The following is a 55,324-nucleotide window of genomic DNA, read 5'->3' as shown; positions in this document are numbered from 1 at the left end:
GCTCGATGCTCTTGCGATTTTCCAGTGCCATACCCAGCGGCAGGAACAGATACCAGCTGTAGGCCCATTTACCGTCGGCGTTGAGCTTGCTGGCGCCGGTGTACGCCAAGTCGCCGGCATCGAGCAGCGCCGCCAATGGCTTGTCGTAACCTTTCGGCACGCCGCTGATTTCGGCATAGAGCTGGCCGTTATCGTTTTTCACCAACACTTTCGCATGGGTATAGCCGTCGCGTTGCACGCTCTGGCTCAGGTAATGCGCGACGGTCTGCTCCAGCGACCAGTTGCGAAAGCAGATCACGCTGCAATTGTTGGGGTAAGCGAAGAGGCGGGTGACGCGTTCGGTACTGCCCAGTTTCAGGTCGACATCGGCGTGGGCGGCGGCGCTCAGGGTAAGCGCGGCGAGGGCCAGTGTGGCGGGGATAAGTCCTGTGAGTTTGAACATGCTCAGATCCTTTTCAGCGTGAGTCCCCCACGGTCGGGGGCGCCTCATAGTGGATCAGCCGTGCGGCACAGAGAAGTGGTCGGCCCGAGTTTTTTCGAGCCGACCCACAGGACTTTTCGTCAGACCGGAAAATGTAGCGCGTTGGTCAGATCGCCCATTGGTTTCTGGCCTCGGGCGGTCATCGCGTCATCGCGCATTTTCAGCCCGTCGAGGGTTTCCAGGGCAAACGTGCGCGTGATCAGGCGCAGGATCGAAGCGGTGTCATACACCGTGTGATCCACCGTGCCTTTGCGCGAGAACGGCGAAATCACCAGCGCCGGAATACGCGTCCCCGGGCCCCAGCGATCACCTTTCGGCGGAGCCACGTGGTCCCACCAGCCGCCGTTTTCATCGACGGTGATCACCACCACCATGTTTTTCCATTGCGGACTTTGCTGCAGCACTTTCAGCACGCGGACGATATGCCGGTCGCCCGAAGCGATATCGGCGTAACCGGCGTGCATGTTCAGGTTGCCCTGAGGTTTGTAGAACGCGACTGCTGGCAGCTTGCCGGCCTCGGCATCGGCGAGGAACTTGTTGGTGCTCGACTCATCGCCCAGGCCACCGTCGCGCAGACGCTTGGCGCGCTCGGCCGGGTTTTCCGGGCCTTGGTTCTTGAAGTAGTTGAACGGCTGATGGTGGTACTGAAAGTTAGGGATTTTCGGGATGTTGCCTGAATCCTTGTACTCGTCAATCGTGGCCTGCCATGCGCCGCCGTACCAGGCCCAGTCGACGTTCTTCTTCGACAGTTTGTCGCCGATATGATCATGCGTCTGTGGTACCAGCACGCTCGGCAATGGCTTGGCGTATTCCGGGCGCTCGGGGTCGCGAACCCAGGTCGGCCAGTACGGCGGGGCCATGGTGTTGACTGCGTAACCGTCAGGCGTCAGCAGGCTCGGACCGAATTGCGGCGGGCCGGTCATGGCGCTGGCTGGCGAGGTGTCGAGCGGCTTGAGACGATTGTCGGTCGGGTCGTCGCTTTGCAGGGTGGCGATTTGCGGTTTGGCGATCGAATTGGCGACATCCGGGTAGAACGGCACCTGCGCGCTGATCAGATATTGATGGTTCAGGTACGACCCACCGAAGGCGCCCTGGAAGAAGTTGTCGCAGAGCACAAATTCCTGGCCACATCCCATAGACGCAGGGAATAACGCGTCTGGGCGTAATGGCCCATGGTCAGACCACCGGAGTCGGCCCAAGCGACAAAACGGTCATTCTTGCCGCCGTTGATCTGCATCTGATTCTGATAGAAGACATGCCACAGATCGCGCGTCACCAGGCTTAAAGGCAAGTCTTCGCCCTGCGGGCCTTTGAGAGCGTAAGGCGCGTTGGGCAGGTGTTCCTGAAATTGCGTGCCGGCAGGGTAGATCACGCCATCGAGGGTTTGCGGGCCGACCTGATTCAGACCGCCCCAGACTGGCGGTAGGGTCGACAGCAGATTGCCGTCACGATCCCGTTGCGCGCCGTCTTCCGGCTTCAGCGCCGACAGCGGGTTTTCGACACCCGGGAAATCCGCAAACAGGTTATTGAAGCTGCGGTTTTCACCGTAGATGACCACGACGTTCTTCACGTTTTCGCGCAGGGCTTTATCCAGCTCGGCGGGCGTCAGCGGGCGTTCTACCGGTTGGCCGGAACTGTCGCCGGTATTACCGCAAGCGCTCAGTGTTGCACCGACGCCGAGTACCGCAACACCGCCGAGGAAGCGGCGGCGGCTGGTGTCGGTGGGGTTATCGGATTCAGGTGCGGATGCGTCGATGCCGTCTGTTTCGTCTTTCATCTCGAAGTCCATTTTTTCGCTAAATTGTTTCAGCTTGTTTCGGGCGGACCCTAGCAAGGAAATATGACTGCTGGGTTACAGCTTAAGGAAGTTGTGAAACAACGGTGGGAACCAGCCGGCTGGCGATGGCGGTGTGTCAGAAACAGTGATGTCGACTGACAGATTGCTATCGCCAGCAGGCTGGCTCCCACAGGGTATGACTTCGACTGTTAGATCCGGTTTACGGCATCACCGGCGGCGTATACGCCAGTGTCGTCCCCAGTGCCCACAGCAACAGCAGCACCAGCGGCGTGTGCACCAGCAACTGCACGAACGAGAAACCGATCAAGTCCCGCGCTTTCAGCCCAAGCACACCGAGCAGCGGCAACATGTAGAACGGGTTGATCAGGTTCGGCAGCGCTTCGGCGGCGTTGTAGATCTGCACCGCCCAGCCGAGGTGGTATTGCAGATCGTTGGCGACCTGCATCACATACGGCGCCTCGATGATCCATTTGCCGCCACCCGACGGGATGAAGAAACCGAGAATCGCCGAATACACGCCCATCAGCAGCGCATAAGTGTCGTGGGAAGCGATGCTGACGAAAAACGTCGAGATGTGGTGCGCGAGGGTTTGCGCATCGGCGCCTTTGACGGTGGTCATCAGCGCGGCAATCGAGCCGTACAGCGGGAATTGAATCAGCACGCCAGTGGTGGTCGGCACTGCGCGGGCCACCGCATCAAGAAAGCTGCGCGGACGCCAGTGCAGCAGCGCGCCGAGCATGATGAACAGGAAGTTGTAGGTGTTGAGCCCGGAAATCGCGGTGATCGCCGGTTTGGTCGAAAACTCGTGGAACAGCCAACCCGCTGCCAGCAACACCAGCACGATGATCAGCAGCGGACTGTGTTCCAGCCATTCGCCCGGCCGGGTGCGCGGTTGCAGCGGCGGCAGGTTGAAGGCCGGGTCGATGCCGCAGGCCTTGGCGTCGCGCGCCGAGTTCGGCCCGGGCGCGGTGGCGTAGGCGATGATGATCGAAACCACGATCAGCGCCAGCAGCATGACGCCGGACTGCCAGAGGAAAATCGTTTCGGTGAACGGAATCACCCCGGTGATCGACAGAATCGATGGCGGCAGGCTGGCGGGGTTGGCCTGCAACTGCGCGGCCGACGACGACAGGCCCAGCGCCCAGACTGCGCCGAGGCCCAGATAAGCGGCGGCGCCAGCAGCGCGGTAATCCATTTTCAGATCGGTGCGGCGGGCGAGGGCGCGTACCAGCAAACCGCCGAAGACCAGCGAAAGTCCCCAGTTGAGCAACGAGGCGACCATCGAGATCAGCGCGACCCAGGCCACGGCGGAGCGGCCGTTTTTCGGGATGCGTGCCAGGCGATCAATCAGTTTGACGGCGGGTGGCGAGCTGGCGACCACGTAGCCGCCAATCACCACGAAGGCCATTTGCATGGTGAACGGGATCAGGCTCCAGAAGCCGTCACCGAAGGCCATCGCGGCGTCGGTGGGTTTGGCGCCCATGGCCAGCGTGGCCAGTGCCACGATGATGACGGCCAACGCGGCGAACACCCAGGAATCGGGAAACCAGCGTTCGGCAAAACTTGAACAGCGCAGGGCAAAGCGCGCAGAGCGGCTATCTTCGATATCAACGGCCACAGGAATACCTCGGATTTTTATGGTTATTGTGGTCTTGCGGACGAATCACACATCCCCTGTAGGAGTGAGCCTGCTCGCGATAGCTTTCTTACATTCAACACTTGTATTGACTGATCTGGCGCTATCGCGAGCAGGCTCACTCCTACAAGGATCTCGGCATGACTTGCCGATGGTGGTTCGCCTAGCAGGACAGGCATTAACAGTAATTCAACTGCCGACGCTTTGTGAGCAGGTTTTGCAAAACCATGACTATGGTCTAACGGGTTGTCCACCAGCCCGTTTGCGTAGACCATGGGCGCCTTGGTTTTTGCCTGATCCAGAGTTCTTTGCCATGACTGCCCAACCCACGGCCAAACCTGCGCCGTTCAGCCGCTCCGACTACAAGACCCTCGGTCTTGCGGCCCTTGGCGGGGCGCTGGAGATTTACGATTTCATCATCTTCGTATTCTTCGCCCTGACCCTCAGCCAGCTGTTCTTCCCGCCAGAAATGCCCGAGTGGCTGCGTCTGCTGCAAAGCTTCGGCATCTTCGTCACCGGCTATCTGGCACGGCCACTGGGCGGAATCCTGATGGCGCATTTCGCCGACAAACTCGGGCGCAAGAAAGTCTTCAGCCTGAGCATCCTGATGATGGCGCTGCCGTGCCTGCTGATCGGGATCATGCCGACCTATGCACAGATCGGTTATTTCGCCCCCCTGTTGTTGCTGGCGCTGCGCATTCTGCAAGGGGCTGCCGTAGGCGGTGAAGTGCCGAGCGCGTGGGTGTTCGTCGCCGAACATGCGCCCACCGGGCATCGCGGTTATGCGCTGGGCTTTTTGCAGGCCGGCCTGACGTTTGGTTATCTGATCGGCGCGCTGACTGCGACTTTTCTGGCGCAAGTCTTCACCCCGACGGAAATCCTCGATTACGCCTGGCGCTACCCATTCCTGCTGGGCGGCGTGTTCGGCGTGATCGGTGTCTACCTGCGTCGCTGGTTGAGCGAAACCCCTGTGTTCATGGCCATGGAAGCGCAACGCGAGGCGCGGGTCGAACTGCCGCTGCGCACGGTGCTGCGCGAGCATCGACTGGCGATGTGGCCGGCCATGCTGCTGACCTGCGTGCTGACTTCGGCAGTGGTGGTGTTCGTGGTGATCACCCCGACCATGATGCAGAAAACCTTCGGCATGACCGCCAGCCACACCTTCGCCCTGAGCGCATTGGGCATCGTCTTCCTCAATATCGGCTGCGTGCTCGCCGGGCTGCTGGTCGACCGCATCGGCGCGTGGCGCACGGTCATGCTCTATAGCCTGCTGCTGCCATTGGGCATCGCAGTGCTTTACGGCTGTCTGATCTCGGGCGGTCATTGGCTCGGTCTGGCCTACGCGGTGGCCGGTCTGGCGTGTGGTGTCGTAGGCGCGGTGCCGTCGGTGATGGTCGGGCTGTTCCCGGCACGCATTCGTGTGTCAGGCATCTCCTTTACCTACAACATTGCCTACGCGGCGTGGGCGAGCATCACACCGTTGCTGTTGATCGGTCTGATGCCGTGGAGCCCCTGGATCTGCGTGATGTTCTGCGCGGTGATGGGCGTAGTGGGCATCCTCAGCGCGGCGTATTTCGGCTCGCGGATGCCGCGCACGGGACAGTGTCAGGTGGCCGGAACTGCCTGACGCGAAGAGCCAGAACTATTTTTGACTGATGGGTCTCAAGTGCTCTTCAGAAAAGGTTTTCATGGCCGATGGTTAGCCTGCATCCCGCTTTCTACTCTGCCCATCGGTACCTTCCCATGTTCAACAAACGCTTGAAGCAAGAGCTGGCCGCTCTTCGTGAAGAACTCTCCAGCCTTGTGCAAGTGAAGGAAAGCCTGGAAAGCGAGATGCTGGTGCTGACCCTGGAGCCCGATGGACGGGTGCAGTCGGTCAACCAGAACTTCCTCAACGAGATGCTCTACAAGAACCACGACCTGATCGGTCGGGCTATTGAAGACATCGTGCCGGCCCATGTGAAGTCCGACGAATTCCACCACCGCTTCAAAAGCGCCATGACCCGCGGCGAGCATTTCGCCGGCGCCATACGCCTGCTTCGCGGCAATGGTGAAGAAGCGTGGCTGCGTTCGATCGTCCAACCGGTGCGTTCTTCGGACGGGCGGATCAAACACATTTCGATCTTCGCCAGCGACCTGACCCGCACCATCGAAGCCTCTCGCGAGCACGAAAACCTGATCGGCGCGTTGGTACGTTCCACCGCCGTCATCGAGTTCGACCTCAATGGCAACGTGCTCAACGCCAACGATCGCTTTCTCGGCGGCATGGGTTACAGCCTGGCGCAGATCAAGGGCAAACATCACCGACTGTTTTGCGAGGCGCAGGAATACAACAGCGCCGAGTATCAAAACTTCTGGCGTCGATTGAACAGCGGCGAGTTTGTCGCCGGCCGCTTCAAACGGGTCGACAGCCATGGTCGTACGGTGTGGCTGGAGGCGTCCTACAACCCGGTGGTCGACGCCAACAACAAACTGTACAAAGTGGTGAAGTTCGCCACGGTGATCACGGATCAGGTCAATCGCGAGCAAGCGGTTGCCGACGCCGCCAGCATTGCCTACAGCACGTCGCAGCAAACCGACAGCACTGCTCAGCGCGGCACCACCGTGGTAACCGAAGCGGTGAACGTGATGCGCGATCTTTCACGGCACATGCAGGCTGCCGGTGAAGGCATCGAAGCGCTGAACGAGCAGTCGCTGGTCATCGGTACCATCGTCAAAACCATCAGTGGGATTGCCGAGCAAACCAACCTGCTGGCGCTCAACGCGGCCATCGAAGCCGCCCGTGCCGGCGAACAGGGTCGCGGCTTTGCAGTGGTGGCTGATGAAGTGCGGCAACTGGCGTCGCGCACCAGCCAGGCAACCGAAGAAATCGTTGGCGTGGTCCGCCAGAACCAGGAAATGGCACGCAACGCCGTGGCGCTGATGGCCGATGGCAAGCTCCAGGCCGAACAAGGACTGGCGCTGGCGGCGGAGGCGGGCACGGTGATCGTCGAGATTCAGGACGGCGCGCAGAAGGTCGTGGATGCGGTTGGCCAATTCGCCAACCAACTCTCCAACTGACCCGCACCGATCCCCTGTAGGAGTGAGCCTGCTCGCGATAGCGGTGTATCAGTCAGCACAAATGTTGAATGTCAGACCGTGATCGCGAGCAGGCTCACTCCTACAAATTTACGTTGGCGCTACAATCGGCTCCTTTTTCCCCGGAGCAGATCCCCATGAGCAACGCCCACCGCCGCCCGGTTCCTCTCAACAAAGCCTACCGCCTGCTCAATCACGGCCCAACCGTGCTGGTCAGCGCCGCCCATGATGGCCAGCGCAATATCATGGCGGCCGCCTGGGCGATGCCGCTGGATTTCGAACCGCCGAAAGTCGCCGTCGTGCTCGACAAATCCACCTGGACGCGACAACTGCTCGAAGCCTCCGGCACATTCGTACTCAACGTGCCGTGCGTCGATCAGGCCGACATCGTGCAAACCGTCGGCAATACGTCTGGCCTGGAAATCACCCAAAGCCAGGGGCAGGACAAGTTTCAGGCGTACGGCCTGCAAACTTTCAGCGGTGAGCAAGTCGAAGCGCCATTGCTCGACGGTTGCGTCGCCTGGCTCGAATGCCGTTTGCTGCCGGAGCCGCGCAACCACGAACAGTACGACCTGTTCCTCGCCGAAGTCATCGCCGCCCAAGCCGATGAACGCGTGTTCAGCGACGGGCGCTGGCATTTCGAAGGGCATGACGGTTTGCGCACCTTGCACCATGTGGCGGGTGGGCATTTCCTGAAGATTGGCGATGCGGTGGATGGCAAGACGCTAGCGGTTTGATGGTTGTTGATGGCAAAACGTTGCTGGATGTTGCAAGGTAGAGGGCATCGTCGAACCGATCAGGCGCATGCCCCATGGATCTTTCCCTTTCGAGTTATCTGGCGCCGTTGCTGTCGCTGGCCCTGTTGTGGACGGTCGCCGTGGTCACGCCCGGGCCTAACTTCTTCAACATCGCTCAATTGGCAGTCAGCCGTTCGCGCCGCCATGGCGTCGTCGCGGCGCTCGGCGTCGCCAGCGGAACCGTGCTGTGGGGACTGGCGGGCGGCCTGGGCATTCAGTCGCTGTTCAGTGCCGCGCCGACGCTGTACCTGAGCTTCAAGATTGCCGGCGGCTGTTACCTGATCTACCTCGGACTCAAGCAGTTCAAGCGCAAGCCGCCGATCGTCCCTGGCACGCTCGATACCTCGGAGCAGACGTTGCTCGGCGCTTACGGGCGGGGCTTTCTGGGCAACATGACCAATCCCAAATCCGCACTGTTTGTCGCCACCATCTTCGCCACCGCCATGCCGGCTCACATCCCGCCACTGTTGCTGGCACTGGCGGTGATGACGATGGCGACGCTGTCGTTCAGCTGGTATTGCTGCGTGGCGCTGTTCTTCGCCAGTCGGCGGATCGCAGGTGTGTATGAGCGTTCGCGGCAATGGCTGGATCGCTTGGCCGGTGGTTGTTATTTGCTGTTTGGGGCGCATCTGGTGGCTAATCGCTGAGCCGCGGTCAAAGGCTGGGGTGCTGCAATTTGTATCAGATTTGCTTAATTGGTTTGATCAGGCTTTCGGCAGGAATTCCAAACAGCTCATGAAGTTTCCATATCATTGGCAAAGTGAGTGCCCGCTTGCCGTTCAACACTTCATAGACCCTGTTTGTTCGACCGATAGCCGGAGCGAGATCCGCGGCTGACAGGCCTGACTGTTCCATCCGAAATTTGATGGCATCGATTGGATTAGGCAAATCCACTGGAAACTGTTTGGCTTCGTAGGCCTCAATGAGTGTGATCATGATGTCGAAGTAATCACCTTCAGGGGTACCCGGTTCTGGCTCGTTGTCGAAGAGTGCAGACACGTTTTTGAGCGCCGCACGGTAGTCTTCTTCGTTATGAATCGGACGTATGTTCATGGGTTACTCCATTTCGACGGTATCAGCGTCGATTGCATCGTACTGCTTGTGGGTGCCGACGAATTTTATGTACATGGCTCCGAAGCGATAAGCCACGGCTACGATCAGTCGAAAGTCATTGCCCTTGATGTTGAACACCACTCTGCGGCTTTTCAGAATGCTCGCAGAAGCAAAATGAGCCTTGATGTCCGAGGGCGTTGACCAGCTTGCTTTCCTCGCTTCATCTATCCATGCCAACAGTGGTTGCTCTGAGTCCGGATAACGTTCCCAAAAATTTTTGAGCTGACTGACAGCGATAATTCTCATGACGCGATCCTAGTCCCGCTATGGGACTGATGCAAGGCTGTTGGCGGTCGGTGGACGTACGGTTCAAATATTTGTGTGTTCATGTATGCCAGCAGATCCCGAAAGTGTTGTTTGCTGAACAGCCACTTACTCTATCCGTGGCAGCAAATTTTCGGGGTAGGAAAAGGCGACGGAATGCGAGTGAACACAATCTGTTAGCTACAAAAAGGCCTACCTCGCGGTAAGCCTTTTTTGTTTGTGTCCTGGCTTCAATCCCCCAACGCTTCCCCTTCACGCCGTGGGTCCGCGCCACCCGCCAACGACGCTTTCCCCTGCGCATCCTTGACCCGCACGATGGCCTGGGTGCCGCTGGTCATATCGATCTCGTTCACCGCATGCCCCTTGTTTTTCAACGCCTGAATCAACGCCGGGCTGAACTGGCCTTGCTCCAGTTCAGTCGGGCCGTTGCGGCTGCCGAAGTTGGGTAGGCTGATGGCGCTTTGTGGATCGAGGTTCCAGTCGAGCAGGCCGATGGTGGTTTTCGCCACGTATTCGATGATTTGCGAGCCGCCCGGTGAGCCGACGCTGGCGAGGAATTCGCCGCTGTTGCGGTCGAAGATCAGCGTCGGCGCCATCGATGACCGTGGGCGTTTGCCGGGTTCGACGCGGTTGGCGACTTTCTGGCCGTTCTCTTCGGGAATGAACGAGAAGTCAGTCATCTGGTTATTCAGCAGAAAGCCCTGAACCATCAAGTGCGAGCCGAATGCCGCTTCGATGGTGGTGGTCATCGACACGGCGCCGCCTAGGTCATCCACCGCAACCACTTGCGAGGTCGAGATGCGCAGCGGCGAGCGGTCCGGCGCGTAGGCTACCTGCACGCCCGGCGGTGTGCCCGGTTTGGCGCTGCCCATGCTGCGTTCGCCGATCAGGCTGGCGCGGCTGGCGAGATAACCCGGGTCGACCAGGCCTTTGACCGGCACTGGCACGAAGTCGGTATCGGCGACGTATTGCGCGCGGTCGGCGTAAGCCAGGCGTTCCGCTTCGGCGATCAAATGCACGGCTTGCGGATCAGGTTCTATGCCGGCCGGTTTGTCGGTTTTCACCGGTTTCAGCGGTGTCAGGGAAAGGCGTGGATCGCGGGTTTCCAGCGCCTGCAAGGTGCCGAGAATCTGCGCCACAGCGATCCCGCCCGACGACGGCGGTGGCATGCCGCAGACCTGCCAGCGCTTGTAATCGGTACACAGCGGCGCGCGCTCCTTGGCCTGATAGCGCTGTAGATCGTTCAGCGACAGGCTGCCGGGATTGGCGTGGCCCTGAACCTTGGCGACGATCTCCTCGGCAATCGGGCCTTTGTACAAGGCATCCGCGCCTTCGTTGGCGATGCGCTTGAGCACCGCGGCCAATGCCGGGTTCTGCAGGCGCGTGCCGACGGCTTTGACGCTGCCATCGGCGTTAAGGAAGTACTTGGCCATGTCTGGCGATTTACTGATCACCGGATCGGAGGCAAGCAGCGAATGCAGGCGAGGGGAAATCGCGAAGCCTTGTTCGGCGAGCTTGATCGCCGGTTCGAACAGCTTGGCCCAAGGCAGGCGACCATGTTGCTGATGGGCCATCTCCAGCGCACGTAACACGCCCGGTGTGCCGACCGAGCGCCCGCCAATCTGCGCCTGCGGGAACGGCATCGGTTTACCGTCGGCCTGTAGAAACAGCTTTTCGGTAGCGCCCGCCGGTGCGGTTTCGCGGCCGTCGTAAGTGCGTACCTGTTTGCCGTCCCACAACACAATCATCGCGCCGCCACCGATCCCCGAGGATTGCGGTTCCACCAGCGTCAGTACCGCTTGCATCGCAATCGCCGCATCAATCGCCGAGCCACCCTGACGGAGCATCTCGCGACCCGCTTCGGCGGCCAGCGGGTTGGCGGCCGCGGCCATGTGTTGACGGGCGTGGCGGGTTTGCAGATCGGTGCGGTAGCCGGAAGCGGCTTCCGGCGCCAGCGGCAGGGTCGAGGAGGGTGGGGCGTTGCACGCGGTGAGGGTCAGGGCGCTGATGATCAGCGTCAGTGCTGGCAGGCGAAAGCGGCTCAAGGGCAAGGCTGAAAACACGCGGGCTCTCCGTCCGTGGGGTGAAAGGTCTGACGGACTTTATCGACCGCTCGGTCGCGACGCAAACCGATGGGCATTTTTGTCTTTCTTTTCGGGGCGGATGTTCGCTAGGGTCAACGTCAAATTCATCTGACTGAAACAAGCCCCTGTGGGAGCGAGCCTGCTCGCGAAGGCGGCGTGTCAGGCAATCAAAATGTTGGATGCATCATCGCCTTCGCGAGCAGGCTCGCTCCCACAGTTAGAAAACCAACAAGAGGCCAAGAATGCACAGCGAGTTCCCCACCGAATCCAGCTACCGCGATCAACGCGAACAGTTCCTGGCTGCCGCCAATGCCGCCGGCGCCACGCTCACCTCCTACGCACATCCACGCCGCGGGCCCTTCGGCGAACCCCTGAGCACTGATGTCGCCATACTTGGCGATGCGCAAGCCAAACGCCGACTGGTGGCGCTCAGCGGCACGCACGGGGTCGAGGGCTATTACGGCTCCGACTGTCAGATCGATTGGCTGAAAACCTTCGTAGCCGGCTCGCTGCCCAAGGATGTCGCGGTGGTGATGGTTCACCTGATCAACCCGTGGGGCACGGCGTGGTTACGGCGGGTCAACGAAGACAACATCGATCTCAACCGCAATCACCTGGATTTCACCGGACCCTTGCCGGATAACCGCGCATACGCTGCATTGCATGAAATCTACGCGTGCACTGATCTGAACGGCCCCGAGCGCCAGCGCACCGATGCCTTGCTCGATGCGCAGATCAACGAACACGGCTGGCCAGCGGTGATGTCGATTGTCGAGGGCGGTCAGCACAGCCATCCCGACGGACTGTTTTACGGCGGCCGCGCGCCGAGCTGGTCGAATCGCACGCTGCATCAAATCATCGACGCGCATGTGGCTGGCGCTGAAACGGTGATGTGTTTTGACCTGCACACTGGCGCTGGCGAATACGGCCACCCGATGTTACTGACCATCACCGAGTCGCCTTACCCGGCACTTGCGCAAGCTCAGGCGATCTACGGCCCATGGCTTTACACACTGCACACGGGCGCCGACACCCTGAGCGAAACCGGAGTGGCGGCGACGGCTACCGGGTACACCTCGCAGGCGTTGCTCAATGCTTTACCGGACGTTCAGTTGATGCCGTTTGTAATCGAGTGCGGGACATATCCGGGGCCGGATGTGCATCGCTATTTGCGCGATGACCATTGGCTGCATCTGCATGGCGATCCGCTGGATGCGACGGGGCGGGGGATCAAACTGAATCTGCTGGAGCAGTTCTACCCAGCTGATCCGGCCTGGCGCGCAATGGTCGGTTTGCGCACTCGGCAAATCTGGGCGAAAGGGTTGTTAGCCCTGTCGACAGAGAAACCTGAGTAGGTCAGACATAGCGTTGTGGTGAGGAGGTTTATCCCCTCGCCACAAGTTCGGTGATTATCCCGAGGTGTGAATTAGTACTTATTGCTTAAACCCAGGCAGTCCATTCGCAGCGCGCCATTCTTTTACGGTCGCCGTGATGCCTTCAGGAGAGCATTGCGCCTCATCCTCTGGCCAGTAGATCAAGTCAGTGCCCGCGGGATGTTCGGCCAGCTCACTGAAGTTATCTAACATATCCGCCAGCACTGTCTCTGACGTATCGTCTGTGTTGGAGGTGAATATTTGCTGCAGCAGATAAATAAATTGCTCCTCCTTGTAGTTAGAAATTTTCTTGGCCAAGTTGTGTACTCCGAAATACTGCTTTTGGTAAAAGGAGGGAGCATATTTTGCGTTCGATACCTATTGCTTGAAGCCTGGAAGTCCATTCGCGGCTCGCCACTTTTTCACGGTTTCGATGATTGCTTCGTTAGAATTATCTGCCTCATCTTCTGGGTAGTAGATCAAGTCCGTCCCATCTGGATGTTCGGTGATGGTGCAAAAGTGGCTTAACAGCGGGTCGAGAACTTCATCGGAAGCGTTTTTGTTGGCGGCTCGAATCTCTTGCAGAAAACTTAGAAACTCTGCTTCGGTATAGTCAGAAAGACGGCTTTTCATTGAATTATTTCCGATGAATATCTGCGTGGTTTTTTGGCGTGTTGATCCGCAAATTGTCTACGTGATAAACCTCGCCACCCTTTGAAACTGGATCGACATGATGAATTTCAAAGGAGCCTTTTGAACCATTGGCGTCCCTGTAACGTGCCTTTGGTGCATTACCATTCTGCATCCGCTCAATGTTGTCCGGGATAAATTGGCTGCGCAAATCTGGATCATTCACAACCTCAGTCCAAAACGCCTTTCTGAAGGCATCGAAGCTTGAAAACTCCCTCCCCCTAAGCCTATCCGCAATCCGTGTCGGAATCGGCGCACCGATCCCCGTTCCCGCCCCAGCAAGCCATATCCCCGACACATCCTCTCCAACCCCCGTCACCGTACCCGGCGTCAGTCTGGCCGGTTTCGAAAACACCACATACAGCGACTTCAACCCGGTCTCTGCCGGGAACACCAGAATACAATCCTCGGCAGTAATGTCCTCGCCGGGCAGGCCTTCTATCTGGGTATCAGTGTTGTCGGGAATCGGATGAACAAGGATCGTGTTCAGTGGCTCGCCATGTTCGGGATAGACCAGTGGCGGCATTGCACCGAGTGGCCCGCGTTGCGGTGTCCACAAAATCGTGATGCCGTTGAGCTTGGCCTCCATCGCAGTCTTGTCGCTGTTCCACTCGACTTTGACAGTACGCACCGAATCATCGCCCGAGGCGCCGGTGTGGATGCCGTAGACCTGCATGACCCCTTCGGCGTCACGCCGGAACTGGAAGCGCACGCGGGTGGTGGCGCGGGTCATGCGGCGTAATTCGTCATCGGTGTGCAGCGTGCCATCGCCCATTCGGGTTGGCAGCATCCCGAGGATGAACACGCTGGCCGGCCCGCCAGCGCCGCGAATGGCCCAGTTGAGGCGTTGTTGCAGAATCCCGCCGCCGGCTAAACGGCCCAAGGCCAGATCGGCATCTATCGCCGTCGCGACAGCGGTGCTGGCTGACGGAAAGAGCATGGCCCCCGCGACCATGATCTTGCCGAAGTTGGCGGCAGATTCGGGCAGCGTGCCGGCGTCCGTTCGGCACCAGTTACCCGGCGTGCAGGACTTGGCGAACACCTGACTTTCGCGGGGCTTGGGCGTTGGCCATTCATCCTTTTCGATGTACACCGGTTCCGGTGCTTTAGGCACATGCCACGAGGCCCATGAAGTGCCACCGTTGTAGCGTCTCCAGAGCCAGTCAACTTCGAAGAGGAATTTGAATCGAGCCACGACAACTCCCTGTATGGCTTTGAATCGAGCCAGGGAAGCTTGTCGGTCAGTGGGGATTTCGGGCAAACCGCAGGGGTGAGTTTTATGCGCCTGGATTTACGAAAAATCCAATTCGTACTTGGATCGAATCCGTTTCCTACAGCGCTCTCTCGGTCTGTTGATTTGGCGATTGATACAGATGAACCAGCGGTGTTTCGCGCTTGTAGTCTTTCGGTGTGGATAACGGGGTAGTCTGCATTTCTCCTACAGACTTTTCAGGTCGACAACTTACGCACCGCTGCCTGAGGATACTTTCTGTTGTTTTTTCCAGGATGGATTTCAGATGAAAAGGATGAGTCCGTTGCCATTCAACTCTATTTTCAGTCGGCCATTGTCATGAGTATTTCCAATGAGGACCGCGATTTTCTGGTGGCGATGGGCAGTCGCATTGCTCACTTACGCACAGTGCACGAGATCACACAGACTCGGTTTGCAAGGGCTTTAGGTCTTTCCCGGCAGACCTTTTAGGGTTACGAGGAGGGCACGCGCAGCATGCCGGTCACGACGCTGGTGAAGATGGCATTTGCGCTTCGCGTGCCAGTTGAAGACCTGCTCGGGGTTCCCTCCTACACGGAGAAGCCCAGACGCAGTTTGACCTCGACGTGGTATCGACGACTGCAGTCCATCAATGAGCTTTCGAAGGTTCAACAGAAGGTTATTGCGCAGATGCTCGACGCCCTGATCGCACAGGCAGCGACCAAAACGAGCGACGAAGAAAAAGAGGTTTGAAGTAACCCAAAGAACGCGGAACCAAGGTGCGACAACACCTTGGAGTAACAGATTGCCGAGACTTTTCTCGAGGCATAAAAAAACGGCCTACCTTTCGGTAAGCCGTTTTTAGTACTTGGTGGCTACACAGGGACTTGAACCCCGGACCCCAGCATTATGAATGCTATGCTCTAACCAACTGAGCTATGTAGCCAAGTGGCGCGCATTATTCCCCTGAAATGGAAAAGCGTCAAGCGTAAATTTAAAAATTTTTTCTACGCTTTCAACCGTTTATCAAAATCACTGGCTCAACAGGGGCGAAGGGCAGCGTTCGAACCAGCGGCTGACCTGCTCATAAGCGTGCGCCAATTGCAGGACAGCGAAGTCGGCCTGGTGCTTGCCGATGATTTGCAGCCCCATCGGTAAACCCTGCGCATTGAATCCCGCCTGGACGCTGGCGACCGGGCAACCCGACAACGTGCCGGGGATGACCACCTCCATCCAGCGGTGATACGTGTCCATGCTCACGCCCTCGATAGACGTCGGCCAAGGCTGGTTTTTGTCGAACGGGAACACCTGGGCGCTGGGCAGCAGCAGGTAATCGTAGTGTTCGAACAACCGAGAAATCGCCCGATACCAATCGCTGCGCACCACGGACGCGGCGAACACTTCGCTGGCCGACAGCTTCAAGCCGTTTTCCACTTCCCAGATCGCCTCCGGTTTCAGCAACGCGCGTTTCTGCGGATCGGCGTAGGTTGCGCCCAACGACCCGGCGACCATCCAGTGCCGCAACGTTCGCCAACTGCTCCACAGCCGCTCAGGCGCGAAACCCGGCTGAACGGACTCAACGTGGCAGCCGAGGCTTTCAAAGTCGGCAAAAGTCTTCTCACACAACGACAGAACGCCGTTCTCCATCGGCAGGTAACCGTTGAAGTCCCTGAGCCAACCCAGCCGCGTACCTTTGAAATCACGCTCCAGCGGCGCCGCAAACGCCTCACCGGTTTCAGCGATGGACAACGGCGCCCGCGCATCGCCCCCGGCCTGCACCGACAGCAGCAACGCCGCATCCTTCACACTGCGCGCCATCGGCCCTTCATAACCGAGCTGATCAAAAAACAGATCAGCACTGTCATCAAACGGCACGCGCCCCTGCGACGGACGAAAACCAAAGATGTTATTGAACGCCGCCGGATTGCGCAGCGAACCCATCATGTCGCTGCCATCCGCCACCGGCACCAGATGCATCGCCAGTGCGGCCGCCGCGCCACCGCTACTGCCACCAGCGGTTTTGCTCGGATCAAAAGCGCAGCCAGTGGCACCAAACAACGGGTTGTAGCTTTGCGAACCGAGACCGAATTCCGGGGTGTTGGTCTTGCCGATAATGATTGCGCCGGCCGCCTTGATTCGCTCGACCATGATGCCGTCGCGCTCAGGCACAAAATCCTTGTACAGCGGCGACCCCAGCGTGGTGCGAATGCCTTGGGTCAGCGACAGATCCTTGATCGCATGAGGCAAGCCATGCATCCAGCCACGGTATTCGCCACGCGCCAGTTCGGCATCGCGTTCATCGGCCTGAGCCAGCAGATTTTCCGGTGACTGCAGGCTGATCAACGCATTGACCAACGGGTTGAAACGTTCGATATGGGCAAGGTAAGTCTGCATCACTTCCCGGCAGGAGACCTGGCGCAGGCGGATGCGTTCGGCGAGTTCATGGGCCTGCAACAGGACCAGTTCGCTGATGTTATTAGAGTTCATTGCAAGCGGCCTTTCAGACGGCTGGAAAAACGCCCCGCCAGTGCGACGGGGCGATAAAGGTCAACGCATCAGGTTGGTCCAGAGACGGTCAGCGAGGCGAATCGCACCCTCGCCGCAAGTCTTGCTGAACACCACGTTGGTGCCTTCGGGAATGTGCAGTTCCGGCGCGTCCTTGAGCGCTGCATCGAGGAACGGTTCGACACCTTTGATCGGGGTCTGGTGCTTGAGGAAGTTCTGCGTCATCGCCGAGTTTTCCGGCTGGCTGAGGAAGGCGATGAACGCCTTGGCATTCGCCGGGTTCTTGCTGCCGGCGGGGATGACCATGTTGTCGACCCAGGCCAGTACGCCTTCTTTCGGATAGAGGTATTTCAGCGTCGGTTTCATCTCGCGGGCGCGCATCGACGAGCCGCCCCAGAACATCGACATGTCGATTTCGCCCGAAGCAAGGTTCTCGCGAATCGAACCGGCCTTGGAGCTGTAGGTTTTGACGAACGGCTTCTGCGCCTTGAGCAGCGTCAGCACTTGCTGCATCTGTTTCGGGTCTTCGCTGCACAGCGGAATGTTCAGATAGAGGCTGGCCATGTCGACCATGTCGCTGACCGAGTCGAACATGTTGATGCGCCCCTGCAATTCAGCTGGCGGCTCATACAAAACCTTGTAGCTGTCGGCCGGGCCTTTGTAGCGCGCGGAGTCGAGCACGACGCTGGTGGTGCCCCAGATGAATGGCACCGAATATGCGCCTTCCGGATCCCAGCTCGGTTTTTTCAGGTTATCCACAACGCTGGCGTAGTAAGGCTCTTTGACCGGGTCGAAGCGCTCCAGCAGGTTTTCCTTGATCAGGATCGGGATGAACTGGTGCGACGGAATCGCCACGTCATAACCGGCGCCGCCCTGTTTCAATTTCGCCAGCAGCGTTTCGTTGGAATCGTAGGAATCGACGGTGACTTCGATGCCGGTCTGCTTCTGGAACTTGGCGAGAATCTCCGGCGAAAAGTAGCCGCTCCAGCTCACCACGTTGAGTTTCTCGGCGGCCTGAACACTCGCGGCCATGCTCAGCGGCAATGTCAGGAACAACGAAGTGCCGACGCTTTTTATCCACTTGCTCATGCTATTTCCCCACAGGTCGTAAAAGGTTCAGGCGCTCTTTTTGCCCAACAGGTAAGAGAGGCTGACGAACAGCACCGAGACGCCGAGGATCAGCGTCGACACAGCATTGACGTCGGGTGTCACACCCATGCGCAGCAGGCCGAAGATGAAGATCGGCAGGGTCGTGGTGCCGGCCTGCGAGACCATCATCGAGATCACGAAGTTATCCAGCGAGACGATGAAGGCCAGCATCAGCCCGGAGAAAATCCCCGGCATCAGCAGCGGCAGAGTGACCTTGCGAAAGGTCCGCCACGGGCCGGCGTAGAGGTCGGCGGAGGCTTGCTCCAGCGACAGGTCCATGTCGTTCAGCCGCGCCCGAATCGGCAGGTAGGCAAAGGGAATGCAGAACACCGTATGGGCGATGATCAGGTTGCCGTAACCCAGCGACAGACCGATGGTTGAGAACAATGCGAGCGTCGCCACACCGACGACAATTTCCGGCAGCACCAGCGGCAGCATGATCGCGCCCATCGACAATTGCAGGCCCTTGAACTTGGCACCTCGCGAAGTACCGAGCGCGGCGAGGGTGGCAATCGCCGTGGCGATCATGCTTGCGCAGACGGCGATCAACAGGCTGTTACCGGCAGCCTGGCGCAAGGCCTGATTGGCGAACGCGGCGCGATACCAATCGAGGCTGAACCCGGTCCACACTGTCGCCGACTGGTTGGCGTTGAACGAGAACACCACCAGCACCACGATCGGCGCGTACAGGTACAGATAGAACAGTAAGCTGAAACCACCGAAACCGGGGAAGTCCTGCACGCCCAACCCTTTGCGTTTGAATAGGCCGATCATCACGCACCTCCTTTGGCGATGCGCTGGCGCTCGGCGCGCAGGGCATAGACCGTCAGCACCAACATCACAGCGGCCATCAGCACCAGCGACAGCGCTGCGCCAAACGGCCAGTTACGCGCATCGCTGAACTGTCGGAAGATCAGGTTGCCGAGCATCATTCGTGTGCCGCCGCCGAGCAGTTCCGGGGCAATCATTGCGCCCAGGCACGGCACGAAAGTGAGGATGGCGCCGGCGAGAATCCCCGGTTTGGCGATTGGCAAAACCACTTTGCGTAATGTGCGTATCCGTCCCGCATACAGATCCTGGGCAGCTTCGAGCAGGCGTATATCCATTTTTTCCAGCGTCGCGTAAATCGGTAAAACCACGAACGGCGCATAGGTGTAAACCAGCCCCAGCAGCACCGCGCCGTCGGTGTAGAGCAACTGCAACGGTTCGTGAATAACGCCCAAACCCATCAGGCTGTTGTTGATCACTCCGGTGTTACGCAGCAGCAGAATCCACGCATACGTGCGGATCAACAGGTTGGCCCAGAACGGCACGGTGATCAGAAAGATCAACAAGCCGCGCCGATGCGCCGGCTGCATGGCCAGCCACACCGCCACCGGAAAACCGATCAGCAGCGTGATGATCGTGGTCAGCCCGGCAATGCCGATCGAGCGCAGGGCGATGATCAAATAAGAGTCGGCAAACGCGAGGCTGTCGTCCAGTTGCCGCTCGAACAGCAGCGAGGTGTAAGCGTCACTGCTGAAGACTTTGTTGACCCCGCCGTAGGGGTTGGCCTCCATCAGCGAATAGCCGATGACGATCAGAATCGGCACCAGCAGAAACAGGCCGATGGCGATCAGCGCCGGGCTGACGCCGAGGAAACTCTGGAAGGCTTTGCGCCGCTCCAGCGTGTTGGCAATCGGTAAGGCATGCATGGCAAATCCTCCGGCTCAATCGTGCAGGACGCTGGCGCTTCCACGGTCGAACAACAGACCGGCCTGAGAACCGACGGCAAAGCGCTGGCTCTGGTCGACGCAATTGGGCGTACGCACGGTGAGACGCGAACCGTCGCTGAGGCTGACCTGATATTGCAGGTCGGTGCCGAGGTAGATCTGCGCTTCGATCCGGCACGGCAGCGCGGCTTCGGTTGTGGCCGGCACCAGATGCAGGCGCTCGGGGCGCACCGACAAAGTCACGCTGGCGCCGACCGGCACATCGCTGCATGGCTGCGCGGGCAGTGGATGCCCGGCGGGTCCGGCGAACCACGCCTGACCGTTCTCCACGCGAGTGACAGTGGCGTCGATGAAATTGGTTTCGCCAATGAAGTCGGCGACGAAGCGATTGCGCGGCCGTTCGTAAATGTCTTCCGGCTGCCCGACCTGCTGCACTTCGCCTTCGGACAACACGGCGATGCGGTCGGACATGGTCAGCGCTTCTTCCTGATCGTGGGTGACGAAGATGAAGGTGATGCCGGTTTTCGCCTGGATGGTTTTCAGCTCTTCGCGCATCGCCTGGCGCAGCTTCAGATCGAGTGCGGAAAGTGGTTCGTCGAGCAACAAAACTTTCGGGTGTGGTGCCAGCGCACGGGCGAGGGCAACACGTTGTTGTTGACCGCCAGACAGTTGCGCCGGTTTGCGACTGGCGAAGCGCTCCATCTGCACCAGCGCCAACATCTCGCGGACGCGCTCGGCGATTTGCTCTTTGTTGAGGACTTTGCCCATCGGGTGCGATTCGAGGCCGAAAGCGAGGTTCTCGGCGATGGTCATGTGCGGGAACAGCGCGTAATGCTGGAACACCGTGTTGACCGGACGCTGGAACGGCGGGCGGTCAGCGATGTTTTCGCCGTAGAGCAGGATCTCGCCTTCAGTGGGAAATTCGAACCCGGCGATCATGCGCAGCAGCGTGGTCTTGCCGCAACCGGAAGGGCCGAGAAGGGTGAAGAATTCGTTGTCGCGGATGTCCAGGTCGATGCTTTTCAGTGCCACCGGACCTGTGTGCGGATCACCGTAAACCTTGCGCACTGAGCGGATCGAGACCGCCAGCGTTTGCAGCGAATGCAGGGCATTCATGCGTTACCTCCGATTCCCCCATCGCCTGCGACTCGCTTGCAAAAGCGTTGCCGTCGGGCCATGGATATTATTTTTTTGGGCAGGATCGAGATTGCGTTCGGATGTGAAACCAGCTGTTTTTTTGTTCTGCTGTGGCTCGATTATCAGCCAGGGGTTGCGCGGCGCGACACTTCAATTTAAACATGGCAGGTGTTAGTTAATTTAACAGCCGAAGGTGCCAGGAATCATGCCCGACCACCGTTTGCCGCCGCTCAACGCGGTGCGCGCCTTTGATGCGGCAGCCCGCTTGGGCAGCTATGTCGAGGCCTCAAAGGCCCTGCACGTGACCCAGCCCGCGATTGGCCGGCATGTGAAATTGCTTGAGGACTGGTTGGGCATTCAATTGTTCGAACGCACCTCGCGCGGGGTTAACCTGACTCCGGCGGGGGAGAAGTACCACCGCAAAATCGCTGCCGCGTTGCAGTTGATCATCGAAGCGGGCAAGGAAGCCCGGCCGAAAGACGCCGAGCGTTGGCTGCGGATCATGGTGGTGCCGGGGTTTGCCAAGCGTTGGTTGATGCCAAGGATCGAAGCGCTGCGGCATCTGCGCCCGGGACTGAAACTGGCCATCGAGCCGAATTCGACCTTCACCGAAGTCGATGGCAAAAGTGCAGATCTGGGTATCGTCTACGGCCTCGACGGGCAATATGCCGACTCACGGGCAGCGCTGATTTGCCCGCGAGTTTTTCCGATCTGTACGCCGGCGTATCTGGCCAGCATCGCCCCCATCAACAGCCCGGCCGATCTGGTCGGACACGAACTGATCCATGTCGATGACGGCGAATGGTGGAACCTGTGGTTCGCCGCCCACGACCTCGATATCCATCTCAATTCCGACATGCTCTACGTCAACAATGACCACGCGCTGTCAGTTGCCGAGAGCGGACAGGGCATCGCGCTGGCCAACGAAGTGCTGGTGCGCCATGAACTCGCCAGCGGCAAACTGGTGCGCGCAGTCGACGCGCAAGTGAAGCTGGAGAGTTACCGAGTACTGACGCCGTCCGCCGAACTCTCGGCGGATGTGTCGTGGTTTATTCAGTGGTTGAAAGCTGAGCTGGAAGCGGATTTCCCCGAAGCAGTCATCAACTGAGACGGAAACGTGCGGTGTTGTCGCTCAGCGCCTTGCTGCCTTGGCTCAGCGTGTCCGCCGCCAGATTCACCGCACGTGCGCCTTCCAGCAAGCGCACAGCGGCCTGATCCACCTGCTGGATATTGCTGCTGACTTCATCAGCAGTGCTCGCTTGCTCTTCAACTGCCGTGGCGATCTGCGCCAGCGTGTCAGTGACGCTTTGCACCGCGCTGGCGATTTCTCCCAAACGTTCACCGAGACCGGTGACCGACTCGGCATCGGTTTGCGCCTGGCCGCAGGCGGCTTCCATCAGACTCACGGCTTCGTTGACTGTGGCGCGCAGGCTGTCGACCGTGCCGGCGATCTGCGCGGTGGACGATTGCGTGCGTTGCGACAGGCTGCGTACCTCATCGGCCACCACGGCAAAGCCGCGACCTTGTTCACCGGCGCGTGCCGCTTCAATCGCTGCGTTGAGCGCCAACAGATTGGTCTGCTCGGCGACGCCGCGAATGGTGTCGACCACCAGTTGAATCTGCTGGCCTTGCTCGCTGACCCGGCCCAGCGCCGCTGCGGTCTCGTTCAAGCGCTGATTGAGTTGCTGAATACTCGCCGTGGTGCGCTGGCTGTCGCGGCTGCTGTCGGCGGCGATACGCCGAGTGTGCTGGGCGCTGCCGGAGGCCTGTTCGCAGCTCTGTGCCACGCCTTGGGAGGTGGCGGCCAATTGCGTGGCGGCAGCGGCAATCTGGCTGATCTGCAACTGCTGCGCCTCGACTTCACCGAGGGCGCCGCTGGAGTGTTCGTTGAGGCTGCGCACCGCGTTGCTCAGTTGCGAGGTCTCGTGATCGACGCCAAGCATGCTTGTGCGCAGTTGCACCACGGCAACGTTGAGCGCGGTGCTGATCGCCGCCAATTCGTCGCGACCCACCACCGGCACTTGCAGGCTCAGATTGCCGTCACGCAATGCTTCGGCGAGCACGGTAATGCCGCTGGCGCTGCGACGAATCGAGGCTTGCAGGCAGATGAACAAGTACAGCGCGGCAAGCAGCAGGCAGCCGAAGATTACCGCGACGATGATGAACTGACGGATCGCCGAGCCGTGATAGGCGTCGAGCCGCTGATCCAGTGACACCAACGACTGCTGACGCAGTGAAGCGAGATCCGTCAGTAACGTGTCGAGGCTGCGTTCGAAGTCTTCCGGCTTGAGCGTAATGCTGCCGCCGAACACGCCGTCATCAAGGACCTTCAGGCCGCTGTCGAGGCGTTTAAGGCTGTCATGGTATTGGTTGGCCCAGCTCTGCTGATCTGTCGGCAGGCGTGCTTCGAGCAGCGTGGCGGTTTTGACCAGTTGCTCGCGGGCGTCGCCGATACGGCTGCGCAAGTCGCGCAACTGCAAACGGCTCTGCAGGGTGAATTGGCCGGAGACGACTGAGGCTTGGCCGACCGCAGCGAGGCGGCCGACGCGTTCGATCAGATCCGGCGCGTGCTGCGTGGAGATCTGTGTGAGCAAATAGGTTTCCAGCCACGGCGCGAGGGTCAGGCGATTGTCCATGACGATCTGCTCGCGCAACGCTTGCAGGGCGCTGAGGGCGTTGGTGAAACGGTCGTAGCCGTCCGGCCACCAACCGACGCCGTTGAGGCTTTTCGAATCCAATCCGTTCAGTGCAGTTTGCAGCGCCTGGTAACGACTGAGCGTTTCGCCTTCGGCACCTTCGTTTTTCAGGGTGTTACCCAAATCGGTGATGGCTTGCACAACCGCCGGTTGTACTGCGTCGAACGCGCCCATGGCGGCGAGGGTGGCCGGTGTCGGCTGGCGATTGGTTTCGGTAGCGCGCCAACGGGCAGCACGGTCGCGTTGGGCGGCGAGCAGGTTGTCCAGCGCGTCCAGTGCGAGTAACTGCCGTACGCCGGCACGTTCGCCGGAGATCAGGTTGAGCTTGTCGCGATAGTCCTGGCCAATCATCAACAGGCTGCCGGTCAACGGCAGAATGAACAGCAAAAACAACAACTGGAATTTACCTGCGAAGCCAAACCGCCCCAGCAATTTGATCCCCGGTGAAAGGAAAGCCTGCATGCCCCATGACTCCTCTGAACACCACGCACCATCGGCGTGCATCGCCGTCGTAAGACGTTGATGTTGTGCCCTGCTAAAAGGCCTCGAAAGTTCACTGTCGCCCGCTCTGTAGGCCGGCTCTGTAGCGAAACTTCCCATTGTCGGTACCCTTTGTAAGGGCGCCGCGTTCAAGGGATGAAGCAAGGCAAGATTCAGACCATGGCGTTGCGCTATCACTTGTCCCCTGTAGGAGTTGCCGCAGGCTGCGATCTTTTGATCTGTTTTTCAGAGGCAAGATCAAAAGATCGCAGCCTTCGGCAGCTCCTACATGATTCGGTTAGTCAGTAATCCGGACATTCAGCCATTCAGCCATTCAGCCATTCAGCGATTCGGTCAGATTGGTCAGTTAGTTAGCTGCCTAAGGGGATGGCGCTCGCGCACCTAAAAATGGCACATTGGCGCACCTGCCTGCGTGCACTCATCTGTTGTCCGGAAACTTCCATGGCTATCAGCAACGCTCAGACCGCCGCTGCCTCGGCGCCCGCTGCTCCGCAAAGCAGTCCATTGGTGATGCGCATCATTGGCGCGGTGGCGCTGGCGCATTTGATCAACGACTTGATTCAATCGGTGCTGCCGTCGATCTATCCCATGCTCAAGGCCAAATACGATCTGAGCTTTACTCAGGTCGGCCTGATCACCTTGACCTTTCAACTGACCGCGTCGCTGTTGCAGCCGTGGGTTGGTTATCACACTGATCGCCATCCGAAACCGTGGCTGTTGCCGGCAGGCTCCATTTGCACGCTGATTGGCATCGTGATGATGTCGGTGGTCGGTAGCTTTCCAATGATTCTGTTGGCGGCGGCGCTGATCGGTATCGGTTCCTCGACCTTTCACCCCGAGGCATCACGTATCGCGCGACTGGCCTCGGGCGGACGTTTTGGTCTGGCGCAATCGACCTTTCAGGTCGGCGGTAACGCCGGTTCCGCATTCGGCCCGTTGCTCGCGGCAGCGATCATTATTCCGTTCGGCCAGGGCAACGTGGCGTGGTTCGGCTTGTTCGCGGTGTTTGCGCTGTTCGTGATGTACCGTATCAGTCGTTGGTACGCCCATCACTTGAACCTGTTCAAACTCAAGGCCGGCCAGGCGGCGACTCACGGGTTGTCGAAGGGCAGGGTGACCAGTGCGCTGGTGGTACTCGGCCTGCTGGTGTTCTCCAAGTATTTCTACATGGCCAGCCTCACCAGTTACTTCACGTTCTACTTGATCGAGAAGTTCGACTTGTCGGTGGCGAGTTCGCAGCTGCACCTGTTCCTGTTCCTTGGTGCGGTGGCGGCGGGTACGTTCTTCGGCGGGCCAATTGGCGACAAGATCGGCCGTAAGGCGGTGATCTGGTTCTCGATCCTCGGCGTGGCGCCGTTTACCTTGCTGATGCCGCACGTCGATCTGTTCTGGACCAGTGTCCTCAGCGTGGTGATCGGCTTCATCCTCGCCTCGGCGTTCTCGGCGATTGTGGTGTATGCGCAGGAACTGGTGCCGGGCAATGTCGGGATGATTGCCGGGGTGTTCTTCGGTTTGATGTTCGGGTTTGGCGGGATTGGCGCGGCGTTGCTGGGGCATCTGGCGGATGTGCACGGGATTGAGTACGTGTATTTCCTGTGCTCGTTCTTGCCACTGTTTGGCGTACTGGCGATCTTCTTGCCACGCACCAAAAAGGCCTGACCCCACACCATTCCTCCCTGTGGGAGCGAGCCTGCTCGCGAAGAGGGTGTGTCAGTCAATGAATATTTAGCTGACACACCGCTTTCGCGAGCAGGCTAGCTCCCACAGGGGGAATGTGGTGTGGCGGGAAATGTTTCAGGCACAAAAAAGCCGCGTATCAAACGCGGCTTTTTCTTGTGTGCTGCTTTTACACGTTGAAGCGGAAGTGCATCACGTCGCCGTCTTTGACGATGTAGTCCTTGCCTTCCAGACGCCATTTACCGGCTTCTTTGGTGCCGGCTTCGCCCTTGTACTGGATGAAGTCGTTGTAGGCGATGACTTCGGCGCGGATGAAGCCTTTTTCGAAGTCGGTGTGGATCACGCCGGCTGCCTGAGGTGCGGTGGCACCGACTTTGACGGTCCAGGCGCGGACTTCTTCGACACCAGCGGTGAAGTAGGTCTGCAGGTGCAGCATTTCGTAGCCAGCGCGGATCACGCGGTTCAGGCCAGGCTCTTCCAGGCCCAGGGCCTCGAGGAACATGTCTTTCTCTTCGCCGTCATCAAGCTCGGCGATTTCCGCTTCGATCTTGTTGCAGACCGGAACGACCATGGCGCCTTCTTCTTCGGCGATGGCGCGAACCACGTCCAGGTGCGGGTTGTTCTCGAAACCGTCTTCAGCGACGTTGGCGATGTACATGACCGGTTTGGTGGTCAGCAGGTGGAAGCCCTTGATCACTGCTTTTTCGTCAGCGCTCATGTTCTTCATCAGGCTGCGTGCAGGCTTGGCTTCGGTGAAGTGCGCGATCAGTTGCTCCAGCAGAGCTTTCTGAACGACGGCGTCCTTGTCACCGCCCTTGGCGTTGCGCGCAACTTTCTGCAGTTGCTTCTCGCAGCTGTCGAGGTCGGCGAAGATCAGTTCCAGATCGATGATTTCGATGTCGCGTTTCGGGTCGACGCTGTTGGAAACGTGGATCACGTTTTCGTCTTCGAAGCAGCGCACGACGTGAGCGATCGCGTCGGTTTCGCGGATGTTGGCGAGGAACTTGTTGCCCAGGCCTTCACCTTTCGAGGCGCCGGCAACGAGGCCTGCGATGTCGACGAATTCCATGGTGGTCGGCAGGATGCGCTTCGGATTGACGATGGCCGCCAGGGCTTCCAGACGCGGATCCGGCATCGGCACGATACCGCTGTTCGGCTCGATCGTGCAGAAGGGGAAGTTCTCGGCCGCGATACCGGATTTGGTCAGGGCGTTGAACAGGGTGGACTTGCCGACGTTAGGCAGGCCGACGATGCCGCAATTGAATCCCATGGTGTATCCCCTCGGATAAGAGTCAGGCCTTCTGGCTGTGCAGGTTTTTCATCGCGCGGTTCCATTCACCGGCGAGGATATCCGGCAGCACGCCGAGGGCAAAGTCGATGCTGGCATCGAGTTTTTCCTGTTCGGCGCGTGGCGCACGACCCAGGACGAAATTTGAAACCATACTGGCGACGCCCGGGTGGCCAATGCCAAGCCGCAGACGGTAGAACGTATTCTGATTACCCAGTTGCGCAATGATGTCGCGCAACCCGTTGTGACCGCCATGGCCGCCACCCTGCTTGAGCTTGGCGACGCCCGGAGGCAGATCGAGTTCGTCGTGTGCCACCAGAATTTCTTCAGGCTTGATGCGGAAGAAACCGGCGAGTGCCGCCACGGCCTGGCCGCTGCGGTTCATGTAGGTGGTGGGAATCAGCAGACGAACATCCTGACCCTGATGCGAATAGCGCCCGGTCAGGCCGAAATATTTGCGATCGGCCACAAGATTCACATTCTGTGCGTGGGCGATGCGCTCAACAAAAAGGGCCCCTGCGTTATGCCGGGTCTGGTCGTATTCGGCGCCTGGATTTCCCAGGCCAACGATCAGTTTGATGGCAGTCACGATAGGGGCCCTTCCTTGGAGTGGTGGATAACATCGCCGCAATCAGGAGAAGCGGCGAAAGTGGACGAAAAATGCTCATTTACCATGGATGTAAACTCCGCGTTCTCGCCCGCTTTCTCGCTACGTTCCAGTCCGCGATGTTACTTGCTCACTCCGGCTTGGCAGAGTGAATTACTCTGCTGCGCCTTCTTCAGCTTCTGGAGCAACGCGTGGAGCGTGTACGTTTGCAACAGCTTTGTCGTCACCGTGAGCCAGTGCAACGAACTCAACGCCTTTAGGGGCTTTGAGGTCGGACAGGTGGACGATTGCGCCGATTTCCAGAGCCGACAGGTCGACTTCGATGAACTCAGGCAGATCTTTCGGCAGGCAAGTTACTTCGATTTCGTTCAGGACGTGCGAGATCTCGCCGCCTTTCTTGATCGGAGCTTCTTCACCAACAAAGTGCACAGGCACGATAGCGGTCAGTTTCTGACCAGCTACAACGCGTACGAAGTCAGCGTGCAGAACGTGACCCTTGGACGGGTGACGTTGCAGAGCTTTGATGATGACGTTCTGCTTTTTGCCGCCAACGTTCAGTTCGATAACGTGGCTGTAGGCAGCATCGTTTTCGAGCAGTTTGGCAACTTCTTTGGCCAGCATGCTGATGGATTCAGGGGCTTTTTCGCCACCGTAAACAACAGCTGGAACCAGAGCGGCGAGACGACGCAGGCGGCGGCTCGCACCTTTCCCCAGGTCGGAACGCACTTCAGCATTCAGAGTAAAATCGTTCATTTTGTATCTCCAAAATAGCCATGACCGAGTGGCGTTTGCGACCAGCGCCGAACACGGTATGGGCAAAAAAGCCCCGCCCCGACAGGAATGCCGGGGCGGGGCGCTTTTCGTCAACGAGACATTTCGAGAAGGGCAGGGCCCTTAACGGAACATCGCACTGATCGATTCTTCATTGCTGATGCGGCGAACCGCTTCGGCAACAACCGGTGCGATATCCAGTTGACGGATACGTGCACAGGCTTGTGCTGCAGCGGACAGCGGAATGGTGTTAGTCACCACCAGCTCGTCCAGCACGGAATTTTCGATATTCTCGATGGCCCGACCCGACAGCACAGGGTGTGTGCAGTAGGCAAAGACCTTGGCTGCGCCATGCTCTTTCAGGGCCTTTGCCGCGTGGCACAGAGTGCCGGCGGTATCGACCATGTCATCGACCAGAATGCAGGTACGCCCTTCGACATCACCGATGATATGCATCACTTCAGAGTGATTGGCTTTCTCACGGCGTTTGTCGATGATCCCGAGATCCACGCCCAGCGACTTGGCAACAGCACGTGCACGCACGACGCCACCAATGTCCGGGGACACAATCATCAGGTTTTCGAAGCGCTGATCTTCAATGTCATCCACCAATACCGGGGAGCCGTAGATGTTATCTACCGGAATATCGAAGAAACCCTGAATCTGGTCAGCATGCAGATCAACCGTGAGAACACGGTCGATGCCGACTACGGTAAGCATGTCAGCGACGACTTTCGCGCTGATAGCCACACGTGCGGAACGCGGACGGCGATCCTGACGGGCATAACCAAAATAAGGAATAACAGCAGTGATACGAGTAGCCGAGGAGCGGCGGAAGGCATCAGCCATCACTACCAGTTCCATCAGGTTATCGTTGGTCGGAGCGCAAGTCGGCTGAATAATGAAAACGTCTTTACCGCGAACGTTTTCATTGATCTCTGCAGTAATTTCGCCGTCGGAAAATTTACCGACAGAGATGTCACCGAGAGGAATATGCAGCTGACGTACAACACGCCGAGCCAGATCGGGGTTAGCGTTCCCCGTAAAGACCATCATCTTGGACACGCGCAGTACCTAGAGGCTGAGGGTAACCTGGATGAGTATAGAAAATGGCAGGGGCGGCTGGATTCGAACCAACGCATGGCAGGATCAAAACCTGCTGCCTTACCGCTTGGCGACGCCCCTGTATCTGTTGCATCAAGTGCCGAGCACTTGGTTCCTTTAGAGCAGACTTTGCAGCTTGCGATGCAACATCGAAACGTTGCTTCCTTTCGCTACAAACCCTGTAAGGGTCTCTGTCAGAAGGGCCGAGACTTTATCAGCTTCAGCTTTGCTTGGGAAGCCCCCAAACACACAACTTCCAGTTCCGGTGAGCTTTGCTTCGGTAAATTTACCTAACAAATCCAATGCGTTACGTACTTCTGGATAACGCCTTGCAACCACCGGCAAGCAGTCATTTCGACTGTTTCCCTCGGGAACGGGGCGCACTTTAATGGGCGGCGTGTTACGTGTCAACAATGGATCTGAAAAAATTTCTGCCGTACTTACAGAGACTTGCGGTACGAGCACCAGATACCACGGTTCTTCGGGATCGACCGGGGTGAGTTTCTCGCCCACGCCTTCGGCAAAAGCCGCATGACCGCGGACGAAAACCGGAACGTCAGCACCCAGCGAAAGACCCAGCGCGGCCAGGCGATCTTCATCCCAGCCCAGTTGCCACAAATGATTCAGGCCGAGCAAAGTAGTCGCCGCGTTCGAGCTGCCGCCACCAATGCCGCCACCCATGGGCAGCACTTTATCAATCCAGATGTCGATACCGAGTGCGCAGCCGGATTGTTCTTGCAGCATTTTCGCTGCGCGCACGATCAGGTTGCTGTCATGCGGCACGCCTTCAAATTCGGTGTGCAGCTGAATCACGCCGTCATCACGCACGGCAAACGTGATTTCGTCGCCGTAATCGACAAACTGAAACAGCGTCTGCAACTCGTGATAACCGTCTTCACGGCGACCGAGAATGTGCAGCATCAGGTTGAGCTTTGCTGGCGATGGCAGGGTCAGGCGTGCAGCGGTCATGCGTTATTGTCCCAACTTGCGCGGTTGCCAGGTCTTGATCACCAGCGTCACATCGAGGTCGGTGCCGTGCAGCTTGATGCGCTCGGGCAACCAGTAGCCGTTTTGTTCGGTGTAGGCGGTGTATTCGACTTTCCAGCCATCCTGTTCAAGGTCGGCCAGGCGGCTGTCGGCGTCCAGATTCAAGCGACTTTTGCTGCCCGGAGCTGGCAGACCACGTACCCACCAGGCCAGATTCGACACCGGCAGTTTCCAGCCAAGCTGCTCTTGCAGCAGGTCTTCTGGAGATTGCGATTCGTAGCGGCCCTGATTGGCGACTTCCAGCGATACTTTGCCCGGACGTCCGGTCAAGCGTGCAGCGCCACGACCCAATGGGCCGGACAGGCGGATGTCGTAATAGTCCTGGCGCTGCAGCCAGAACAACGTGCCGCTGCCGGAATCTTTCGGTGCGCGGATGCCGATCTTGCCGTCGATCTGCCAGCCGTCGAGGCCGGTCAGCTGTTGTTTGTTCGCGGCCCATTGAGCCGGACTGCCGTGGCCTTCGACCGATTCGCGAGCGCCGAAACCCGCGCAACCGGCGAGCAGGGCGATGAAGCTGAAAACAATAACGTGGCGCAAAAACATGAGTTAAAGAGTCTCGGATCCGGTCAGGCGCTTGATGGTGCTGCGCAGAATGGTGCTGTCGGGCTGATCCTTGAGGAATTTGCCCCAGATTTGTTTGGCTTCACGCTGGTTGCCCTTGGCCCACAACACTTCGCCGAGGTGCGCGGCGACTTCGTGATCAGGGAAACGCTCCAGCGCCTGGCGCAGGTATTTCTCGGCGTCATCCAGATTGCCCATGCGGTAATTCACCCAGCCAAGGCTGTCGAGGACCGCCGGGTCTTCCGGATTGATCTGGTGAGCCTGCTCGATCAGCGCTTTGGCCTCAGCGTAGCGTGTCGTCCGGTCAGACAGGGTGTAGCCCAAAGCGTTCAGCGCCATGGCGTTGTCCGGGTCGCGCTTGATGATCAGGCGCAGGTCTTTTTCCATCTGTGCCAGGTCATTACGTTTTTCCGCGAGCATGGCCCGGGTGTACAGCAAGTTCAGGTCGTCCGGGTATTGCAGCAATGCCTGTTGCAAGACTTTCCAGGCTTTGTCGTCCTGTTTATTGGCCGACAGGGTTTCCGATTCGATCAGATACAACTGAATGGCGTAATCCGGTTCTTCGTCACGCTGGGCCGCCAGTTTGCTTTGCGCTTCAGCGGTCTTGCCGTTGTTCATCAGAATATCGGCCTGACGCAATTGTGCCGGCAGATAGTCGTTGCCCGGGCCAACCTGCGCATATTCGATGAGCGCGCCTTGCGGGTCGTTGCGCTCTTCGGCAATGCGACCCAGGTTCAGGTGCGCGGAGTCAACGTGGCTTTCGCGGGCGATCAAGTCTTCCAGATAGCCTTTGGCCTCGTCCCAGGCCTTGGCTTCCAGGCACACCAGCGCCAGCGAGTAACGCAGTTCGTCGTCTTCCGGGTATTGCTGAACGAGGCTGGAGAACTCGGCCTTGGCGTCGTCCATTCGGTCCTGTTCGACCAGCATGCGTGCGTAAGTCAGGCGCAGGCGTTTGTCGTCCGGGTATTTCTTGATGCTTTTTTGCAGCAGCGGCAGCGCTTCGCCGCCGCGGTTCATCAACTGAAGCAGGCGGGCGCGCAGCAGAATCGGCGCTATTTCGCCTTCTTCCGGCGGATGGTCTTCGAGCAGGGTCAGTGCCGCGCGATTGTCACCGTCCTGCTGCAACAGCAGGGCCTTGCCGAAAATCAGCTGGCTGTTGTTCGGATGACGCTGCAACAAACGGTCGAAGCTTTTCATCAGACCGTTGCGGGTTTCCTGATCGGTGTCGGCCGCTGACAGCGCGAGGAAGTCGAAATGGGTGTCGCCCTTGCCTTGCAGGACTTTCTCCATATAGACCATCGAGTCGTCGTAACGCCCGGCGCGTGCCAGTTGCACGGCGGCGGCGCGTTGCGCTTCGAGATCGTCCGGGGCGTTTTTCGCCCAGATCAGCGCGGTATCAAGGGCCGGTTGATCGGCGCCCAGATATTCGGCAATACGGAACGCACGCTCGGAAACACCCGGATCCTGGGTGTTGATGGCCTGGGTCACGTAGTTATCCAGGGCAATGTCGAAGCGATTGCGCTGGCCGGCGAGTTCGGCGCTCAACAGACTGAAAACGGTTTCTTCGCTGAACGAGCTGTAAACCTTGGGTTTTTCAGGCGCGGGCGTGGTGTCTTCGACCGGCGGCGTACCGTCCGGCGACACGGGTGCCAAGGCCTGGCAGCCGCTGAGGAAGACAAAAGCGAGGAGCAACGCGGAGGATCTATTCATATAGGAAGAGGACGACTAACCTGCGGTCGGATCATCATGACACAAGCTTTGGGCCAAACATAACCGAGTCTCAATTGTGCCCATTATAGGGGCTGACGATTGGGACAATAGTCAGCGGTAGTTGTTCTGAATCTGACGAAGTAGGACAATTGCCGGCTTCACGTCACCATCAGCGACCTTGAATGGCCTTCCTTGCACTCGGTATCAACCACAAGACTGCTTCAGTAGACGTCCGCGAGCGCGTGGCCTTTACCCCTGAGCAGCTGGTGGAGGCCTTGCAGCAGCTCTGCCGACTGACCGACAGCCGCGAAGCTGCGATCCTCTCCACCTGCAATCGCAGTGAGCTTTATATAGAGCAGGATCAGCTTTCTGCCGATATCGTGCTGCGCTGGCTGGCCGACTATCACCATTTAAGCCTCGATGAGCTGCGCGCGAGTGCTTATGTGCACGAAGATGATGCGGCAGTTCGTCACATGATGCGTGTCGCCTCCGGGCTCGACTCGCTGGTGCTGGGCGAACCGCAGATTCTCGGTCAGATGAAATCGGCCTACGCCGTGGCCCGCGAGGCCGGCACCATCGGGCCGTTGCTCGGGCGACTGTTTCAAGCGACGTTCAACGCCGCGAAGCAAGTGCGCACCGACACCGCCATCGGTGAAAACCCGGTGTCCGTGGCATTTGCGGCGGTCAGCCTGGCCAAGCAGATTTTCAGTGACCTGCAACGCAGCCAGGCCTTGCTGATCGGCGCCGGCGAGACCATCACCCTGGTCGCCCGCCATCTGCACGAACTGGGGGTCAAACGCATCGTCGTCGCCAACCGGACACTGGAGCGCGCCAGCCTGTTGGCGGAGCAATTCGGTGCCCACGCGGTGTTGTTGTCGGACATCCCGGCAGAACTGGTGCGCAGCGATATCGTCATCAGCTCGACCGCCAGTCAGTTGCCGATCCTCGGTAAGGGCGCGGTGGAAAGCGCATTGAAGCTGCGCAAGCACAAGCCGATCTTTATGGTCGACATCGCCGTGCCGCGGGATATCGAGCCGGAAGTCGGCGAACTGGACGACGTTTACCTCTATAGCGTCGACGATCTCCACGAAGTGGTCGCCGAAAACCTCAAGAGCCGTCAGGGCGCAGCGCAAGCGGCAGAAGAGATGGTCTCGGTTGGCGCCGACGATTTTATGGTGCGTCTGCGCGAACTGGCGGCGGTCGATGTGCTCAAGGCCTATCGTCAACAGAGCGAACGCCTGCGCGACGAAGAGTTGCAAAAGGCCCTGCGCCTGCTGGCCAATGGCGGCAACGCCGAAGATGTGCTCGGGCAACTCGCTCGTGGCCTGACCAATAAACTGTTGCATGCGCCCAGCGTGCAATTGAAAAAGCTTTCTGCCGAAGGCCGCCTCGATGCGCTGGCCATGGCCCAGGAACTCTTTGCCCTCGAGGGCTCACCGGATAGCTTTTCGGATAAAAAACCGCAATGAAAGCGTCACTGCACAATAAGCTGGACACTCTCCAGGATCGTTTCGAGGAACTGACCGCGCTGCTCGGCGACGGCGAAATCATTGCCGATCAGACCAGGTTCCGCGCGTATTCCAAGGAATACGCCGAACTCGAGCCCGTCGTACACGCCTATCAAAAGCTGCTCAGCGTACAAAGCGATCTTGAAGGCGCGCAGGCGCTGCTCAAGGACAGCGACCCGGACATGCGTGAAATGGCCGTGGAAGAAGTCCGCGAAGCCAAAGAACTGCTGGTGACCCTGGAAGCCGATCTGCAACGCATGTTGCTGCCCAAGGATCCCAATGACGGGCGTAACGTCTTCCTCGAAATTCGCGCCGGCACCGGTGGCGACGAGGCGGCGATCTTCTCCGGCGACCTGTTCCGCATGTACTCGCGTTACGCCGAGCGGCGGGGCTGGCGTGTGGAAATTCTCTCGGAGAACGAGGGCGAACACGGTGGCTATAAAGAAGTCATTGCCCGCATTGAAGGCGACAACGTTTACGGCAAGCTGAAATTCGAATCCGGCGCGCACCGCGTACAGCGTGTACCCGCCACCGAATCCCAGGGCCGTATCCACACCTCGGCCTGCACTGTGGCCGTGTTGCCCGAGCCGGATGAGCGCGAAGCCATCGAGATCAACCCGGCGGACTTGCGCGTCGACACGTTCCGCTCCTCCGGGGCCGGTGGTCAGCACGTCAACACCACCGACTCGGCGATCCGCATCACGCACATACCGACCGGCACGGTCGTCGAGTGTCAGGAAGAACGTTCTCAGCACAAGAACCGTGCCCGCGCGATGGCTTGGCTGTCGGCCAAACTCAACGATCAGCAAACCGCTGCGGCAGCCAATGCGATTGCCAGCGAGCGTAAATTGCTGGTCGGTTCCGGCGACCGTTCCGAGCGCATTCGTACCTACAACTTTGCTCAGGGCCGGGTCACCGACCACCGCGTCAACCTGACCCTGTACTCCCTTGATGAAATTCTCGCCGGTGGCGTTGAAGCGGTGATCGAGCCTTTGCTGGCCGAGTACCAGGCCGACCAACTCGCTGCGATAGGTGAATAAATGACCATCATTGCCAGCCTGTTGCGTGCCGCCGAACTTCCGGATTCGCCCACTGCGCGTCTGGACGCCGAATTGCTCCTCGCCGCGGCGCTGGGCAAATCGCGCAGCTTTCTGCACACCTGGCCCGAGCGCATCGTGCCAAGTGACGCAGCGTTGACGTTTGCCGAGTACCTGCAACGTCGCCGTGGCGGTGAGCCGGTGGCGTACATCCTCGGCCAGCAGGGTTTCTGGAAACTGGATCTGGAAGTGGCGCCGCATACGCTGATCCCGCGTCCCGATACCGAACTGCTGGTGGAAGCGGCGCTGGAATTGCTGCCCGCGACGCCGGCCACAGTCCTCGACCTCGGTACTGGCAGCGGCGCGATTGCCCTGGCCTTGGCCAGCGAGCGTCCGGCGTGGAACGTCACTGCCGTGGATCGCGTGCTGGAAGCTGTAGCACTCGCTGAACGTAACCGTCAGCGTCTGCATTTGAACAACGCCACGGTGCTGAGCAGCCATTGGTTCAGCTCGCTGGCGGGCCAGCGTTTTCAGTTGATCATCAGCAACCCGCCGTACATCGCCGCCGCAGATCCGCACCTGGTTGAAGGCGATGTGCGCTTCGAACCGGCCAGCGCATTGGTCGCCGGTGAAGACGGGCTCGACGATCTGCGCTTGATCGTCGCCCAAGCCCCGGATCATCTGGAGGCCGGTGGCTGGCTGATGCTCGAACATGGCTATGATCAAGCCGAAGCCGTACGCGATCTGCTGCTGACTCGTGGCTTCGAAGAAGTCCACAGCCGCACCGATCTGGGCGGTCATCAACGCATCAGTCTGGGACGCCTGCCGTGCTGAATGATCAGGAATTGCTGCGCTACAGCCGGCAGATTCTCCTGCAACACATCGACATCAATGGCCAGTTGAAGCTCAAGGACAGTCGCGTCCTCATCGTCGGTCTTGGCGGCCTGGGCGCGCCAGTAGCTTTGTATCTGGCCGCCGCGGGTGTCGGCGAATTGCATCTGGCGGATTTCGACACGGTCGACCTGACCAACCTGCAACGTCAGATCATTCACGACACCGACAGCGTTGGCATGAGCAAGGTCGATTCGGCGCTCAAGCGCCTGGGCGCGATCAATCCCGAGATTCAACTGATTGCTCATCGTCAGGCGCTGGACGAGGACTCTCTCGCCGCTGCCGTGACCGCGGTGGATCTGGTGCTCGACTGTTCCGACAATTTTTCCACCCGCGAAGCGGTCAACGCGGCGTGTGTGGCCGCGCGCAAACCGCTGGTCAGCGGCGCGGCGATTCGCCTTGAAGGGCAACTGTCGGTGTTCGACCCGCGCCGCGACGAGAGCCCGTGCTACCACTGTTTGTACGGGCACGGCAGCGAAGCCGAGCTGACCTGCAGCGAGGCGGGCGTGGTCGGGCCTCTGGTCGGTCTGGTCGGCAGTCTGCAGGCGCTGGAGGCGTTGAAAGTGCTGGTCGGCTTCGGTGAGCCGCTGGTGGGGCGGCTGCTGTTGATCGATGCCCTTGGTTCGCGCTTCCGGGAGCTGCGCGTCAAGCGTGATCCGGGTTGCAGCGTCTGTGGCTCGCGCCATGCGTGAAGCGCCGATCGGCGTGTTCGATTCCGGTGTCGGCGGCTTGTCGGTACTGGCGGAAATCCAGCGACTGTTGCCCAACGAGTCGTTGTTGTACGTCGCCGATTGCGGGCATATTCCCTACGGCGAAAAGACCCCGCAATTCATCCGCCAGCGCTGTAGCGTGATGGCCGGTTTTTTCCGCGAGCAGGGCGCCAAGGCTTTGGTGCTCGCCTGCAATACCGCCACCGTGGCCGGCGTTGCCGATCTGCGTTGCGACTTTCCCGATTGGCCGATTGTCGGTATGGAGCCAGCGGTTAAACCGGCGGCGGCAGCCACCCGCAGCGGTGTGGTGGGCGTGCTCGCCACCACCGGCACGTTGCAGAGTGCCAAGTTCGCCGCCTTGCTTGATCGCTTTGCCACCGATGTACGCGTGATCACTCAGCCGTGTCCAGGCCTGGTCGAGCTGATCGAGAGCGGCGATCTGCACAGCCCGCAATTGCGTGCGCTGTTGCAGAGCTACGTTGATCCGTTGCTGGCCAACGGCTGCGACACGATCATTCTGGGCTGCACCCACTATCCTTTCCTCAAGCCGATGCTCAAGTCGATGATCCCCGAAGACATCAGCCTGATCGATACCGGCGCCGCCGTCGCGCGACAGCTTCAGCGCTTGTTGGCCGAGCGCAATCTGCTCGCTGTCGGCCCGAACCGGCCGGTCAGATTCTGGACCAGCGCCGACCCTGAGTACTTCAAAAACATCCTGCCGCTGTTGGGGCAGGACGCGGGCGAAGTGCAAAACTTCGGCTTGTAAAAAAACTGTGAAATAACTAAAAAATCGGCTGAACTTCTCAGCAGGCGCTAGCTTCTATAGCGAAGAGTTATCTAGAAAACCAAACGATCGTTCCGGAAAAGGAAGTTTCAAAGTGAAGCGACTATTCTGCTTGGCCGCGATTGCGGCCGCACTAATGGGGCAAAGTATTACTGCACAAGCTGCCGGCGTTGAATTCGCCGTTGGCGCGACAAGCGATTCAACCATGACTTATCGTCTTGGGATGAATTTCGACTGGGACAAGAGCTGGCTGCAGAGTGACGTCGGTCGCCTGACCGGTTACTGGAGCGGTGCCTACACCTACTGGGAAGGTGACAAGACTTCCAGCAACAACAGCCTGTCGTTCTCGCCGGTATTCGTTTATGAATTTGCCGGCCAGTCGGTCAAGCCGTATGTGGAAGCGGGGATTGGCGTGGCGGCGTTCTCCAATACCAAGTACGAATCCAACAACATCGGCGGCTCGTTCCAGTTCGAAGACCGCCTCGGTTTTGGTCTGCGTTTCAACGGCGGGCATGAAGTCGGGATCCGTGCGACGCACTATTCCAACGCCGGCCTGGCCAGCAGTAACGACGGCGTAGAAAGTTACGCGCTGCACTACACCATGCCGTTGTAAGCAAGATCAAAAGATCGCAGCCTGCGGCAGCTCCTACAGGGGAATGCATTTCTTCTGTAGGAGCTGCCGCAGGCTGCGATCTTTTGTTTTTAATCAGCGGTAGGCGGTGGCGATGCCCTGGCGCTCTTCGATGCACTCCGGAGCGCCCATTTCGAATTCGCGGCAAATCAGCGGACGTTTCTCATAGATCGTGCACATCATCGTGTCGCGATCCAGCGCCGCGCACCAGCCGTCGTCCAGACGCAGCATCACTTCACCACCCCACTCATCGGTATCGATAAAACGATCAGGCACGCCGGTGTCGGTGATCAGCATCACTTCGAGCTGACAGCAGCAGGCTGCGCAGGTCGAGCAGGTGACAGCAGGCTCAGTGATTTGCTGGTGGGGAATGGTTTTCATGGCGGCAGTGTAAGGCAGCGACCGATGACTGTGTGAAAGGTCTGACGGACGCTCAGTTGGCCAGCCGCCGAGCCATCGCGTGCAACAACGGAAACAGTAGCGCCCAGAGCAAGCCGATGCCAATCAGCGTCGGTAACTCGCCGTAGGGAAATTGCACCCCGGCCAGTCGTCCACCGCCGTAATAAGACATTGCTCCCCCCACCGCGCCGAGCGCGCTTGCAAGCCACCAGGGCCGGGCGCTCCATTGCAGGCAATGACGCAGCGTGGTCGCGAGCAACGCCCAGAGCAGCATCAGCCACAACGGGATCAGCGGCGACAGATCCTGAAACGCAAACACGCCTACAGCGCGCAGAACGCTGTCGACCGCCGTGCCGACGATCACCACGCTCAGAATCAGGCGCCCCTCGTCCGGCCAACTGCTGATCCAGCACAGATGAATCACCAACACCGCCAACGCCAGCAACAACCACAAACTGTTGCCGCCGAGCACGCAGGTCAGCCAGCCGATCTGGAACAGCAGCGCGTTGGCCAGCCGCTCAAGCATCGAAGCGGCCCAGCAGCGGTGCGGTCATCGCGTCGGGTTTGGCCAGTAACAGTTGCGCGGTACCGATGGTGCGTTCTAAGAAGCCGCCCTCGCAGTAGCACAGGTAAAACTCCCACAGCCTGAGGAAATAATCGTCGTAACCCAATTCACTCAGACGGCCATGGGCGCGGCGAAAATTCTCGTGCCACAGGCGCAGGGTCTTGGCGTAGTGCAGGCCGAAATCTTCCATGTGCAGCAGGTTCATGTCGGTTTCGCGGCTGACCACTTCGAGCATCTTCTGTACGCAGGGCAGGGCGCCGCCCGGGAAGATATAACGCTGAATGAAATCGACGCCACGCTTGGCCTGTTCATAGCGCTGCTCACGGATGGTGATGGCCTGGATCAGCATCAGGCCATTGCTTTTGAGCAGATGCGCGCACTGTTTGAAGTACGTCGGCAGAAAGCGATGGCCGACCGCTTCGATCATCTCGATCGACACCAGTTTGTCGTACTCGCCGGTGAGGTCGCGGTAGTCCTCAAGCAACAACGTCACTTGATTCTGCAAACCGAGTTGTTCGATACGTTGTGCGGTGAACGCGTACTGCTCTTTCGACAGCGTCGTTGTGGTGACGCGGCAACCGTAGTTCTGCGCGGCGTAGAGCGCCATGCTGCCCCAACCGGTGCCGATCTCCAGCAAATGATCGCTGGGCTTGAGCGCGAGCTTCTGGCAGATACGCTCGAGTTTGTTCAGTTGTGCTTGCTCCAGGCTGTCTTCGGGCGAAAGGAACTGCGCCGCCGAATACATCATGGTCGGGTCGAGAAACTGCTCGAACAGATCGTTGCCGAGGTCGTAATGCGCCGCGATGTTCTTCTGTGAACCCTTGCGGGTGTTGCGGTTGAGCCAGTGCAGGCCCTGCACCAACGGCCGGCTGAGGCGGGCCAGGCCGCCCTCCATCGCATCGAGCACGTCGAGGTTGCTGACGAACACGCGCACCACCGCGGTCAAGTCCGGTGAACTCCAGTAACCGTGGATAAATGCCTCGCCCGCGCCGATCGAACCATTGCTGGCAACCATGCCCCAGACTGCCGCATCGGTGACGTGGATTTCCCCCAGCAATGCACTGCCCGGCGTGCCGAACAACAGCTGTTCGCCATCCTCGACCACCAGCAATTGCCCGTGTTTAAGCTGACTCAATTGGCGCAATACGCCGCGGCGCAGCAGCGAACCGGTCAAACCGTTAGTGCTGAGCCGACTGACCGACAGACTAGAGGATTTCATGGCGGTGCTCCTTGGGAGGCACAGTGGCGGTTTGAAAGCTGCCGTCGGCAGCCTGATGAGCAAAGATCGGTGCGCGTTTGAGCAGCAGTCGCAGCGCTTGCCAGTAGATGGCCAATGCGGTTTTTGCGGTCATCCACGGAAAACGTCGCAGGTAGCGATGCAGGCTGTCGCGGTCAAGCGCCTCGCGCTGCAGGTTGAGGGTCGCATCGAACAGTTTTTGTTCGCCCTGCCAGTCGGCCATGTGCACGCCGAGGGTTTGCGCGGCGGGGCTGAAACTCATGCGGTATTCAAGATCGCGCGGCAGGAAGGGCGAAACGTGGAAGGCCTTGGCCACCGCAAAGTGCTGATGAAAGTCCTGCAGGTTGGCGGGTGCGCGCGCCGGCAACACATAGTGATAGCGCTCGCGCCACGGCGTGTTGGTGACTTCGCAGACAATCGCCGCCAGTTGCCCGTCGGCTTCGTGGCAATAAAAGAAACTCACCGGGTTGAACGACAAGCCCCAACTGCGTGCCTGGGTCAGCAGGCAGACCGAGCCTTGTGGCTCATGACCGATGGCGGCGCCGACCTGCTGGCGCACGGCATCGATCAGGCGCACGCCGCGACCGGTGAAGGTTTTCAGGTAGTCGGTCTCGCGAAAGGAGAACGGCGCAAAGCGACTGCGCCCAGCCAGCGGCGACAACGCCAGCACTGCCTCCTGTTCGCTCAGATCGAGGTAGAGCAAGCCGATCTTGTAGCGGAACGCATGCTGGCGCGGCGAGAAACGCCGATGACCGATCCAGCCGCTGTAAAGGGCGCTGTTCATAACGTTTCCCCGAACGACGACGCTACCCGCAGTGCGCTGACTACGCCGTCTTCATGGAAGCCGTTGGCCCAATAGGCACCGCAATAATGGGTGTGCTGCTCGCCGTCCAGTTCCGCCCAGCGGTTTTGTGCCGCCACGGCCGCCAGGCTGTATTGCGGGTGCGCGTAGGTGTACTTGGCGAGCACTTTGAACGGGCTGATGCCGGCGCTCTGGTTGAGGCTGACGCAGAACGTGGTGTCGCTCTGGATGCCCTGCAGAATGTTCATGTCGTAGGTGACGGCGGCCAGGGTATGGCCAGAACCGCCGAGGCGATAATTCCAGCTCGCCCACGCCAGTTTGCGTGTTGGCAGCAAACGCGTATCGGTGTGCAGCACCACCTCGTTGTCGGCGTAGGGCAGGGCGCCGAGGATCGCGCGTTCTGCATCGCTCGGGGTGGCCAGCAGTTGCAGCGCCTGATCGCTGTGGCAGGCGAACACCACTTTGTCGAAGTGCTCGATGCCGGCGGGGCTGTGGATAACCACGCCGTGCTCATCGCGATCGACGCGGTGCACCGGGCAGTTCAGGCGGATCTTGTCTTTGAAGGGCGCGGTCAGCGGTGCGATGTAGGCGCTGGAACCGCCTTCGATGACTTGCCATTGCGGGCGATCACTGACTGACAGCAGTCCATGGTTTTTGAAAAACCGCACAAAGAACTGCAGCGGAAAATTGAGCATTTCGGCCATCGACATCGACCAGATCGCTGCGCCCATCGGCACGATGTAATGCAGGATGAAGCGCTCGCCGTATTGGCCTGCCTTGAGGTAGTCGTCGAGCGTCATGTCGCTGGCGATGCGCAGTTCGGCGAGGTCGCGCTGAGCCTCTTTGTTGAAGCGCAGAATATCGCGCAGCATGCCCCAGAACCCCGGCGACAGCAGGTTGCTGCGCTGGGCGAACAGGCTGTTGAGGTTGTTGCCGTTGTACTCCAGGCCGGTGTCCGGATCGGTCACCGAAAAACTCATCTCGGTCGCTTTGAAAGGCACCCCGAGCTGCCCGAGCAAGCGAATGAAATTCGGGTAGGTCCAGTCGTTGAACACGATGAAACCGGTGTCCACTGCGTATTCGCGACCGTCGACGGTGACGTTCACCGTGTGCGTGTGGCCGCCGACCCAGTCGCTGGCCTCGAACACGTGCACGTCATGGCGGCGATTGAGCAGGTGGGCGCAAGTAAGCCCGGCGATCCCGCTGCCGACGATGGCGATTTTCATGCTGGATCTCGCAGCGGCGGCGACTTGCGCACCATGCGCTTGCCAATCGCCAACTGGAGGCTTGCGGGGAGTTTCGACAGCGGCCACAGCGCCGCCATGAACAATGCCGGGAAAGCGATTTCCAGTGGCCGATCCTGAAGTTTGGCGAAGATGTGCCGCGCGGCTTTATCCACAGGCCAACTGAGCGGCATCGGGAAGTCGTTTTTCGCCGTCAGCGGCGTTTCGACGAAACCGGGGCTGACCACGGTGACTTCAATGCCTTCGTCCGCCAGATCGATGCGCAGCGATTCGAAAAGGTAACGCAGCCCGGCTTTCGATGCGCCATAGGCTTCGGCACGCGGCAATGGCAGATAAGTCACCGAGCTGGCGACACCCACCAAATGCGGCGCGGTGCCCTTGCGCAGCAGGGGCAGGGCGGCTTCGATGCAATAGCTGCTGGCGAGCAGATTGGTGCGCACCACGTGCTCGATGATCGAGGCGTCGAACTGTTTCGCATCGACGTACTCGCAGGTGCCGGCGTTGAGAATCACCGAGTCCAGCGAACCCCAGTCTTCGGCGATCTGTTCGCCGATTTCACGGACGGTCTGGCTGTTGGTCAGGTCTCCCGGCACCACCAGCACTTGGCCCGGATAGCGTTGCGACAAGACTTTGAGCGGTGCGATCTGACGCGCGCTGACCGCCAGGTGCGCGCCGGTTTTGAGGATCTCTTCAGACAGCGCGGCGCCGATGCCACTGCTGGCCCCGGTCAACCAATAACGCCGTTGGGGTGTACGACTCATCCCACTCTCCTTTTTAGCCAGGCGATCACCCGGCCCAATACGGGTAAATGTTCATACAACAGTGCCCCGGCATCGAAGTAATCCCGGTGGCGATAGACCTTGTCGCGCCAGAGCAGATGCGAGCAGCCGCTGACGCGTATGACGCGACCACCCGCCAGACGCGGATGGCGATAACTCATGACCCAGCGCAAATAACCTTCGCAATCGCTGATCTGGTCGAAGCCATGAAAGTCGAAACGCAGTTCGCTGACGTTGGCGTACAACTCGCTAAAGTAGGTGCGCAACTGTGTCAGCCCCTGCACCTCGTGCAACGGGTCGGTGAAGTGAATGTCATCGCTGTACAGCTCGCCCAGCCGGTGCAGGTTGTCTTTGTTCAACTCGCAGAACTGGCGGGCGAAACGGCGCAGGAATTCACTCATCGCCATCTCCGGTAGGTGCACGTGACGGCAGGTTCTTGAACGCGGCCAAGGCACGCTCGCGTGAAGCGCTGAGGTTAACGATCGGCGCGGGATAATCGGCGACGCCGAACAGCCCGCCGAGATGGGCCGGGTTATGAATTTCCTTTTTGTTGAGCCCGGCCAGTTCAGGCAGCCAGTGCTTGATGAACAGGCCTTCGCTGTCGAATTTTTCCGACTGGCTCAACGGGTTGAAAATGCGGAAGTACGGAGCCGAATCAGTGCCCGTCGACGAGCTCCATTGCCAGCCGCCGTTGTTCGCGGCCAGGTCGCCGTCGATCAAGTGACGCATGAAAAAGCGTTCGCCTTCGCGCCAGTCGATCAGCAGGTTTTTGGTCAGGAACATCGCCACGACCATGCGCAGGCGATTGTGCATCCAGCCGGTGTCGAGCAATTGGCGCATCGCCGCGTCGATGATCGGCAGGCCGGTGCGTGCTTCCTGCCACGCGGCGAGGTCGTCGGGCGCATCGCGCCAGGCCAGCGCTTCGGTTTCCGGGCGGAAGGCGCGATGGCGCGAGACCCGTGGATAACCGACCAGAATGTGTTTGTAGAACTCGCGCCACAACAGCTCGTTGATCCAGGTGACGGCGCCGACCTTGCCGCTTTCGAATTCACCCTGATTGCTTTGCAGGGCGGCGTGCAAACATTGGCGCGGTGAGATGACGCCGGCGGCCAGATAAGCCGAGAGCTGGCTGGTGCCGGGCTTGGCCGGGAAGTCGCGTTCGCTTTGGTAGTAGTCGATTTGCGCGTCGGTGAACGTATCGAGGCGGCGTCGGGCTTCGTGTTCGCCCGCCGGCCAAAGGGCGCGCAGGGAGTCGCTCGGTGTGGCGAAGCCTTTGACAGAGGCTGGAACCGGGTCACTGTCGAGCGCAAGTTTTGCCTGCTTGCCGGGGGCTTTGACCAACGACGGCATTGAACGATGCAGGCGTTCGTAGCAGACCTTTCTGAACTGACTGAACACTTTGAAATAAGTGTCGGTCTTGGTCAGGACAGTGCCGGGCTTGAACAGCAACTGGTCGAGGTAGCTGCGAAATTCAATGCCCTCGGCCTGCAGGGTTTCGGCCACTGCTGCATCGCGACGGCTTTCGTGCACGCCGTATTCTTCGTTGGTGTGGACCGCTTCGATCTTCAATTGCCGGCAGAGCTTGAGCAGTTCCGCCGGGGCTTGATCCCAATGGGTTGCCGTGCGGATCAATAAGGGAATGTTCAGTTCGCCGAGGCTTTTGCTCAGCTCATCGAGATTGCGCAGCCAGAAATCGACTTTGCACGCAGCATCGTCGTGTTCCAGCCATTGTTGTGGGCTCAACAGGTACACGGCCACGGTCGGGCCACGGGCTGCGGCGGCCGCGAGGGCGGTGTTGTCGTGTTGGCGCAAGTCGCTGCGCAGCCAGATCAATTGCATGACATTAAACCCATGATTAAATCAGCCCACGCTGAACGAGTGCCTGGTGCGCTGAAAGCGCGTCTTCAGCCAGGTACAAATCAGCGATCTCGGAAGTTCTTACGGACAACTCGGCGTGGTGGATGCATACCGTTGGTCCGACAATTATTTTTGGGCAACCGACTCCATTCAGTAACTTGGGTAACTGCGCAAGGTTCATGGCTTTGCTGGAATACAGCAGTACGCCACGGGCTTGCAGGTGTTCGACGGCCAGTGCCAGCTCTCCCGGCGGCAGCGGCCAGTCAAACACTTGCACCGGGCAATCGGCGCTGCTGATCAGCCACGCGCATAGCCACAGATGAGGTTCCAGTGACAGGTCGGAATGATTGATCAACAACAAGGGCGCGGCGTGCAACTGACGGTTGTTATGGTAGATGCGTGCGCCGAATTTGCTGCGTAACCAGGAAAAAAAGAACACACGCTCCATCTGCGCACCGAATTGACCCTGCCAGCGTTGTTCGAGATCGGCCAGCAGCGGCATCAGCAATTGTTCGCACAATGTGCGCGGCGGATAGAGCGCCATGGCCTGATTGACGCCGTCGTCGAGGTTGCGTTCATCGAGTTGGGTGACGGCGCTGAGCAACGTCTGGCGCAGCAGATGCCAATCGCTCTCCACGGTTTCTGTGAACGCTTGCGGGGTGTCGAGCAGCGGTTTGACCTGGCTGACGGCAACGCCGCGATTAAGCCAGGTGAGGATGGTCAGAATGCGTTGCACATGTTCGGCCGAATACAGGCGATGGCCCTTGGGCGTGCGCTGTGGGATGACCAACCCATATCGGCGCTCCCATGCACGCAAGGTGATCGCGTTGACGCCGGTCTGTCGCGCAACTTCGCGGATCGGCAGCCAGCCTTCGTCGAGGGCTTTCTTGAAGTCGGCGCCGAGGTCTTCCTGGGCGCTGGAATCGGGTTTGTCGTTCATCAGATGGCGTTTCGCAGGCTGAGGTTTTCCGGGTGCGGCTGCAGGTAAACCTGTTGCGCGATGTACGGATCGGGGTGTTGGCGAAAGTGATGCTTGAGCAGCGTCAGCGGCACCACCAGCGGCACGATGCCTTGGCGGTACTGGCCGATGACGTGAACCATTTCCTGTTTGTCTTCGGCGCTGATCGCTTGTTTCAGATAGCCGCTGATGTGCAGCAGCACGTTGCAGTGAGTGCCGCGTGTCGCGCATTTTTTCAGCGCCGCCATCAACTCGCTGAAGTAGCGTGGGCCGATTTCGCCGGGGTCGCTATGCGCCATGTTGCCCAGCAGCTTGCCGAGGGCCTTGTATTGCGGCGGGTTGTGGGCCATCAACAGGTATTTGTAGCGCGAGTGGAATTCGGTGAGGGCGCGACGGCTCAGGCCGTCGGCAAGTACTTGCTGCCAGGCGCTGTAGGCGAAGACGCGCGTGATGAAGTTCTCACGCAATACCGGATCGTTCAGGCGCCCGGCTTCTTCCACCGGCAAGTCCGGGTGGCGCGCGCAAAAGGCGTGAGCGTAGATGCCGCGTCCGCCGCCGTTCACCGGCGCGCCGTTGGCGTGGTAGACCTTGACTCGCTCCAGTCCACAGGATGGCGATTGCTGCATGAAGATGTAGCCGCAGATGCCTTCGAGTTCGCCGGCCATTTGCTCGCCGTACGCGGCCAGAGGCTTGGTGACGTTGATTGCCGGATTGACCGTGCCGATGGCTTGAGGACTTTCCGGGTCACCGACCAGGCGGATCGGTTCGCGCGGAATGCCGAGACCGATGGCGACTTCCGGGCAGACCGGGGTGAAATCGAAATACTCAGTGAGGGTGCGGCTGCACAGCCGCGATTCCTTGTGTCCGCCGTTATAGCGCACCTCGGCACCCATCAGGCAGGCGCTGATGGCGATTTTCGGTTTGGCGCAAGGAAGAGCGGACATAGTCACCTCGAATCTAAACCTGTACAGAGATCAATCTCTGTACAACATTGGCTTAGCATAGATCCAAAGGTGTACAAGTCAAATAGTTTGTATAGGTTTTGAGGTTGAATGCGATCTCTGTAGGAGTGAGCCTGCTCGCGATCGCGGTCTGACATTCAATATTTGTGTTGAATGACAAACTGTCATCGCGAGCAGGCTCACTCCTACGAGGGGAGCTATTGCCAGCCGAGTAGCCAGTGCTCGTTGTTCTTGAGAATCTGCCAATCGAGGCGTTCGGCGCGTTTGGTCAGCACTGCCTGCAGTTCAACTTCCAGCACCGTGCCTTCCTCATCACGGAACAGCTCCGTCACCAGAAAGTGTTTTTCGCGATGCTGCGGGTGGGCTGCTGTCCATTTCGACAGCAGCAATTTGCGCGGATTGATTCGGTTCATTGCAGGTGTTCGTGTAAGCGTCGTGCCGCTTCCTGGCCACTGAGCCATGCCCCTTCAACACGTCCTGAGAGGCACCAGTCGCCACAGGCGTACAAGCCCAGATCGGCATCGGCCAACGTGCCCCATTCATGGCCGATGGCAGGGCGGGCGTAGAGCCAGCGATGCGCAAGGCTGAAGGTCGGCGCGGGCATGGCACTGTGCAGCAATTCGGCAAACGCACCGTGCAGTTGTTCGATCACAGCCTCCTTGGACAGGTCGATATGTTGCCGGCTCCACGCGCTGGTGGCGTGCAGCACCCAGGTGTCGAGCGTGTTGTCGCGCCCCGGTTTGCTGCGATTGCGCGCCATCCAGTCGAGCGGGCTGTCCTGCACGAAGCAACCCTCGATGGGCGTATCCAGTGGCGTATCGAAGGCGAGGGCGACGGCCCAGGTCGGGTCCATTTTCACCCCGGCGGCGGCACCGGCGAGTTTCGGCGCAGCGGCCAGCAACGCGGTGGCTTGCGGCGCGGGCGTGGCGATGACCACATGGCTGAAGGGGCCGTGAGTGAAACCTTCGGCGTCCTGCAAATGCCAGTGTTCTTCACCGCGAAAAACCTCGGTGATGCGGCAGGCGAAATGCACCTCCAGGCCATCGAGCAAGCCCCGGGTGATGGCGCTCATGCGCGGTGCGCCGACCCAACGGGTCTGCTCGTCTGGCGACAGGTTCAGTTGCCCGCCCTGATAGGTGTAGAGCTGCGGCGTCCACTCGGCGACCCAGCCCTGGCTTTGCCAACGCTGGACCTCGGTGACAAATCGCCGGTCACGAGCAGTGAAATATTGCGCGCCCATGTCCAGTGAGCCGGCGTCGCTGCGCTTGCTCGACATGCGCCCGCCGCTGCCGCGACTCTTGTCGAATAATTGGACGGTGTGCCCGCTCTCTGTCAGAGCCTGGGCGGCGGAGAGCCCGGCGATGCCGGTGCCGATGATTGCGATAGGTACAGTCATAGGGGCCTCGTTTACCTTTCTGTACAGACTACGCCGTGGATGAAACCTGTACAATTTTGTTTTTTGGTATAACTTCTAGCGTTCTCGTTCTGACAGCTTGGCCTATGGTTAAACAATAGAGCCTGCCCGATAGAAAAGATCCCTGCTTTTAAAAATAGACTAGTGATCCGGGTTAAACGCCACGCGAGGAAGATGTCATGCACATATTGCTGACCGGCGGTACTGGTTTGATAGGTCGTCAGCTCTGCAAGCACTGGTCGGGACAGGGACATCGCCTGACGGTGTGGAGTCGTCAACCGGACAAAGTCGCGAAAATCTGTGGTGCGCAGGTGCGCGCAATTGCACGGCTGGGAGACCTCGGCGAAGAGCCGGTGGACGCGGTCGTCAATCTGGCCGGCGCGCCGATTGCCGATCGGCTGTGGACGCATCGGCGTAAAGCGTTGCTGTGGAGCAGCCGAATCACGCTCACCGAAACGTTGCTGGCGTGGCTCGACAGCCGCACGCAGAAACCGGCGCTGCTGATTTCGGGCTCGGCGATTGGCTGGTACGGCGATGGCGGCGAACGCGAGCTGAGCGAAGACTCGCCGCCAGTCATCGACGATTTCGCCAGCCAGTTGTGCATCGCCTGGGAGGAAACCGCTTTGCGCGCCGAAGCGCAGGGCATTCGTGTGGTGCTGGTGCGCACCGGTCTGGTGTTGTCGGCTGAGGGCGGCTTTTTGTCACGGCTGTTGCTGCCGTTCAAGCTGGGGCTGGGCGGGCCATTGGGGAGCGGGCGGCAATGGATGCCGTGGATTCATATCGACGACCAAATCGCCCTGATTGATTTTCTTCTGCACCGCGATCAGGCCAGGGGTCCTTATAATGCGTGCGCGCCGAAACCTGTGCGCAATCGCGAATTTGCCAAAACGCTGGGCAGCGTGTTGCACCGCCCGGCGTTCATGCCGATGCCGAGCCTGGCACTGAAGGTTGGCCTCGGCGAGATGTCTTTGTTGTTGCTCGGTGGTCAGAAGGCCGTGCCGGCACGCTTGCTGGAAGCGGGTTTCACTTTCCAGTTCACGGATTTACGCGCGGCGTTGGACGATCTCTCCAGCCGCCTCTGAAATAGGACGTTGCATGACCGATCACGCCTTGCTTCTGGTTAACCTGGGTTCCCCGGCCTCAACTTCTGTGGCCGATGTGCGCAGCTACCTCAATCAATTCCTGATGGACCCGTACGTGATCGACCTGCCGTGGCCGGTGCGGCGTTTGCTGGTATCGCTGATCCTGATCAAACGCCCGGAGCAGTCGGCCCACGCTTATGCGTCGATCTGGTGGGAAGAAGGTTCGCCGCTGGTGGTGCTCAGCCAGCGCCTGCAACAGCAGATGAAAGCGCAGTGGACGCAGGGGCCGGTAGAACTGGCGATGCGTTATGGCGAGCCGTCGATTGAAACCTGCCTGCTGAAGCTGGTCGCGGCGGGGCACAAACGCATCACGCTGGCGCCGCTGTATCCACAGTTCGCCGACAGCACCACGACCACGGTGATCGAAGAAGCGAAGCGGGTGATCCGCGAGAAGAAGCTCGATGTGAAATTATCGGTGCTGCAACCGTTCTACGATCAGCCGGAATATCTGGAAGCACTGGTGGAAAGCGCCAAGCCGCACTTGCAGCAGGATTACGATCACTTGCTGTTGAGCTTCCACGGTTTGCCCGAGCGTCACCTGACCAAACTCGATCCGACCGGCAATCACTGCTTCAAGAATGACGATTGCTGCAAGAACGCCTCGCCGGCGGTGTTGGCCACCTGTTATCGCGCGCAATGCTTGCGCACGGCGGCGTTGTTCGCAGAGCGCATGGGCCTGCCGGATGGTAAATGGTCGGTGTCGTTTCAGTCGCGTCTGGGGCGGGCGAAGTGGATCGAACCGTACACCGAAGCGCGGCTGGATGAGCTGGGTAAAAGCGGCGTGAAGAAGTTGCTGGTGATGTGCCCGGCGTTTGTCGCCGACTGCATCGAGACGCTGGAAGAGATTGGTGATCGCGGCAAGGAACAGTTCCGCGAAGCGGGGGGCGAGGAGTTGGTGTTGGTGCCGTGCCTGAATGACGATGTGCAATGGGCGAAGGCGTTGGCCACTCTATGCGAACGAGCGCCGCTGGCGCTTTAAAGCCAATCGCGAGCAGGCTCACTCCCACAAGTATTGCGTTGACCTTGTAGGAGTGAGCCTGCTCGCGATAGCTATCTGTCAGGCAATAAAAATCTTCAAGCCTTAGAGAAGCGGCTCATCTGCCTTCTTGTTCTTCCAGCCATCATTGCCCGGCAGCAGCAGGTTCAGCGCAATCGCCACCACCGCGCACAGCGCGATGCCTTTGAGGCCGAAGTCTTCCGGACCAGTGCCGGTGCCGACCAGCACACCGCCAATCCCGAACACCAGGGTCACCGACACAATCACCAGATTGCGCGCTTCGCCCAGATCGATCTTGTGACGGATCAGGGTGTTCATCCCCACCGCCGCAATCGAACCGAACAACAGGCACAGAATCCCGCCCATCACCGGCACCGGAATGCTTTGCAGCAGCGCGCCGAATTTGCCGATGAACGCCAGGCTGATGGCGAAGATCGCCGCCCAGGTCATGATTTTCGGGTTGTAGTTCTTGGTCAGCATCACGGCGCCAGTCACTTCGGCATACGTGGTATTCGGCGGACCACCGAACAGGCCTGCCGCGGTGGTGGCAATGCCGTCACCCAGCAGCGTGCGGTGCAGGCCCGGCTTCTTCAGGTAGTCGCGACCGGTCACGCTACCCACGGCAATCACGCCGCCGATGTGCTCGATGGCTGGAGCCAGCGCCACGGGAACGATGAACAGAATCGCCTGCCAGTTGAATTCTGGCGCAGTGAAGTGCGGGATCGCGAACCACGGCGCAGCGGCAATCTTCGCGGTGTCGACCACGCCGAAATAGAACGCCATGCCGAAGCCGACCAGCACGCCCGAGATGATCGGCACCAGGCGGAAGATGCCTTTGCCGAACACCGCCACGATCAACGTGGTCAGCAGCGCCGGCATCGAGATCATCATTGCGGTCTGATAATGGATCAGTTCAGAACCGTCGCCAGCCTTGCCCATCGCCATGTTCGCGGCAATCGGCGCCATGGCCAGGCCGATGGAAATGATCACCGGACCAATCACCACCGGCGGCAGCAGACGGTCGATGAACCCGGTGCCTTTGATCTTCACGGCCAGGCCGAGGAAGGTGTAGACGAAACCGGCAGCCATTACGCCGCCCATGGTCGCGGCGAGGCCGAACTGGCCTTTGGCGAGAATGATCGGGGTAATGAAAGCGAAGCTCGACGCGAGGAACACCGGTACCTGACGGCCAGTGACGATCTGGAACAGAATCGTCCCCAGACCTGCGGTAAACAGTGCCACGTTCGGGTCAAGGCCCGTGATCAGCGGCATCAGCACCAAAGCGCCGAAAGCCACGAACAGCATCTGTGCGCCGGACAGCACCGTGCGCCAGAGCGGATCGTTGAACTCTTGCTGCATGGTTACGCGTCCTTCTGCTTGGTGCCGAAGATCTTGTCACCCGCATCGCCAAGCCCAGGAATGATGTAACCGTGCTCGTTCAAGCGCTCATCGATGGACGCGGTGTAGATGGTCACGTCCGGGTGAGCTTTTTCTACGGCAGCAATGCCTTCCGGCGCGGCAACCAGCACCATTGCGCGGATGTCTTTGCAGCCAGCCTTTTTCAGCAGGTCGATGGTCGCAACCATGGAGCTGCCGGTGGCGAGCATCGGGTCGATGATCATTGCCAGGCGTTCGTCGATTTCCGGAACCAGTTTTTCCAGATAGGTGTGCGCTTGCAGGGTTTCTTCGTTGCGGGCGACACCCACAGCGGAAACCTTGGCACCCGGGATCAGGCTCAGCACGCCTTCGAGCATGCCGATGCCGGCGCGCAGGATCGGCACGACGGTGATCTTCTTGCCGGCGATTTTCTCGACCGACACAGTGCCGCACCAACCTGCGATATCGTAGGATTCGAGCGGCAAATCTTTTGTAGCTTCATAGGTCAACAGGGCGCCGACTTCCTGAGCAAGCTCACGGAAATTCTTGGTGCTGATGTCAGCGCGGCGCATCAGGCCGAGTTTATGGCGGATCAGCGGGTGGCGGATCTCGAGGATGGGCATGAAAAAACTCCGGCGGCGGGCAAAAAAACCGGCCTAGATTAATCTATCCGAGGGTGATGTCCTATAGGACATTCTGTACGTTAGTCCATAAAGGCTTGATTCGACCGCGCTAGATGCGTACCTTTGCCCGCTTTTCGCGGTTATACCCCCCGCCAACCACCCCCCGGAGAGCGCCATGTCCGCTGATCTCGAGCATATCCGTCAAATCATGCGAGAGGCTGACTGCCTGTACACCGAATCTGAAGTCGAGGCCGCCATCGCCCGCGTCGGTGCACAAATCAACGAACAACTGGCTGACAGCAACCCGGTGGTGTTCTGCGTGATGAACGGCGGCCTGATCTTCTCCGGCAAACTGCTGACTCATCTGCAATTCCCGCTGGAAGCGTCGTACCTGCACGCGACCCGTTATCGCAACGAAACCAGCGGCGGCGACCTGTTCTGGAAAGCCAAGCCGGAAGTGTCGTTCATCGACCGCGACGTGCTGATCATCGACGACATCCTCGACGAAGGTCACACCCTCGGCGCGATCATCGACTTCTGCAAACACGCCGGCGCGCGCAAAGTGCACACCGCCGTGCTGATCGACAAGGATCACGACCGCAAGGCGCGTCCTGACCTGAAAGCCGATTTCGTCGGCCTGCCGTGCATTGACCGATACATCTTCGGTTACGGCATGGACTACAAAGGCTACTGGCGCAACGCCAACGGGATCTTTGCCGTTAAAGGCATGTAAGAACCTGGTATTGCCCCCTGTGGGAGCGAGCCTGCTCGCGAAGACGTTGTGTCAGTCAGCATCATTGAAAACTGACACACCGCTTTCGCGAGCAGGCTCGCTCCCACAGTTGTTTTGTGTGGGCTGATCCGTTTCGTACACCCATGCTAGAGTGCTCGGCCCCGCCCCCCGGAGCCTGTCATGAGCCGTTTGATCCGCAGCTTTGTTTTCCTGTTGCTGACCCTCAGCCTGCCCTTGGCCGCCGCCCCGATGCACAGTCAATTCCTGCCGCCGGACGATCTGACCGTGCGCGATGCCGAGCCCGAGCAGCAGCAACTCATGCAAGTCACCGACTATGCCGTGGTGGTCGGCGCGCAACGCCAGTCCAATCAGCAACCGATCCCGGTCACCTCGCCGCTGATTATCCGCCTGAAGGGCAAGTCCCTGAACAAGGGTGCGACGATCGCTCAGGTGCTGGTCAACTTCGACGGCGAAAGCAAAAGCCTGAAAAAACCAATCTACGACGACAAGAGCAAAACCCTGACGTTGTTTTATCCACAGGCTCAATACCGCGTGATCATCGATCTGCTGCGCAACGATACCGTCTATGTGCAGTTCCTCAGTTACGCCAACGGTCACATCTGGGCCGATTTGCACACCGGGGCGGTGCGATCGCGTTGAGCCGGGCGGCCGGGCAGGGGTAAACTGCCCGCCCCGTGTAATGTCTGCGAGCTGGAGTCGGCAATGCGTAAAGATAAGAAACAAGTGATTGGTGACGAGATCGGCGATGAGCAGATCAAGCTGTTCCTCGATTTTGAACCGGTCGACGCCACTTCGCCGTCGCTGCACAAATTGATCAAGGCCTATCGTGGTCTGCGCATCGATGATTTCGAGCGGTTTCTGGGCTTCTTCGTCGAGGCGGGTTACGACGTCGATGGCAAGGACGAGCAGGGCAAGACGTTTGTCGACCTGATCGCCGATCAGCGCAACGCACCGGAATACATCGAGCTGATCGAAAAATCCCGCACCTGAGGTATCCCCAATACCTGTGGCGAGGGGATTTATCCCCGTTCGGCTGCGCAGCAGTCGCAAAATCAGTGAGTGCGGTTTGCCTGACACACCTTATCAGCAGGTTTTGGGGCCGCTTCGCAGCCCAGCGGGGATAAATCCCCTCGCCACAGAAGTCTTGCCAATGTTCAGGCGTAAAAAAACGCCCCGCACTCACTGAGTACGGGGCGTTTTTTATGCCGCAAGATCAAGCGTAGCTTGGGGTCTCGCTGCTTTCTTCAACCAGTTCCAGGGCGATGTTGTTCTGCGAGTTGATCTTGCGATACAGCGCAGCATCGGTTTCCAGAACCTTTTCACGGGCCGGGAAGATCTCGGCCAGTTTGCCGGCCCATTCACCTTTGGCCTTGGCCGGGAAGCACTTCTCGATCAGTTCCAGCATGATCGAAACGGTCACCGAGGCACCTGGCGAAGCGCCGAGCAGTGCGGCAAGGGAACCGTCCTTGGCCGAGACCAGTTCGGTACCGAATTGCAGGATGCCACCCTTTTTCGGGTCTTTCTTGATGATCTGCACCCGTTGGCCGGCCACTTCCAGACGCCAGTCTTCGGCTTTCGCCTCCGGGTAGAAACGGCGCAGGGAATCCAGTCGCTGTTCCATCGACTGCATCACTTCGCTGACCAGGTATTTGGTCAGGTCCATG

55 protein-coding genes, 2 tRNA genes and 2 pseudogenes (2 of these 59 running past the window's edge) are annotated in these 55,324 nt (G+C 59.4%); 20 read left to right on the top strand and 39 right to left on the bottom strand.

Annotated features, from left to right (window positions below):
* From JFT91_RS00825 to JFT91_RS00815, 3 genes and pseudogenes are all read right to left on the bottom strand, one after another.
* A protein-coding gene (locus tag JFT91_RS00825; RefSeq protein ID WP_201231336.1) for a hypothetical protein crosses the window boundary here: on the bottom strand, window positions 1-442 show its 5' end (the start). The gene continues 746 nt to the left of window position 1, outside the view; 442 of the gene's 1,188 nt are visible here — the first part of the coding sequence; it begins with the start codon at window positions 440-442; its stop codon lies beyond the left edge, outside the window.
* A 119-nt stretch (window positions 443-561) separates the two neighbouring features.
* A pseudogene (locus JFT91_RS00820) lies at window positions 562-2,258 on the bottom strand (acid phosphatase).
* Between the two features lie 220 nt (window positions 2,259-2,478).
* Window positions 2,479-3,897, bottom strand: coding sequence for a TIGR00366 family protein (locus JFT91_RS00815; protein ID WP_201228493.1), 1,419 nt, complete (start codon window positions 3,895-3,897; stop codon window positions 2,479-2,481).
* Window positions 3,898-4,228: 331 nt separating this feature from the next.
* On the opposite strand from JFT91_RS00815, the gene JFT91_RS00810 reads away from it, so the two are divergent.
* The 5 genes and pseudogenes from JFT91_RS00810 (at window position 4,229) to JFT91_RS00795 (ending at window position 8,437) form a co-directional block, all read left to right on the top strand.
* A complete protein-coding gene (locus JFT91_RS00810) occupies window positions 4,229-5,542 on the top strand; it encodes an MFS transporter (protein WP_201231335.1) in 1,314 nt (437 codons plus the stop codon).
* Window positions 5,543-5,610: 68 nt separating this feature from the next.
* Window positions 5,611-6,435, top strand: a pseudogene (locus JFT91_RS30065) (PAS domain-containing protein); the annotation flags it as partial.
* Window positions 6,415-6,975, top strand: a complete 561-nt coding sequence (locus JFT91_RS30060) for a methyl-accepting chemotaxis protein (RefSeq protein ID WP_518524859.1) — start codon at window positions 6,415-6,417, stop codon at window positions 6,973-6,975. The pseudogene JFT91_RS30065 and the gene JFT91_RS30060, both read left to right, overlap by 21 nt.
* 155 nt (window positions 6,976-7,130) lie before the next feature.
* Window positions 7,131-7,730, top strand: a complete 600-nt coding sequence (locus tag JFT91_RS00800; protein WP_201231334.1) for a flavin reductase family protein — start codon at window positions 7,131-7,133, stop codon at window positions 7,728-7,730.
* Window positions 7,731-7,804: 74 nt separating this feature from the next.
* A complete protein-coding gene (locus JFT91_RS00795) occupies window positions 7,805-8,437 on the top strand; it encodes a LysE family translocator (protein WP_201231333.1) in 633 nt (210 codons plus the stop codon).
* A gap of 34 nt (window positions 8,438-8,471) precedes the next feature.
* On the opposite strand, the gene JFT91_RS00790 is transcribed toward JFT91_RS00795, so the two are convergent.
* From JFT91_RS00790 to ggt, 3 genes are all read right to left on the bottom strand, one after another.
* The gene (locus tag JFT91_RS00790) at window positions 8,472-8,843 is read right to left on the bottom strand and encodes a helix-turn-helix domain-containing protein (RefSeq protein WP_201231332.1); all 372 of its coding nucleotides are present in this window, start codon (window positions 8,841-8,843) and stop codon (window positions 8,472-8,474) included.
* A 3-nt stretch (window positions 8,844-8,846) separates the two neighbouring features.
* Window positions 8,847-9,149: a type II toxin-antitoxin system HigB family toxin gene (locus JFT91_RS00785; RefSeq protein WP_201231331.1), complete on the bottom strand. Its 303-nt coding sequence runs from the start codon at window positions 9,147-9,149 to the stop codon at window positions 8,847-8,849.
* 248 nt (window positions 9,150-9,397) lie between these two features.
* Complete coding sequence (gene ggt, locus JFT91_RS00780; protein ID WP_201231330.1) at window positions 9,398-11,230, bottom strand: gamma-glutamyltransferase; 1,833 nt, start codon at window positions 11,228-11,230, stop codon at window positions 9,398-9,400.
* A gap of 263 nt (window positions 11,231-11,493) precedes the next feature.
* On the opposite strand from ggt, the gene JFT91_RS00775 reads away from it, so the two are divergent.
* Entirely contained in the window at window positions 11,494-12,606 is a 1,113-nt protein-coding gene (locus tag JFT91_RS00775) for a DUF2817 domain-containing protein (RefSeq protein ID WP_201231329.1), read from the top strand.
* Between the two features lie 78 nt (window positions 12,607-12,684).
* Here the strand turns inward: JFT91_RS00775 and JFT91_RS00770 are convergent, their stop codons facing one another.
* The 3 genes from JFT91_RS00770 to JFT91_RS29430 are packed head-to-tail and all read right to left on the bottom strand — an operon-like array spanning window position 12,685 to window position 14,509.
* A complete protein-coding gene (locus JFT91_RS00770; protein WP_201231328.1) occupies window positions 12,685-12,942 on the bottom strand; it encodes a bacteriocin immunity protein in 258 nt (85 codons plus the stop codon).
* A 60-nt stretch (window positions 12,943-13,002) separates the two neighbouring features.
* A complete protein-coding gene (locus JFT91_RS00765) occupies window positions 13,003-13,257 on the bottom strand; it encodes a bacteriocin immunity protein (protein WP_201231327.1) in 255 nt (84 codons plus the stop codon).
* 4 nt (window positions 13,258-13,261) lie between these two features.
* Window positions 13,262-14,509, bottom strand: a complete 1,248-nt coding sequence (locus JFT91_RS29430) for a pyocin-S2/colicin E7-DNase domain-containing protein (RefSeq protein WP_201231326.1) — start codon at window positions 14,507-14,509, stop codon at window positions 13,262-13,264.
* Window positions 14,510-15,040: 531 nt separating this feature from the next.
* On the opposite strand from JFT91_RS29430, the gene JFT91_RS29425 reads away from it, so the two are divergent.
* On the top strand, window positions 15,041-15,277 hold the full coding sequence (locus tag JFT91_RS29425) for a hypothetical protein (protein WP_242487354.1): 237 nt from the start codon (window positions 15,041-15,043) through the stop codon (window positions 15,275-15,277).
* A 116-nt stretch (window positions 15,278-15,393) separates the two neighbouring features.
* Here the strand turns inward: JFT91_RS29425 and JFT91_RS00750 are convergent.
* The 6 genes from JFT91_RS00750 to JFT91_RS00725 form a co-directional block, all read right to left on the bottom strand.
* A tRNA-Met gene (locus JFT91_RS00750) sits at window positions 15,394-15,470 on the bottom strand.
* Window positions 15,471-15,556: 86 nt separating this feature from the next.
* Window positions 15,557-17,011 (bottom strand): amidase, encoded by a 1,455-nt coding sequence (locus tag JFT91_RS00745; RefSeq protein WP_201231325.1) that lies wholly within the window; start codon window positions 17,009-17,011, stop codon window positions 15,557-15,559.
* Window positions 17,012-17,071: 60 nt separating this feature from the next.
* Complete coding sequence (locus JFT91_RS00740) at window positions 17,072-18,118, bottom strand: ABC transporter substrate-binding protein (protein WP_201231324.1); 1,047 nt, start codon at window positions 18,116-18,118, stop codon at window positions 17,072-17,074.
* 27 nt (window positions 18,119-18,145) lie between these two features.
* Window positions 18,146-18,952, bottom strand: coding sequence for an ABC transporter permease (locus JFT91_RS00735; protein WP_201231323.1), 807 nt, complete (start codon window positions 18,950-18,952; stop codon window positions 18,146-18,148).
* The gene (locus tag JFT91_RS00730; protein ID WP_129395500.1) at window positions 18,952-19,872 is read right to left on the bottom strand and encodes an ABC transporter permease; all 921 of its coding nucleotides are present in this window, start codon (window positions 19,870-19,872) and stop codon (window positions 18,952-18,954) included. Before JFT91_RS00730 ends, JFT91_RS00735 begins: the two co-directional genes overlap by 1 nt.
* Window positions 19,873-19,887: 15 nt before the next feature.
* Window positions 19,888-21,006, bottom strand: coding sequence for an ABC transporter ATP-binding protein (locus JFT91_RS00725; protein WP_201231322.1), 1,119 nt, complete (start codon window positions 21,004-21,006; stop codon window positions 19,888-19,890).
* Between the two features lie 226 nt (window positions 21,007-21,232).
* Here JFT91_RS00725 and JFT91_RS00720 point away from each other — a divergent pair, with 226 nt between their 5' ends.
* The gene (locus JFT91_RS00720) at window positions 21,233-22,135 is read left to right on the top strand and encodes a LysR substrate-binding domain-containing protein (protein ID WP_201231321.1); all 903 of its coding nucleotides are present in this window, start codon (window positions 21,233-21,235) and stop codon (window positions 22,133-22,135) included.
* Here the strand turns inward: JFT91_RS00720 and JFT91_RS00715 are convergent.
* The gene (locus tag JFT91_RS00715; protein ID WP_201231320.1) at window positions 22,128-24,185 is read right to left on the bottom strand and encodes a methyl-accepting chemotaxis protein; all 2,058 of its coding nucleotides are present in this window, start codon (window positions 24,183-24,185) and stop codon (window positions 22,128-22,130) included. The two genes, JFT91_RS00720 and JFT91_RS00715, sit on opposite strands and share 8 nt — an antisense overlap.
* A gap of 480 nt (window positions 24,186-24,665) precedes the next feature.
* Between JFT91_RS00715 and JFT91_RS00710 the strand changes: the two genes are divergently transcribed.
* A complete protein-coding gene (locus JFT91_RS00710; protein WP_201228483.1) occupies window positions 24,666-25,883 on the top strand; it encodes an MFS transporter in 1,218 nt (405 codons plus the stop codon).
* 187 nt (window positions 25,884-26,070) lie between these two features.
* Here JFT91_RS00710 and ychF read toward each other — a convergent pair whose 3' ends face one another.
* The 8 genes from ychF to JFT91_RS00670 all read right to left on the bottom strand — a co-directional run bounded on the left by ychF (window position 26,071) and on the right by JFT91_RS00670 (window position 32,989).
* On the bottom strand, window positions 26,071-27,171 hold the full coding sequence (gene ychF / locus JFT91_RS00705) for a redox-regulated ATPase YchF (protein WP_007912904.1): 1,101 nt from the start codon (window positions 27,169-27,171) through the stop codon (window positions 26,071-26,073).
* A gap of 22 nt (window positions 27,172-27,193) precedes the next feature.
* On the bottom strand, window positions 27,194-27,778 hold the full coding sequence (gene pth, locus JFT91_RS00700) for an aminoacyl-tRNA hydrolase (RefSeq protein ID WP_008079560.1): 585 nt from the start codon (window positions 27,776-27,778) through the stop codon (window positions 27,194-27,196).
* A 171-nt stretch (window positions 27,779-27,949) separates the two neighbouring features.
* Window positions 27,950-28,549, bottom strand: a complete 600-nt coding sequence (locus JFT91_RS00695) for a 50S ribosomal protein L25/general stress protein Ctc (RefSeq protein ID WP_064387646.1) — start codon at window positions 28,547-28,549, stop codon at window positions 27,950-27,952.
* A gap of 141 nt (window positions 28,550-28,690) precedes the next feature.
* Window positions 28,691-29,632, bottom strand: coding sequence for a ribose-phosphate pyrophosphokinase (locus JFT91_RS00690; RefSeq protein ID WP_003171603.1), 942 nt, complete (start codon window positions 29,630-29,632; stop codon window positions 28,691-28,693).
* A 45-nt stretch (window positions 29,633-29,677) separates the two neighbouring features.
* A tRNA-Gln gene (locus JFT91_RS00685) sits at window positions 29,678-29,752 on the bottom strand.
* 36 nt (window positions 29,753-29,788) lie between these two features.
* On the bottom strand, window positions 29,789-30,640 hold the full coding sequence (ispE, locus tag JFT91_RS00680) for a 4-(cytidine 5'-diphospho)-2-C-methyl-D-erythritol kinase (RefSeq protein WP_201228482.1): 852 nt from the start codon (window positions 30,638-30,640) through the stop codon (window positions 29,789-29,791).
* A 3-nt stretch (window positions 30,641-30,643) separates the two neighbouring features.
* Window positions 30,644-31,261: a lipoprotein insertase outer membrane protein LolB gene (gene lolB / locus JFT91_RS00675; RefSeq protein ID WP_201228481.1), complete on the bottom strand. Its 618-nt coding sequence runs from the start codon at window positions 31,259-31,261 to the stop codon at window positions 30,644-30,646.
* 3 nt (window positions 31,262-31,264) lie between these two features.
* Window positions 31,265-32,989 carry a tetratricopeptide repeat protein gene (locus tag JFT91_RS00670; RefSeq protein ID WP_201228480.1) on the bottom strand — a complete coding sequence of 575 codons (1,725 nt, stop codon included), beginning with the start codon at window positions 32,987-32,989 and terminating at the stop codon, window positions 31,265-31,267.
* 182 nt (window positions 32,990-33,171) lie between these two features.
* On the opposite strand from JFT91_RS00670, the gene hemA reads away from it, so the two are divergent.
* The 6 genes from hemA (at window position 33,172) to JFT91_RS00640 (ending at window position 38,532) form a co-directional block, all read left to right on the top strand.
* Window positions 33,172-34,458 carry a glutamyl-tRNA reductase gene (hemA, locus tag JFT91_RS00665; protein WP_007951716.1) on the top strand — a complete coding sequence of 429 codons (1,287 nt, stop codon included), beginning with the start codon at window positions 33,172-33,174 and terminating at the stop codon, window positions 34,456-34,458.
* Window positions 34,455-35,537, top strand: a complete 1,083-nt coding sequence (prfA, locus tag JFT91_RS00660) for a peptide chain release factor 1 (protein WP_201228478.1) — start codon at window positions 34,455-34,457, stop codon at window positions 35,535-35,537. Before hemA ends, prfA begins: the two co-directional genes overlap by 4 nt.
* Window positions 35,538-36,368: a peptide chain release factor N(5)-glutamine methyltransferase gene (gene prmC / locus JFT91_RS00655; RefSeq protein ID WP_201231319.1), complete on the top strand. Its 831-nt coding sequence runs from the start codon at window positions 35,538-35,540 to the stop codon at window positions 36,366-36,368. It begins immediately after the preceding gene.
* Complete coding sequence (locus tag JFT91_RS00650; protein ID WP_201231318.1) at window positions 36,362-37,117, top strand: molybdopterin-synthase adenylyltransferase MoeB; 756 nt, start codon at window positions 36,362-36,364, stop codon at window positions 37,115-37,117. The genes prmC and JFT91_RS00650 overlap by 7 nt, the downstream gene beginning before the upstream one ends.
* Entirely contained in the window at window positions 37,110-37,901 is a 792-nt protein-coding gene (gene murI / locus JFT91_RS00645) for a glutamate racemase (RefSeq protein ID WP_201231317.1), read from the top strand. The genes JFT91_RS00650 and murI overlap by 8 nt, the downstream gene beginning before the upstream one ends.
* Before the next feature lie 112 nt (window positions 37,902-38,013).
* Window positions 38,014-38,532 (top strand): acyloxyacyl hydrolase, encoded by a 519-nt coding sequence (locus JFT91_RS00640; RefSeq protein WP_201228474.1) that lies wholly within the window; start codon window positions 38,014-38,016, stop codon window positions 38,530-38,532.
* A 93-nt stretch (window positions 38,533-38,625) separates the two neighbouring features.
* Here the strand turns inward: JFT91_RS00640 and JFT91_RS00635 are convergent, their stop codons facing one another.
* From JFT91_RS00635 to JFT91_RS00580, 12 genes are all read right to left on the bottom strand, one after another.
* Window positions 38,626-38,931: a YkgJ family cysteine cluster protein gene (locus JFT91_RS00635; protein ID WP_187678048.1), complete on the bottom strand. Its 306-nt coding sequence runs from the start codon at window positions 38,929-38,931 to the stop codon at window positions 38,626-38,628.
* 52 nt (window positions 38,932-38,983) lie between these two features.
* The gene (locus tag JFT91_RS00630) at window positions 38,984-39,475 is read right to left on the bottom strand and encodes a DUF2878 domain-containing protein (protein ID WP_201231316.1); all 492 of its coding nucleotides are present in this window, start codon (window positions 39,473-39,475) and stop codon (window positions 38,984-38,986) included.
* Complete coding sequence (locus JFT91_RS00625; RefSeq protein ID WP_201231315.1) at window positions 39,468-40,733, bottom strand: SAM-dependent methyltransferase; 1,266 nt, start codon at window positions 40,731-40,733, stop codon at window positions 39,468-39,470. Before JFT91_RS00625 ends, JFT91_RS00630 begins: the two co-directional genes overlap by 8 nt.
* Entirely contained in the window at window positions 40,720-41,535 is an 816-nt protein-coding gene (locus JFT91_RS00620; protein WP_201228471.1) for a DUF1365 domain-containing protein, read from the bottom strand. The genes JFT91_RS00625 and JFT91_RS00620 overlap by 14 nt, the downstream gene beginning before the upstream one ends.
* Window positions 41,532-42,779 carry an NAD(P)/FAD-dependent oxidoreductase gene (locus JFT91_RS00615; RefSeq protein ID WP_201228470.1) on the bottom strand — a complete coding sequence of 416 codons (1,248 nt, stop codon included), beginning with the start codon at window positions 42,777-42,779 and terminating at the stop codon, window positions 41,532-41,534. Before JFT91_RS00615 ends, JFT91_RS00620 begins: the two co-directional genes overlap by 4 nt.
* Window positions 42,776-43,558: an SDR family NAD(P)-dependent oxidoreductase gene (locus tag JFT91_RS00610; RefSeq protein WP_201228469.1), complete on the bottom strand. Its 783-nt coding sequence runs from the start codon at window positions 43,556-43,558 to the stop codon at window positions 42,776-42,778. Before JFT91_RS00610 ends, JFT91_RS00615 begins: the two co-directional genes overlap by 4 nt.
* Window positions 43,555-43,977 carry a nuclear transport factor 2 family protein gene (locus JFT91_RS00605; RefSeq protein ID WP_201231314.1) on the bottom strand — a complete coding sequence of 141 codons (423 nt, stop codon included), beginning with the start codon at window positions 43,975-43,977 and terminating at the stop codon, window positions 43,555-43,557. The genes JFT91_RS00610 and JFT91_RS00605 overlap by 4 nt, the downstream gene beginning before the upstream one ends.
* Entirely contained in the window at window positions 43,970-45,415 is a 1,446-nt protein-coding gene (gene phrB / locus JFT91_RS00600) for a deoxyribodipyrimidine photo-lyase (protein ID WP_201231313.1), read from the bottom strand. The genes JFT91_RS00605 and phrB overlap by 8 nt, the downstream gene beginning before the upstream one ends.
* Before the next feature lie 16 nt (window positions 45,416-45,431).
* Window positions 45,432-46,373, bottom strand: coding sequence for a MerR family transcriptional regulator (locus JFT91_RS00595; RefSeq protein WP_201231312.1), 942 nt, complete (start codon window positions 46,371-46,373; stop codon window positions 45,432-45,434).
* Window positions 46,373-47,335 (bottom strand): YbgA family protein, encoded by a 963-nt coding sequence (locus JFT91_RS00590; RefSeq protein ID WP_201228465.1) that lies wholly within the window; start codon window positions 47,333-47,335, stop codon window positions 46,373-46,375. Before JFT91_RS00590 ends, JFT91_RS00595 begins: the two co-directional genes overlap by 1 nt.
* Window positions 47,336-47,550: 215 nt before the next feature.
* Complete coding sequence (locus tag JFT91_RS00585) at window positions 47,551-47,766, bottom strand: TIGR02450 family Trp-rich protein (RefSeq protein ID WP_201147738.1); 216 nt, start codon at window positions 47,764-47,766, stop codon at window positions 47,551-47,553.
* Window positions 47,763-48,749 (bottom strand): NAD(P)/FAD-dependent oxidoreductase, encoded by a 987-nt coding sequence (locus tag JFT91_RS00580; protein WP_201231311.1) that lies wholly within the window; start codon window positions 48,747-48,749, stop codon window positions 47,763-47,765. Before JFT91_RS00580 ends, JFT91_RS00585 begins: the two co-directional genes overlap by 4 nt.
* A gap of 197 nt (window positions 48,750-48,946) precedes the next feature.
* Here JFT91_RS00580 and JFT91_RS00575 point away from each other — a divergent pair, with 197 nt between their 5' ends.
* Together JFT91_RS00575 and hemH are read left to right on the top strand one after the other, a co-directional pair.
* Window positions 48,947-49,849, top strand: a complete 903-nt coding sequence (locus JFT91_RS00575) for a TIGR01777 family oxidoreductase (RefSeq protein ID WP_201231310.1) — start codon at window positions 48,947-48,949, stop codon at window positions 49,847-49,849.
* A gap of 13 nt (window positions 49,850-49,862) precedes the next feature.
* Window positions 49,863-50,888: a ferrochelatase gene (gene hemH, locus JFT91_RS00570; RefSeq protein ID WP_201231309.1), complete on the top strand. Its 1,026-nt coding sequence runs from the start codon at window positions 49,863-49,865 to the stop codon at window positions 50,886-50,888.
* A 102-nt stretch (window positions 50,889-50,990) separates the two neighbouring features.
* Here hemH and JFT91_RS00565 read toward each other — a convergent pair whose 3' ends face one another.
* Window positions 50,991-52,265, bottom strand: a complete 1,275-nt coding sequence (locus JFT91_RS00565) for a uracil-xanthine permease family protein (protein ID WP_201231308.1) — start codon at window positions 52,263-52,265, stop codon at window positions 50,991-50,993.
* A gap of 2 nt (window positions 52,266-52,267) precedes the next feature.
* Entirely contained in the window at window positions 52,268-52,906 is a 639-nt protein-coding gene (upp, locus tag JFT91_RS00560) for a uracil phosphoribosyltransferase (RefSeq protein ID WP_007912842.1), read from the bottom strand.
* Between the two features lie 175 nt (window positions 52,907-53,081).
* Between upp and JFT91_RS00555 the strand changes: the two genes are divergently transcribed.
* The 3 genes from JFT91_RS00555 to JFT91_RS00545 all read left to right on the top strand — a co-directional run bounded on the left by JFT91_RS00555 (window position 53,082) and on the right by JFT91_RS00545 (window position 54,650).
* Window positions 53,082-53,639, top strand: coding sequence for a hypoxanthine-guanine phosphoribosyltransferase (locus JFT91_RS00555; protein ID WP_016987197.1), 558 nt, complete (start codon window positions 53,082-53,084; stop codon window positions 53,637-53,639).
* Window positions 53,640-53,819: 180 nt separating this feature from the next.
* Window positions 53,820-54,299: a hypothetical protein gene (locus tag JFT91_RS00550; protein WP_201231307.1), complete on the top strand. Its 480-nt coding sequence runs from the start codon at window positions 53,820-53,822 to the stop codon at window positions 54,297-54,299.
* Between the two features lie 63 nt (window positions 54,300-54,362).
* The gene (locus JFT91_RS00545; protein ID WP_201231306.1) at window positions 54,363-54,650 is read left to right on the top strand and encodes a PA4642 family protein; all 288 of its coding nucleotides are present in this window, start codon (window positions 54,363-54,365) and stop codon (window positions 54,648-54,650) included.
* 223 nt (window positions 54,651-54,873) lie between these two features.
* On the opposite strand, the gene mqo is transcribed toward JFT91_RS00545, so the two are convergent.
* Window positions 54,874-55,324, bottom strand: partial view of a malate dehydrogenase (quinone) gene (gene mqo, locus JFT91_RS00540; RefSeq protein ID WP_201147732.1) — the final stretch only. It continues 1,058 nt past the right edge of the window; 451 of the gene's 1,509 nt are visible here — the last part of the coding sequence; the start codon falls outside the window, past its right edge; the stop codon is at window positions 54,874-54,876.

This window comes from Pseudomonas sp. TH08, from assembly GCF_016651275.1.
In the GTDB taxonomy this organism is placed as follows: Bacteria; Pseudomonadota; Gammaproteobacteria; order Pseudomonadales; family Pseudomonadaceae; genus Aquipseudomonas.
The sequence above is the reverse complement of the archived record's forward strand: the minus strand, read 5'-3'. Positions and strand labels throughout refer to the sequence as shown.

What these genes read in the sequence shown, in the direction of transcription:
- JFT91_RS00790 (WP_201231332.1), bottom strand. Translation starts at nt 8,843, where the DNA reads ATGAACATACGTCCGATTCATAACGAAGAAGACTACCGTGCGGCGCTC.
- JFT91_RS00740 (WP_201231324.1), bottom strand. Translation starts at nt 18,118, where the DNA reads ATGAGCAAGTGGATAAAAAGCGTCGGCACTTCGTTGTTCCTGACATTG.
- JFT91_RS00670 (WP_201228480.1), bottom strand. Translation starts at nt 32,989, where the DNA reads ATGAATAGATCCTCCGCGTTGCTCCTCGCTTTTGTCTTCCTCAGCGGC.
- JFT91_RS00800 (WP_201231334.1), top strand. Translation starts at nt 7,131, where the DNA reads ATGAGCAACGCCCACCGCCGCCCGGTTCCTCTCAACAAAGCCTACCGC.
- JFT91_RS29425 (WP_242487354.1), top strand. Translation starts at nt 15,041, where the DNA reads ATGCCGGTCACGACGCTGGTGAAGATGGCATTTGCGCTTCGCGTGCCA.
- upp (WP_007912842.1), bottom strand. Translation starts at nt 52,906, where the DNA reads ATGCCCATCCTCGAGATCCGCCACCCGCTGATCCGCCATAAACTCGGC.
- JFT91_RS00565 (WP_201231308.1), bottom strand. Translation starts at nt 52,265, where the DNA reads ATGCAGCAAGAGTTCAACGATCCGCTCTGGCGCACGGTGCTGTCCGGC.
- murI (WP_201231317.1), top strand. Translation starts at nt 37,110, where the DNA reads ATGCGTGAAGCGCCGATCGGCGTGTTCGATTCCGGTGTCGGCGGCTTG.
- JFT91_RS00625 (WP_201231315.1), bottom strand. Translation starts at nt 40,733, where the DNA reads ATGAAATCCTCTAGTCTGTCGGTCAGTCGGCTCAGCACTAACGGTTTG.
- JFT91_RS00580 (WP_201231311.1), bottom strand. Translation starts at nt 48,749, where the DNA reads ATGACTGTACCTATCGCAATCATCGGCACCGGCATCGCCGGGCTCTCC.
- JFT91_RS00735 (WP_201231323.1), bottom strand. Translation starts at nt 18,952, where the DNA reads ATGATCGGCCTATTCAAACGCAAAGGGTTGGGCGTGCAGGACTTCCCC.
- JFT91_RS00765 (WP_201231327.1), bottom strand. Translation starts at nt 13,257, where the DNA reads ATGAAAAGCCGTCTTTCTGACTATACCGAAGCAGAGTTTCTAAGTTTT.
- ispE (WP_201228482.1), bottom strand. Translation starts at nt 30,640, where the DNA reads ATGACCGCTGCACGCCTGACCCTGCCATCGCCAGCAAAGCTCAACCTG.
- JFT91_RS00605 (WP_201231314.1), bottom strand. Translation starts at nt 43,977, where the DNA reads ATGAGTGAATTCCTGCGCCGTTTCGCCCGCCAGTTCTGCGAGTTGAAC.
- JFT91_RS00555 (WP_016987197.1), top strand. Translation starts at nt 53,082, where the DNA reads ATGTCCGCTGATCTCGAGCATATCCGTCAAATCATGCGAGAGGCTGAC.
- ychF (WP_007912904.1), bottom strand. Translation starts at nt 27,171, where the DNA reads ATGGGATTCAATTGCGGCATCGTCGGCCTGCCTAACGTCGGCAAGTCC.
- JFT91_RS00720 (WP_201231321.1), top strand. Translation starts at nt 21,233, where the DNA reads ATGCCCGACCACCGTTTGCCGCCGCTCAACGCGGTGCGCGCCTTTGAT.
- JFT91_RS00545 (WP_201231306.1), top strand. Translation starts at nt 54,363, where the DNA reads ATGCGTAAAGATAAGAAACAAGTGATTGGTGACGAGATCGGCGATGAG.
- JFT91_RS00785 (WP_201231331.1), bottom strand. Translation starts at nt 9,149, where the DNA reads ATGAGAATTATCGCTGTCAGTCAGCTCAAAAATTTTTGGGAACGTTAT.
- JFT91_RS00715 (WP_201231320.1), bottom strand. Translation starts at nt 24,185, where the DNA reads ATGCAGGCTTTCCTTTCACCGGGGATCAAATTGCTGGGGCGGTTTGGC.
- JFT91_RS00620 (WP_201228471.1), bottom strand. Translation starts at nt 41,535, where the DNA reads ATGAACAGCGCCCTTTACAGCGGCTGGATCGGTCATCGGCGTTTCTCG.
- JFT91_RS00630 (WP_201231316.1), bottom strand. Translation starts at nt 39,475, where the DNA reads ATGCTTGAGCGGCTGGCCAACGCGCTGCTGTTCCAGATCGGCTGGCTG.
- prfA (WP_201228478.1), top strand. Translation starts at nt 34,455, where the DNA reads ATGAAAGCGTCACTGCACAATAAGCTGGACACTCTCCAGGATCGTTTC.
- JFT91_RS00590 (WP_201228465.1), bottom strand. Translation starts at nt 47,335, where the DNA reads ATGTCCGCTCTTCCTTGCGCCAAACCGAAAATCGCCATCAGCGCCTGC.
- JFT91_RS00575 (WP_201231310.1), top strand. Translation starts at nt 48,947, where the DNA reads ATGCACATATTGCTGACCGGCGGTACTGGTTTGATAGGTCGTCAGCTC.
- JFT91_RS00610 (WP_201228469.1), bottom strand. Translation starts at nt 43,558, where the DNA reads ATGAGTCGTACACCCCAACGGCGTTATTGGTTGACCGGGGCCAGCAGT.
- JFT91_RS00585 (WP_201147738.1), bottom strand. Translation starts at nt 47,766, where the DNA reads ATGAACCGAATCAATCCGCGCAAATTGCTGCTGTCGAAATGGACAGCA.
- JFT91_RS00745 (WP_201231325.1), bottom strand. Translation starts at nt 17,011, where the DNA reads ATGAACTCTAATAACATCAGCGAACTGGTCCTGTTGCAGGCCCATGAA.
- JFT91_RS00710 (WP_201228483.1), top strand. Translation starts at nt 24,666, where the DNA reads ATGGCTATCAGCAACGCTCAGACCGCCGCTGCCTCGGCGCCCGCTGCT.
- phrB (WP_201231313.1), bottom strand. Translation starts at nt 45,415, where the DNA reads ATGCAATTGATCTGGCTGCGCAGCGACTTGCGCCAACACGACAACACC.
- prmC (WP_201231319.1), top strand. Translation starts at nt 35,538, where the DNA reads ATGACCATCATTGCCAGCCTGTTGCGTGCCGCCGAACTTCCGGATTCG.
- JFT91_RS00810 (WP_201231335.1), top strand. Translation starts at nt 4,229, where the DNA reads ATGACTGCCCAACCCACGGCCAAACCTGCGCCGTTCAGCCGCTCCGAC.
- JFT91_RS00550 (WP_201231307.1), top strand. Translation starts at nt 53,820, where the DNA reads ATGAGCCGTTTGATCCGCAGCTTTGTTTTCCTGTTGCTGACCCTCAGC.
- JFT91_RS00725 (WP_201231322.1), bottom strand. Translation starts at nt 21,006, where the DNA reads ATGAATGCCCTGCATTCGCTGCAAACGCTGGCGGTCTCGATCCGCTCA.
- JFT91_RS00695 (WP_064387646.1), bottom strand. Translation starts at nt 28,549, where the DNA reads ATGAACGATTTTACTCTGAATGCTGAAGTGCGTTCCGACCTGGGGAAA.
- JFT91_RS00775 (WP_201231329.1), top strand. Translation starts at nt 11,494, where the DNA reads ATGCACAGCGAGTTCCCCACCGAATCCAGCTACCGCGATCAACGCGAA.
- lolB (WP_201228481.1), bottom strand. Translation starts at nt 31,261, where the DNA reads ATGTTTTTGCGCCACGTTATTGTTTTCAGCTTCATCGCCCTGCTCGCC.
- hemA (WP_007951716.1), top strand. Translation starts at nt 33,172, where the DNA reads ATGGCCTTCCTTGCACTCGGTATCAACCACAAGACTGCTTCAGTAGAC.
- JFT91_RS00615 (WP_201228470.1), bottom strand. Translation starts at nt 42,779, where the DNA reads ATGAAAATCGCCATCGTCGGCAGCGGGATCGCCGGGCTTACTTGCGCC.
- hemH (WP_201231309.1), top strand. Translation starts at nt 49,863, where the DNA reads ATGACCGATCACGCCTTGCTTCTGGTTAACCTGGGTTCCCCGGCCTCA.
- JFT91_RS00635 (WP_187678048.1), bottom strand. Translation starts at nt 38,931, where the DNA reads ATGAAAACCATTCCCCACCAGCAAATCACTGAGCCTGCTGTCACCTGC.
- JFT91_RS00730 (WP_129395500.1), bottom strand. Translation starts at nt 19,872, where the DNA reads ATGCATGCCTTACCGATTGCCAACACGCTGGAGCGGCGCAAAGCCTTC.
- JFT91_RS00595 (WP_201231312.1), bottom strand. Translation starts at nt 46,373, where the DNA reads ATGAACGACAAACCCGATTCCAGCGCCCAGGAAGACCTCGGCGCCGAC.
- JFT91_RS00795 (WP_201231333.1), top strand. Translation starts at nt 7,805, where the DNA reads ATGGATCTTTCCCTTTCGAGTTATCTGGCGCCGTTGCTGTCGCTGGCC.